61 protein-coding genes (1 of these 61 only partly in view) are annotated in these 57054 nt (G+C 52.8%); 30 read left to right on the top strand and 31 right to left on the bottom strand.

Going from position 1 to position 57054, the window contains the following annotated elements; translation table 11 throughout:
- The 10 genes from ACW17M_RS04640 to ACW17M_RS04595 form a co-directional block, all read right to left on the bottom strand.
- On the bottom strand, nt 1–61 hold the beginning of the coding sequence (locus tag ACW17M_RS04640) for a DUF2784 domain-containing protein (protein WP_035578726.1). 341 nt of this gene lie to the left of the window's left edge; only the first 61 of its 402 coding nucleotides appear in the window; its start codon is at nt 59–61; its stop codon lies off the left edge, out of view.
- A 9-nt stretch (nt 62–70) separates the two neighbouring features.
- Complete coding sequence (locus ACW17M_RS04635) at nt 71–1297, bottom strand: GGDEF domain-containing protein (protein WP_457546991.1); 1227 nt, start codon at nt 1295–1297, stop codon at nt 71–73.
- A 66-nt stretch (nt 1298–1363) separates the two neighbouring features.
- Nucleotides 1364–2161: a M48 family metallopeptidase gene (locus ACW17M_RS04630; protein ID WP_457546990.1), complete on the bottom strand. Its 798-nt coding sequence runs from the start codon at nt 2159–2161 to the stop codon at nt 1364–1366.
- A 275-nt stretch (nt 2162–2436) separates the two neighbouring features.
- A complete protein-coding gene (locus ACW17M_RS04625) occupies nt 2437–3240 on the bottom strand; it encodes a hypothetical protein (protein ID WP_457546989.1) in 804 nt (267 codons plus the stop codon).
- A gap of 217 nt (nt 3241–3457) precedes the next feature.
- Entirely contained in the window at nt 3458–4678 is a 1221-nt protein-coding gene (locus ACW17M_RS04620; protein WP_236557284.1) for a winged helix-turn-helix domain-containing protein, read from the bottom strand.
- Between the two features lie 52 nt (nt 4679–4730).
- Nucleotides 4731–5135 (bottom strand): DUF1801 domain-containing protein, encoded by a 405-nt coding sequence (locus ACW17M_RS04615; protein ID WP_457546988.1) that lies wholly within the window; start codon nt 5133–5135, stop codon nt 4731–4733.
- A 167-nt stretch (nt 5136–5302) separates the two neighbouring features.
- The gene (locus tag ACW17M_RS04610) at nt 5303–5794 is read right to left on the bottom strand and encodes an arsinothricin resistance N-acetyltransferase ArsN1 family B (protein WP_138800265.1); all 492 of its coding nucleotides are present in this window, start codon (nt 5792–5794) and stop codon (nt 5303–5305) included.
- 98 nt (nt 5795–5892) lie between these two features.
- On the bottom strand, nt 5893–6480 hold the full coding sequence (locus ACW17M_RS04605; protein ID WP_457546987.1) for an O-methyltransferase: 588 nt from the start codon (nt 6478–6480) through the stop codon (nt 5893–5895).
- Nucleotides 6481–6523: 43 nt separating this feature from the next.
- Nucleotides 6524–7150, bottom strand: a complete 627-nt coding sequence (locus ACW17M_RS04600; RefSeq protein ID WP_027959191.1) for a LysE family translocator — start codon at nt 7148–7150, stop codon at nt 6524–6526.
- Nucleotides 7151–7259: 109 nt separating this feature from the next.
- Entirely contained in the window at nt 7260–7439 is a 180-nt protein-coding gene (locus ACW17M_RS04595; protein WP_258955956.1) for a DUF2306 domain-containing protein, read from the bottom strand.
- Nucleotides 7440–7510: 71 nt separating this feature from the next.
- On the opposite strand from ACW17M_RS04595, the gene ACW17M_RS04590 reads away from it, so the two are divergent.
- From ACW17M_RS04590 to ACW17M_RS04570, 5 genes are all read left to right on the top strand, one after another.
- The gene (locus ACW17M_RS04590; protein WP_231500688.1) at nt 7511–7645 is read left to right on the top strand and encodes a hypothetical protein; all 135 of its coding nucleotides are present in this window, start codon (nt 7511–7513) and stop codon (nt 7643–7645) included.
- Between the two features lie 517 nt (nt 7646–8162).
- Nucleotides 8163–9437, top strand: a complete 1275-nt coding sequence (locus ACW17M_RS04585; RefSeq protein ID WP_342584718.1) for an FAD-binding oxidoreductase — start codon at nt 8163–8165, stop codon at nt 9435–9437.
- A gap of 749 nt (nt 9438–10186) precedes the next feature.
- Nucleotides 10187–10438, top strand: a complete 252-nt coding sequence (locus ACW17M_RS04580; RefSeq protein WP_196517946.1) for a type 1 glutamine amidotransferase family protein — start codon at nt 10187–10189, stop codon at nt 10436–10438.
- Nucleotides 10439–10592: 154 nt separating this feature from the next.
- Nucleotides 10593–11039: a helix-turn-helix domain-containing protein gene (locus ACW17M_RS04575; protein ID WP_197029705.1), complete on the top strand. Its 447-nt coding sequence runs from the start codon at nt 10593–10595 to the stop codon at nt 11037–11039.
- 138 nt (nt 11040–11177) lie between these two features.
- Entirely contained in the window at nt 11178–11933 is a 756-nt protein-coding gene (locus ACW17M_RS04570) for a phosphatase PAP2 family protein (RefSeq protein ID WP_027959189.1), read from the top strand.
- A gap of 281 nt (nt 11934–12214) precedes the next feature.
- Here ACW17M_RS04570 and ACW17M_RS04565 read toward each other — a convergent pair whose 3' ends face one another.
- Both ACW17M_RS04565 and ACW17M_RS04560 read right to left on the bottom strand, forming a co-directional pair.
- Complete coding sequence (locus ACW17M_RS04565) at nt 12215–12601, bottom strand: hypothetical protein (RefSeq protein WP_027959188.1); 387 nt, start codon at nt 12599–12601, stop codon at nt 12215–12217.
- A 2-nt stretch (nt 12602–12603) separates the two neighbouring features.
- Nucleotides 12604–13164, bottom strand: a complete 561-nt coding sequence (locus ACW17M_RS04560; RefSeq protein ID WP_027959187.1) for a hypothetical protein — start codon at nt 13162–13164, stop codon at nt 12604–12606.
- A gap of 848 nt (nt 13165–14012) precedes the next feature.
- Between ACW17M_RS04560 and ACW17M_RS04555 the strand changes: the two genes are divergently transcribed.
- On the top strand, nt 14013–14456 hold the full coding sequence (locus ACW17M_RS04555; RefSeq protein WP_442905631.1) for a tyrosine-type recombinase/integrase: 444 nt from the start codon (nt 14013–14015) through the stop codon (nt 14454–14456).
- Nucleotides 14457–14787: 331 nt separating this feature from the next.
- On the opposite strand, the gene ACW17M_RS04550 is transcribed toward ACW17M_RS04555, so the two are convergent.
- A complete protein-coding gene (locus tag ACW17M_RS04550) occupies nt 14788–15372 on the bottom strand; it encodes an NUDIX domain-containing protein (protein WP_027959186.1) in 585 nt (194 codons plus the stop codon).
- An 87-nt stretch (nt 15373–15459) separates the two neighbouring features.
- Here ACW17M_RS04550 and ACW17M_RS04545 point away from each other — a divergent pair, with 87 nt between their 5' ends.
- Complete coding sequence (locus ACW17M_RS04545) at nt 15460–16215, top strand: DeoR/GlpR family DNA-binding transcription regulator (protein ID WP_027959185.1); 756 nt, start codon at nt 15460–15462, stop codon at nt 16213–16215.
- Between the two features lie 228 nt (nt 16216–16443).
- Here ACW17M_RS04545 and ACW17M_RS04540 read toward each other — a convergent pair whose 3' ends face one another.
- A complete protein-coding gene (locus ACW17M_RS04540; RefSeq protein ID WP_051430445.1) occupies nt 16444–16905 on the bottom strand; it encodes a hypothetical protein in 462 nt (153 codons plus the stop codon).
- Nucleotides 16906–17000: 95 nt separating this feature from the next.
- On the opposite strand from ACW17M_RS04540, the gene ACW17M_RS04535 reads away from it, so the two are divergent.
- The 10 genes from ACW17M_RS04535 (at nt 17001) to ACW17M_RS04490 (ending at nt 26706) form a co-directional block, all read left to right on the top strand.
- The gene (locus ACW17M_RS04535; RefSeq protein WP_051430446.1) at nt 17001–17969 is read left to right on the top strand and encodes a LysR family transcriptional regulator; all 969 of its coding nucleotides are present in this window, start codon (nt 17001–17003) and stop codon (nt 17967–17969) included.
- Nucleotides 17970–19402: 1433 nt separating this feature from the next.
- Nucleotides 19403–20236 (top strand): transporter substrate-binding domain-containing protein, encoded by an 834-nt coding sequence (locus tag ACW17M_RS04530; protein WP_035537439.1) that lies wholly within the window; start codon nt 19403–19405, stop codon nt 20234–20236.
- Between the two features lie 23 nt (nt 20237–20259).
- Nucleotides 20260–20922 carry an amino acid ABC transporter permease gene (locus ACW17M_RS04525; protein WP_027959182.1) on the top strand — a complete coding sequence of 221 codons (663 nt, stop codon included), beginning with the start codon at nt 20260–20262 and terminating at the stop codon, nt 20920–20922.
- Nucleotides 20923–20930: 8 nt separating this feature from the next.
- Complete coding sequence (locus tag ACW17M_RS04520) at nt 20931–21593, top strand: amino acid ABC transporter permease (protein WP_027959181.1); 663 nt, start codon at nt 20931–20933, stop codon at nt 21591–21593.
- An 8-nt stretch (nt 21594–21601) separates the two neighbouring features.
- Nucleotides 21602–22369: an amino acid ABC transporter ATP-binding protein gene (locus ACW17M_RS04515; RefSeq protein WP_269318346.1), complete on the top strand. Its 768-nt coding sequence runs from the start codon at nt 21602–21604 to the stop codon at nt 22367–22369.
- Between the two features lie 13 nt (nt 22370–22382).
- Nucleotides 22383–22772, top strand: a complete 390-nt coding sequence (locus ACW17M_RS04510; RefSeq protein ID WP_101148361.1) for a RidA family protein — start codon at nt 22383–22385, stop codon at nt 22770–22772.
- A gap of 51 nt (nt 22773–22823) precedes the next feature.
- Nucleotides 22824–23651, top strand: coding sequence for an IclR family transcriptional regulator (locus ACW17M_RS04505; RefSeq protein WP_081742530.1), 828 nt, complete (start codon nt 22824–22826; stop codon nt 23649–23651).
- 83 nt (nt 23652–23734) lie between these two features.
- Nucleotides 23735–24796, top strand: coding sequence for a D-TA family PLP-dependent enzyme (locus ACW17M_RS04500; RefSeq protein ID WP_027959178.1), 1062 nt, complete (start codon nt 23735–23737; stop codon nt 24794–24796).
- Between the two features lie 70 nt (nt 24797–24866).
- Nucleotides 24867–25157: a phosphatase PAP2 family protein gene (locus tag ACW17M_RS04495; protein WP_027965450.1), complete on the top strand. Its 291-nt coding sequence runs from the start codon at nt 24867–24869 to the stop codon at nt 25155–25157.
- Between the two features lie 1003 nt (nt 25158–26160).
- Entirely contained in the window at nt 26161–26706 is a 546-nt protein-coding gene (locus ACW17M_RS04490; RefSeq protein WP_035537441.1) for an invasion associated locus B family protein, read from the top strand.
- A gap of 476 nt (nt 26707–27182) precedes the next feature.
- Here the strand turns inward: ACW17M_RS04490 and ACW17M_RS04485 are convergent, their stop codons facing one another.
- The 3 genes from ACW17M_RS04485 to ACW17M_RS04475 are packed head-to-tail and all read right to left on the bottom strand — an operon-like array spanning nt 27183 to nt 29164.
- Nucleotides 27183–27998: a RodZ family helix-turn-helix domain-containing protein gene (locus ACW17M_RS04485; protein WP_027959175.1), complete on the bottom strand. Its 816-nt coding sequence runs from the start codon at nt 27996–27998 to the stop codon at nt 27183–27185.
- A 16-nt stretch (nt 27999–28014) separates the two neighbouring features.
- Nucleotides 28015–28749 carry a HupE/UreJ family protein gene (locus tag ACW17M_RS04480; protein ID WP_196517942.1) on the bottom strand — a complete coding sequence of 245 codons (735 nt, stop codon included), beginning with the start codon at nt 28747–28749 and terminating at the stop codon, nt 28015–28017.
- 52 nt (nt 28750–28801) lie between these two features.
- On the bottom strand, nt 28802–29164 hold the full coding sequence (locus tag ACW17M_RS04475) for a hypothetical protein (protein WP_155705805.1): 363 nt from the start codon (nt 29162–29164) through the stop codon (nt 28802–28804).
- 133 nt (nt 29165–29297) lie between these two features.
- On the opposite strand from ACW17M_RS04475, the gene ACW17M_RS04470 reads away from it, so the two are divergent.
- The 3 genes from ACW17M_RS04470 to ACW17M_RS04460 are packed head-to-tail and all read left to right on the top strand — an operon-like array spanning nt 29298 to nt 31656.
- Nucleotides 29298–29573 carry a metal-sensing transcriptional repressor gene (locus tag ACW17M_RS04470; RefSeq protein ID WP_027959172.1) on the top strand — a complete coding sequence of 92 codons (276 nt, stop codon included), beginning with the start codon at nt 29298–29300 and terminating at the stop codon, nt 29571–29573.
- 34 nt (nt 29574–29607) lie between these two features.
- A complete protein-coding gene (locus tag ACW17M_RS04465) occupies nt 29608–30993 on the top strand; it encodes an MFS transporter (protein WP_027959171.1) in 1386 nt (461 codons plus the stop codon).
- Nucleotides 30994–31035: 42 nt separating this feature from the next.
- Nucleotides 31036–31656: a tyrosine-type recombinase/integrase gene (locus ACW17M_RS04460; RefSeq protein WP_027959170.1), complete on the top strand. Its 621-nt coding sequence runs from the start codon at nt 31036–31038 to the stop codon at nt 31654–31656.
- Nucleotides 31657–31834: 178 nt separating this feature from the next.
- Here the strand turns inward: ACW17M_RS04460 and ACW17M_RS04455 are convergent, their stop codons facing one another.
- The 5 genes from ACW17M_RS04455 to ACW17M_RS04435 all read right to left on the bottom strand — a co-directional run bounded on the left by ACW17M_RS04455 (nt 31835) and on the right by ACW17M_RS04435 (nt 35241).
- Nucleotides 31835–32158, bottom strand: a complete 324-nt coding sequence (locus ACW17M_RS04455; RefSeq protein ID WP_457546986.1) for a hypothetical protein — start codon at nt 32156–32158, stop codon at nt 31835–31837.
- Between the two features lie 90 nt (nt 32159–32248).
- Nucleotides 32249–32968 (bottom strand): hypothetical protein, encoded by a 720-nt coding sequence (locus ACW17M_RS04450; RefSeq protein ID WP_342584715.1) that lies wholly within the window; start codon nt 32966–32968, stop codon nt 32249–32251.
- 98 nt (nt 32969–33066) lie between these two features.
- On the bottom strand, nt 33067–33648 hold the full coding sequence (locus tag ACW17M_RS04445) for a hypothetical protein (RefSeq protein WP_342584714.1): 582 nt from the start codon (nt 33646–33648) through the stop codon (nt 33067–33069).
- 41 nt (nt 33649–33689) lie between these two features.
- Entirely contained in the window at nt 33690–34502 is an 813-nt protein-coding gene (locus ACW17M_RS04440; protein WP_342584713.1) for a hypothetical protein, read from the bottom strand.
- Between the two features lie 58 nt (nt 34503–34560).
- Nucleotides 34561–35241, bottom strand: a complete 681-nt coding sequence (locus ACW17M_RS04435; RefSeq protein WP_342584712.1) for a DUF4145 domain-containing protein — start codon at nt 35239–35241, stop codon at nt 34561–34563.
- Nucleotides 35242–35702: 461 nt separating this feature from the next.
- On the opposite strand from ACW17M_RS04435, the gene ACW17M_RS04430 reads away from it, so the two are divergent.
- The gene (locus tag ACW17M_RS04430; protein WP_342584752.1) at nt 35703–36623 is read left to right on the top strand and encodes a ketopantoate reductase family protein; all 921 of its coding nucleotides are present in this window, start codon (nt 35703–35705) and stop codon (nt 36621–36623) included.
- Between the two features lie 110 nt (nt 36624–36733).
- Here the strand turns inward: ACW17M_RS04430 and ACW17M_RS04425 are convergent, their stop codons facing one another.
- The 9 genes from ACW17M_RS04425 to ACW17M_RS04385 all read right to left on the bottom strand — a co-directional run bounded on the left by ACW17M_RS04425 (nt 36734) and on the right by ACW17M_RS04385 (nt 45913).
- Nucleotides 36734–37360: a glutathione S-transferase family protein gene (locus tag ACW17M_RS04425; RefSeq protein WP_342584711.1), complete on the bottom strand. Its 627-nt coding sequence runs from the start codon at nt 37358–37360 to the stop codon at nt 36734–36736.
- 190 nt (nt 37361–37550) lie between these two features.
- On the bottom strand, nt 37551–38453 hold the full coding sequence (gene mmsB / locus ACW17M_RS04420; protein WP_342584710.1) for a 3-hydroxyisobutyrate dehydrogenase: 903 nt from the start codon (nt 38451–38453) through the stop codon (nt 37551–37553).
- A 37-nt stretch (nt 38454–38490) separates the two neighbouring features.
- Nucleotides 38491–39606 (bottom strand): enoyl-CoA hydratase/isomerase family protein, encoded by a 1116-nt coding sequence (locus ACW17M_RS04415; RefSeq protein WP_457546985.1) that lies wholly within the window; start codon nt 39604–39606, stop codon nt 38491–38493.
- 53 nt (nt 39607–39659) lie between these two features.
- Nucleotides 39660–40814, bottom strand: a complete 1155-nt coding sequence (locus tag ACW17M_RS04410; RefSeq protein ID WP_138801653.1) for an acyl-CoA dehydrogenase family protein — start codon at nt 40812–40814, stop codon at nt 39660–39662.
- Between the two features lie 196 nt (nt 40815–41010).
- Nucleotides 41011–42003: a branched-chain amino acid ABC transporter permease gene (locus ACW17M_RS04405; RefSeq protein ID WP_141441220.1), complete on the bottom strand. Its 993-nt coding sequence runs from the start codon at nt 42001–42003 to the stop codon at nt 41011–41013.
- Nucleotides 42004–42005: 2 nt separating this feature from the next.
- Complete coding sequence (locus tag ACW17M_RS04400) at nt 42006–42893, bottom strand: branched-chain amino acid ABC transporter permease (protein WP_022523807.1); 888 nt, start codon at nt 42891–42893, stop codon at nt 42006–42008.
- A 101-nt stretch (nt 42894–42994) separates the two neighbouring features.
- The gene (locus ACW17M_RS04395; protein WP_022523808.1) at nt 42995–44218 is read right to left on the bottom strand and encodes an ABC transporter substrate-binding protein; all 1224 of its coding nucleotides are present in this window, start codon (nt 44216–44218) and stop codon (nt 42995–42997) included.
- A 148-nt stretch (nt 44219–44366) separates the two neighbouring features.
- Nucleotides 44367–45110 carry an ABC transporter ATP-binding protein gene (locus ACW17M_RS04390; RefSeq protein ID WP_027959156.1) on the bottom strand — a complete coding sequence of 248 codons (744 nt, stop codon included), beginning with the start codon at nt 45108–45110 and terminating at the stop codon, nt 44367–44369.
- The gene (locus tag ACW17M_RS04385; RefSeq protein ID WP_022523811.1) at nt 45107–45913 is read right to left on the bottom strand and encodes an ABC transporter ATP-binding protein; all 807 of its coding nucleotides are present in this window, start codon (nt 45911–45913) and stop codon (nt 45107–45109) included. The genes ACW17M_RS04390 and ACW17M_RS04385 overlap by 4 nt, the downstream gene beginning before the upstream one ends.
- Nucleotides 45914–46239: 326 nt before the next feature.
- Between ACW17M_RS04385 and ACW17M_RS04380 the strand changes: the two genes are divergently transcribed.
- The 9 genes from ACW17M_RS04380 to ACW17M_RS04340 all read left to right on the top strand — a co-directional run bounded on the left by ACW17M_RS04380 (nt 46240) and on the right by ACW17M_RS04340 (nt 56704).
- Nucleotides 46240–46707 carry a MerR family transcriptional regulator gene (locus ACW17M_RS04380; RefSeq protein ID WP_022523812.1) on the top strand — a complete coding sequence of 156 codons (468 nt, stop codon included), beginning with the start codon at nt 46240–46242 and terminating at the stop codon, nt 46705–46707.
- A gap of 94 nt (nt 46708–46801) precedes the next feature.
- Nucleotides 46802–47971, top strand: a complete 1170-nt coding sequence (locus ACW17M_RS04375; RefSeq protein WP_342584709.1) for an isovaleryl-CoA dehydrogenase — start codon at nt 46802–46804, stop codon at nt 47969–47971.
- Nucleotides 47972–47993: 22 nt separating this feature from the next.
- Nucleotides 47994–49601 (top strand): carboxyl transferase domain-containing protein, encoded by a 1608-nt coding sequence (locus tag ACW17M_RS04370; RefSeq protein ID WP_342584708.1) that lies wholly within the window; start codon nt 47994–47996, stop codon nt 49599–49601.
- Between the two features lie 12 nt (nt 49602–49613).
- Nucleotides 49614–50438, top strand: a complete 825-nt coding sequence (locus ACW17M_RS04365; RefSeq protein ID WP_342584707.1) for an enoyl-CoA hydratase/isomerase family protein — start codon at nt 49614–49616, stop codon at nt 50436–50438.
- Nucleotides 50435–52516: an acetyl/propionyl/methylcrotonyl-CoA carboxylase subunit alpha gene (locus tag ACW17M_RS04360; protein ID WP_342584706.1), complete on the top strand. Its 2082-nt coding sequence runs from the start codon at nt 50435–50437 to the stop codon at nt 52514–52516. The genes ACW17M_RS04365 and ACW17M_RS04360 overlap by 4 nt, the downstream gene beginning before the upstream one ends.
- Before the next feature lie 10 nt (nt 52517–52526).
- The gene (locus tag ACW17M_RS04355; RefSeq protein ID WP_161463427.1) at nt 52527–53447 is read left to right on the top strand and encodes a hydroxymethylglutaryl-CoA lyase; all 921 of its coding nucleotides are present in this window, start codon (nt 52527–52529) and stop codon (nt 53445–53447) included.
- Nucleotides 53448–53533: 86 nt separating this feature from the next.
- Nucleotides 53534–55237 carry a fatty acid CoA ligase family protein gene (locus ACW17M_RS04350; protein WP_161463428.1) on the top strand — a complete coding sequence of 568 codons (1704 nt, stop codon included), beginning with the start codon at nt 53534–53536 and terminating at the stop codon, nt 55235–55237.
- Nucleotides 55238–55240: 3 nt separating this feature from the next.
- Complete coding sequence (locus tag ACW17M_RS04345) at nt 55241–56062, top strand: class I SAM-dependent methyltransferase (RefSeq protein ID WP_027959149.1); 822 nt, start codon at nt 55241–55243, stop codon at nt 56060–56062.
- A 78-nt stretch (nt 56063–56140) separates the two neighbouring features.
- Nucleotides 56141–56704, top strand: coding sequence for a porin family protein (locus ACW17M_RS04340; protein ID WP_035537446.1), 564 nt, complete (start codon nt 56141–56143; stop codon nt 56702–56704).
- Nucleotides 56705–57054 lie beyond the last annotated feature (350 nt).

Genomic DNA, 57054 nt, shown 5'->3' with positions numbered 1-57054 from the left:
CAAACAGCACATGGAGAATTAGAAGGGTGTCGGCGAGCATTAGCAGCAGTGATGGGGGCATAGGAAAGCGCTACTTGTTGCCAACGGGTGAATCTGGTGCTTCGACAACATCGCTGCAGACGACGACTTGGTTCCTCCCAGCGCGTTTGCCAACATAAAGCATCTCATCCGCTCGTTTAATTAAAGACTCCAGATCGGCTTCCTCTGAATCGGTAGCCGCCACGCCAACGGTGACGCTTGGGCGCAGTTTGCCCATCTCTTCTGTTAACGAAAGTTCAGCCACCTTCTTTTTCAAACGCTCTGCTACCATTTGCGCATCGCTCGAGCTGGTGTCTGGGAGTGCGACAACAAACTCTTCACCACCAAAACGTCCTATCACATCCGTTGGGCGCAGCGATTCTGCACAGACTTCGGCAATCTTGGTTAGCACCCAATCCCCATGGCTATGCCCCCAGGTGTCGTTAATGTGTTTGAAGTGATCCACATCGATCATAAACAGGCTGAATGGCACCTTGCGGGTTTGCGAGTGCTGCAACAGATCTTTAGCCAGTTTTATAAAATGGCCGCGATTATTCAGGCTGGTCAGCGCGTCCTGCTCAGCGACTACCCTCAGCTGTTCTTCCAGTGATTTTCGGTGCGCGATCTCTTTGTGTAACTGGTGGTTATTCTCTCGCTCTTCTTGAAGCAGTGCATATTGCTTACGCTGCAGGCATTCCAAGCGCAGCAGGGCGAAAAACCCTACAACGCTGCCCATAATCAGCAACAGTGCGACCAGTAGCGTCGCTATCGGGGCAAGACTTGCGCACAGCACCGCAGCCACTAAAAAGCCAATATTTAAATAGAGGCTGGCCGCTGTCACGACTGTTAGCGGATTGGGAATCAGAAGATAAAACGCCATGGTAGCCACCACCACCGCGGTGATTTGAGTGGGGAGGCTTTCGGGTCGTAGGGGGACAATCAATATAATGCCCGTGGCAAATACCCACAGCGGTAAGGCGTGCAACCAAGCACGGTAATCATTGCCACCCCAGCGCCGCACAACGAGTGCCACCAACAGGCAAATGCTCACCACCACTATTCGCATGGTAAGCAGCAGATAGAACTCCCTGGTAAGACCCAGCAGGTAGTAATCCGCAATCGCGAACATGCCAAAGACACATGCCGCAACGCTCACAGCAAAGCTAAACTCAAGCCGCACGCTTTCCTGGATAGAGCGGCGATACATCAACTCACGGCTGGCATCGCAAAACTGCCCGGTTAACCCATGCACCTGATACTGTTGTTTCTGTAATGGCACAGCCCCACACTCCCGACGTCACGTGGCAATTTTTCTTATTTTATCAATAACGCGATGCCACTCACCTCAACATTCAGCAGGCGTAACCGTACGATAGCTGGCCGTGGCCTTTTCCAGCCCTTGCTGTAATGCCCGAATGCGCGATTCATGGGCAGGATGCGTAGAAAGAAATTCAGGGGGCTGACCACCACCGCTAGCAGCCATGTTGCGCCACAGGGTCACGCTCTGCTGCGGGTCAAACCCCGCACGGGCCATAATTTCCAAGCCCATCAAATCGGCCTCCTCCTCATGGGTGCGGCTGAAAGGCAGGCTAATGCCCAACTGGGCACCGATACCCAAGGCCTGCATCAATTGCTGGTTGCCAAATTCCTCTTCCCCTAATAACCCCACCACCAATAACACGGCTTTAATGCCAAGCTGCTGGGTAAGCCGCTCATTGCCATGATCCGCCAACACATGCCCCACCTCGTGCCCAATCACCGCCGCTAGCTGGGCTGGCGTCTCGGCCACTCGCAGTAGCCCGCTATGCACCCCGATGCGTCCACCCGGCAGAGCAAACGCATTGGGGGAAGCATCCTCAAATACCACCACTTCCCAGCGTTCAGGGAAAGCGAGCCCTGGGTAGCTCGCCTTAGCGCCAGCCACCACTTTTTCAGCCACGCACTGCACCAACTGATTAGCCTGCGTATCGCGATTGATCGGCTGGCTATTGCGCAGCTGATTAAAGGCATCTTCCCCTATGTCAGCCATTAACGCGTTCGGTACTAACGCCAATTGGGAGCGCCCGGTGGGCGTTTCCCCGCAACCAGCCAAAGAGGCCAGCAACATCAAAAGGAAAAGAGGTAACAGAAATCGCCGATGCATCGGATAGTATCGCCTGGATTAAGAAACGTGCAGTAGAGTGTAAGGCGCTTCGCAGGCGTGGCGCTCGTCGCGTTCATCAACGCTACCCAGCCCAAGGTGCCGGTCGTAATCGTAGGCCACAAATAGGCGGACATAATCCAACTCGCTATGAAGCTCTAGCGAACCTACCACTCCTTGGCGGAGCAGTAGATATCGTCTAGAACCTCCCCGTTAAAGTAACGGGGAGACACGTCTAGAGTTCTTCGCTGCGAGGTATTATTCGTTAAGGCTGTAAATCACTCAGGCGTTTGCGCTTCGTCGCGCATCACTTCGAGCGAAGTGATTTCAACGGTGAGCGCATCACGCGTTGTTTCTAACTCACTTACCCGATCACCGACCGCTGAAAGTTGGTTATTGGCCTCTTCTATCTGAGTATTTAGCTCTTCAGGGTCAGCTTCAACCTGACTGCGGGCATCTTCTGCCTCTTGACGAGCCTGTTGCGCGGTATCGCTGGCGGCTTCGGCTTCTTCAATCTCGGCGTTGAGCGCTTCAAGGTCTGCTTCAGCCTCGCTGCGAGCGTCTTCTGCGTCTTGACGAGACTGTTGAGCGGCATCGCGGGCGGCTTCGGCCTCTTCTTTCTCTTTTTCTACCTCGGCGTAGTTCTCATTCAGCTCTTCAAGGCTGCTCTGCCGTTCGTCGACCTGCTCATTGAGGGTCTCCACTTCTTCTTCGCGGGTTTCACGCTCGCCCCGTAAAGCCTTCAAATCTTCTTCAGCGTGGGAAATATCTGCTCGCGTCGAAGCTAGCTCGGCTTCAGCATCAGCTTGCTCAACCTCAAGGGCGCTCATTCTCTGCTGCAGTGTTGCTAAATCAAGCTCCGCGGCTTCAACCTCAGACATCTCCGCCTGAATCTGTTGATGCTCCCGCTCAGTTTCAGCCAGACGCGCTTCGAGCGCATCCATACTGTCTCCCCGCGACCCAGCAATGGTGTGCGCCACCACGGCCCAGACCACCGCAATAATCGCGATGACCAAGAGCACCTTTACCCGGTTATCACTCAACAATGCTATCGTTGATGGTTTATTATTTGTCCCTGTCATTGGTGCAATCCTCTCGCTTAAGCGTTATCGCTAATATAGCAGCTAACGTATCTACGTCAGCAGGCCGTCATCTGCCCCGTTGTTAATATGGAGGAAAGTTTTTGATTCGGCTAGAAACGGTCATTCAACACATTCATGTACCTGAAGCCATGGCTCCGAGGAAAATTTTTCCAATAGCAACGCCTAGCTTAGATACCCCACCCCTGCCTAGATCCTTTCACCCCAGGGGTTTTAACGCGCTGCGCAACCGCTGAGTCAGGTGTTCAGGTTGGACTGCATTCAAAGAGACGGAGTCAGATTTTTGAAAATGACAAAACTGAACGATGGCTTCCACAAAAGCAGTAACGACTCTATGTTCATCAAAAGGGTGTGGCTCGAAATATAAGTTCTTGATCTCTAAGTGACTGGTTTTGCGATGGACTTTACAATCCATCCGGCCAACAAATGCATCGCGATAAAGTAGCGGCAGGCAAAAGTAACCATACTGACGCTTGGCTTCGGGCACATAACATTCCAGCTGATAGTCGTATTGAAATAGCGCCCTGAGCCGCTCCCGCTGAATGACACTGTTATCGAAGGGGGAAAGAATCAACATTCGCTCTTTCAAACGAGGAAGAGGGCGTTCGAGCGCTCCCCTTTCCAATATAAATACATCGCCACTGCTCACTTTCACTCTCTCTAAATCACCCTGCGCTAACCTTTCATTTACCAGGGCATTCACAGCTTTGCGTAACTCTGTATTTCGGCGCAGATAAGTCAGCCCTTTGAGTGAAGCAAAGCCATGGCAGCGTAATTGTTGGTCTACAAGATGCGCTGCAAACTCCTCCATGGAGGGCATCTGTAAATTTACGTTGGATGGCAATACCCGCTCGGTTAGATCATATGTCTTTTGAAAGCCGTCGCGGTCGCTGACCATCAGATCGCCTTGCATATACAGCTGTTCAAGTGCCTTTTTGGCTGGCTTCCAGTCCCACCAGCCTGCGCGTTTTATAGTGCTAGCCCCTACATCTCGAGACCGCAGCGGGCCATCTGAACGTATGCGAGCCAACAACTCTCCCATGAGCTTTTTATCAGGTGATCTAAACCAATGCGTTTGCCCGCTTTTGATAGCGTTTTTGTAGGGCAAGGAAAAGCGAAAATCGGTAATGGGTAAAAATGCAGCCGCGTGCGACCAATACTCAAAAATGTCTTTATTGATCAACAGCTGGTTCAGCATGTGTGGCTCAAACCCTGGTACTCGGGAGTGAATAACATGATGATGGGCTCGTTCCACCACAGATATGGTGTCTATCTGAACATAACCCAGGTGGTTAATCGCTTTACGGGCACCGGCTAAGCCACGTCCATAAGGCTTATTCTGCAGCAAACCTTGCGCAGCCAGAGCAAGGCGACGTAAGCGCGACAGCTCTTGTGGGCGTTTAATTTCAGTGATTGTCATACTTGCCTCGAAGCTCGTCATTAACAGTACAAGTTTGCACTTTACCCAATGGCTACACGCCTAGAAGCGGCAAGCGCTTAAGCTTGTGGTACTTCAGAGCCAACTCGATGCAATGCCTTAACGGAACCTGTTCGATATTCACACTCAGAGGGAGCACAATAGCTCTCTTACCCTCATACTCAAATTCATCAGGATATATTTCTTTGAACGTTTCAATCAAACATGTTTGGCAGTGAAAAAATACCTTAATGACGTCTGGATCTTTAGGTTTCCAGTCGATTCGAATGGTAGTGCCCCCTTTGACAAGATAACTAGCTTCTCCCCATTTAAGCGCTTCTTCGACATCGCCAAGCTCATCTTCAGCAGCTACTGCCAGAATGAGTTGTCGCACGCTCTCAAGCTGCCACCGTGCGCCTTTCGGGTAGCTTTCAAACTTAGCCTGAACATCTGGATTCACGTTAAACTTACTCCAGGGTTAGCAGCGAGAGGCATAAAATTCATCTATCACACCAAACCGAAAGGCCATCGTTCCACGATAGTCTCAACATGCCGGCTCCCACCATTCTGAGTTACGTCCATAGTGTCTAATTACATCAACCTTGCTTTCAGCATGTTGAGTCACTATCAGTTAGTCAGATTTAGCTGCCAATAGCCAACGTCGTGCCATTGATCGAACTTAAACCCTACCTTTTCAAAATGGGCCACTTTTTTCATGCCCATTTTTTCGTGCAGTGCGACACTGGCTGGGTTGGGAAGCGTTATGCCGCCCATCACCGCATGTATCCCGCCCTCTTTGAGCGTGGAAAAGAGTGTTTCGTACAGTTTTACACCCAAGCCCCTACCGTGCGCCTGATTGGAAAGGTAGACGCTGACTTCAACTGAAAATCGATAGGCGCTTCTCTCTTTCCATTTGGTAGCGTAGGCATAGCCCACCACAGCATCATCTTCCACTGCCACCACCCAAGGCAAACCGGCCCCCTGAACGTTTTCAATCCGGCCTTGAATGTCTGAACCCAATACTGGCTTTTCTTCAAATGAAATAGCGGTATTTTCGATGTAGTGGTTATAAATGTGCGCTATGGCTTCCGAATCACCCTCTACGGCATCTCTGATCATGGTTTATTCCATTTATATTCTGACGGTTTAGGTTCACTGATGAAAAATCGACTTCCGCTTTCTGAATCAGCTAGGGCGCCTTTAACGCTAAGCAGGCGTTACCCGCACCGCGTTGCCAGAAACTCGCCATTGCCAACGGGTACAGTGCAAGTAGTGAACTTGGAGTCTGCCGATACCAGCGCCATAAAATCAGCCATTTCATCTGCATGGGAAGTGGCGTTATCCACCACAAGCAGTCCGCCCTTGCGTAAAACTCGCTGGATATTCGGCCACCAATGCACATAATCAGAGCGCTTTGAGTCTAAAAAGAGCAGATCGAAACAGGCATCGTCCAGGCTTTCAAGCATACTGCCCGCCTCCCCCCGATGCTGAGTGATGACCTTAGTGAGGCCTGAGCGGTCAAAATTTCTCGCGGCCATCTCCAGCTTGAATTCGGAGAGCTCAACGGTGGTAACGTGCCCACCAATCCTCTGCACTGCCTGAGCCAGCCATAAGGTGGAGTACCCATTCGAGGTGCCAATTTCCAGCACTCGTTGAGCATTGGTTGCTTGAACTAGTACCGATAGGAACTCCCCCGTATCACGGGTGATATTGAGCATTCGTCTTGGGCGCTCAGAAATAGCAGCATCGTTTTGTTGGCCAAATTGCTCAAGTTCCGCTAGCAGTTCTTGAAGGGTTTCACTCACAGTTGTCTCCCGATACGAACACATCCAATTTACCGTCTTTTGCTTATACAGGCCGCTTAGCAAGCAGCGCCCAGACACCCGCTGAAGAGAGTAACGTTCCGCCAACCAAGTTGAAGCGACGCTGGGCACGACGCGATGCCAGCATCTTGCGCACCGACGTTGCGAATACGGCGTAAAGAGTGGCATTCAGCGTTGCCAACGCCACAAACGTGATCGCAAGTATCCACAATTGTTGCCCAGCATCGGCGTTCGGGCTGACGAATTGCGGCAAAAAGGCGACGAAGAAGATAATGCCCTTCGGGTTGAGCGCAGTAACGAGATAGGTATTGGTGAAAAGCTTCCAGCGCGAACCTGATACCGCCGGTGTTACCGGCTGCACAGAGGATATACCGGCACGCAATAGTTTGATGCCCATATAGAGAAGGTATAAACCGCCGATCCACTTGATCACGGTGAACCAAAATGCCGAAGTGGCTAACACCGCCCCCAGGCCAAGCAGTGAAAAGAGCAGCGCCGTTGAATCACCCAATGCCACCGCAGCGACAAGCGGAATATTGGCGCGCCTGCCTTGGGCAATAGAGTAGCTGACCACGGTCAAAATCGTTGGCCCAGGGATGGCGAGCAACGCCACGGACGCAAGGGCAAAGGCGAACCAGATTTCAATAGACATGGAAAGCTACCTCACAGGTTGTTAATGCTAAGTTAGCATAAGCTCAACAATGATTGGAGTGCTCTGCTAGAAGCTAAGCGGCTCTAGCTATCATTCTTGCTTTTAACCATCAGCACATACCCAGCTGAGCGGCGATCCAGCGTCCCAGCGCCAGGGAACCAACAAAAGCACCGACTAGCCCCAGATAGGCGCCAACCATCCAACTGCGATGCTGCTCTATCCTGCCCTTGAGGATAGCCACCACTGCAACGGCAAGAGCTACTAACACCCACAACGAAAGCAGATGAATCGGTCTAAAGTGACCTATCAGCGGCAGAACGCCACCGCCAGCTCAAGGAACGCCTAACGACCTACGCTGCCATAGAACGAGAGTGGTTTAGCAACCCAGAGACGTTCACGCCCGTCCAGCGCGCTCCCTGGCACACGCTGAGGCTTGGCCAACGCCTTACCGAGACGTGGGTGGAATGGGTCGAGGAAGTGATGGAAGAGGATTAGCTATTGGTGAAACCAGCTTCTCGTGGAAGCTTGGGGCTTTGGAGGGAGGGATTGTTATCGGCCAGGAGCTAACTTCAAGAAAGCCTTGACGTTTCAATAACAAGAGCAAGTTGGTGGGTCGAAATTAACCAAAATCTTGCAGGCAAGGTCTGCATCTATCAAAAAACACCATAACCACTTATCAATAATCAACCGTGGTCAGACCATGATGATTAATGGATCGTTCGAAGAAAAAAGAGCAACTCTTGACAGACCTCCCTATACTGTGTTTATCCACTGACGAAATACCAATCAAAGGGTCGCTGTGAAGATTGGGGATAATCGCCAGCTTGGTAGTTTTCCTCACTTACCCGCCCGGCGGCCCCTCGTATGAATCTTGCCCTGGGCATACCTCAAGGTGTTCGTCATGAACCAACTTTCACAAACCGCAATAGAGGAGTTCAAAACCAATTTTTCAGGAAGCGTGATTCTTCCAGAAGATAAACAATACGAGGAAGCGCGTCAGATATGGAATGCCATGATTGATCGCAGACCCTCCATGATTGCCTGTTGCACTTCACCTGACGATGTTGTTCAGTCCTTAAACTTCGTACGCCGGCACGATCTCCCTTTCTCCGTGCGCGGCGGTGGTCACAACATTGCAGGCACCTCTGCCTGCGACGATGGCGTTATGATCGACCTCTCGCAAATGAAGAGAGTAGGCATTGATCCAGAACTTCACCTTGGATACGTCGAGCCAGGTTGCACCCTGGCGGACTTCGATGCCTCTGCCCAAGCGTATGGTCTTGCTACCCCACTGGGCATCAACTCCACCACGGGTGTGGCCGGTCTGACCTTGGGAGGAGGATTCGGTTGGCTAAGCCGAAAGTACGGCATGACCATCGACAACCTGCTTGGCATGGACGTCATTACCGCCGATGGCCAACAGTTGCATGCCAGTGAATCGGAAAACGACGACCTTTTCTGGGGGCTTCGCGGTGGAGGCGGTAACTTCGGTATCGTTACCCGTTTCGAGTACCAATTGCATCCGGTAGGCCCGAATGTTCTATGCGGTCTTATCGTCTTTCCCTTCGACGAAGCAAAATCGATCATCACACAGTTCGCCCGCTTCACGCAGACGATGCCAGACGAACTCAACGTGTGGATGGTGACGCGCAAGGCGCCCCCCTTGCCTTTCCTGGCCGAGGCAGTACACGGGAAAGAGATTGTCGCTCTTGCCATTTGCTACGCAGGCGACCCCTTAGAAGGCGAGAAACACATCGAACCGCTTAGAAGGTTTGGTAACGCATACGGCGAGCATATCGGTGTGCAGCCATATATCGACTGGCAAAAAGCGTTCGACCCACTGTTAACGCCAGGGGCACGCAACTACTGGAAGTCTCATAATTTCTCGACGCTGGAAGAAGAGCCGATCGATGCTATCATCGAATACGCTGGTGCCCTACCGTCTTCACAGTGCGAGATTTTTATTGCCACGATAGGCGGTCAAACAGGCCGAGTGCAACCCGAAGCGATGGCGTACTCGAACCGTGATGCTAATTATGTGATGAACGTGCATGCTCGTTGGGAGACGGCCGTAGAGGATGAACGCTGCATTGCCTGGGCGCGTGAATTCTTCAACCGGTCACAGCCTTATGCCAGTGGAGGTGCCTACGTCAACTTTCTGACCGGAGATGAAGCTGACCGCACTGCCTTCGCCTATGGAGCGAGCTATGAGCGGCTGGTGGCGCTCAAGAAGAAGTTCGATCCGACAAACCTCTTCCGTATCAACCAGAATATCCTCCCGACCTGAATGCATTTCGCGTCATAGCGCTATAAGCTTTAGAGTTCAAACTATGCAACCCCCTGAAAGCGTCGCGGTTGTTCACCTGCGCTGGCACTCTGCTCCTTCGAAGTCGTCCAGCGCTTGCCAATGATGAGAAAGCTTCTCTGAGACAAAAACATGGCCCTTGATTCTCCAGGCTTTCCACGTTTCACCGATCTTCTTCATGACGTTTTCATTAGGACGTCCTGAACCAAGGATCCCAGAAATGAAAAGGCGCTCCACGGTATGGCCCCAAGCGGATGGTGGTAAGGGGTGGGAAAGTTTAGTGACACAGATTAGTCAGGACAAGCCCAACACGAGACTCCTAAGATGATTAGTCCAGCCTGGCTGTCGATGATGAAGAGTCATGTCCCCACCATTCCAATGCATAGAAAAGTTTACGGAAATTCTTTACGCATAACCTTCTTCATAGAGCGTTAGGGAGGGCAAGGCGCCGCATATTAAGAAACGACCGAATTGTATTCCTTCAGATATCGTCCAGAAGCAGTCTTTGAGTTAACTCCGTTCACAAGTGAGTTTTTAGAATACCACCTTAGCGTCAGCTCTGGCGCTAAGATCAAAAACTGCGAGAGCACCCATTCTGCTCAGCTCCTGCACGTCGATTCGAGCGGGAATCCTACATGGATGACCCGGCTCCCAAATACCGCCCTCCATCCGTGGTGCATTGAAGGCGGCAATGAGGTGGCCACATCTCGCAGGGCTATTCCGAGCACCCTTTGTTCGATCTCTCCATCGTAGCAATGCCGGGAGAGCCGCCAGAAAGCGAGCAAGTAGTGACGGTAAGACCCGACGGCGGTCTGGAGCTGCTCGATAGTGTGGATATTGCGGTGGTGCCTGGCTGGCATGACCTGAACGAAGCCCCGCCACCCGAGTTGGTTGCGGCGTTCGTCCGCTGTCATGACCGGGGCGCCCATGTGGTGGGGCTCTGTTACGGCACCTATGCCCTAAGCCTATGCCGGGCGGCTTGATGGCAGGCGGGCATCAACGCACTGGATTGCTGAGCAGGACTTCAGAGCCCGATTCCCAAAGGTCAAGCTGGACACCAATGCGCTCTACGTTGAGGAGGATCGGCTGGTGACCTCGGCGGGCACGGCCGCTGGCCTGGATTGCTGCTTGTTCCTGGTGCGCCAGTATTACGGCGCGCAGATCGCCAACAAGATTGCCCGCGTAATGGTGGTTCCGCCGCATCGGGAAGGTGGGCAGGCACAGTTCATTGAACAACCGGTTGCCGTCTCCACCCAGGATGCCCATATCAATCGCCTGCTCGACTACCTGCGCGAACATCTGGCCTCCTCGCACACTATCGACGAACTCGCCGCCCGAACGGCCATGAGTCGGCAAACCTTTACGCGCCATTTTCATAAGGCCACCGGCATGACGGTCGTAGAGTGGCTGGTAAACGAGCGTTTACGGCGCGGGCGCGAGCTGTTGGAAACCACCTCCTTGTCGGTAGAAGCCATTGCGGAAAAAAGCGGCTTTCACACGGCAACTTCGTTTCGGCAACATTTCAGGCAGCGCCACCAAGTCAGCCCCCGCGACTGGGGCAAGACCTTCGGCGACAATGCCTGACTATCCTGCTAAATGTCCCCTGACAAAACGTCATCCTGCTATAGAAGTAAGCGGTTTTCCGCGCTATTGATAACACTGGCACAATAAAACCGTCAGAATCGACGTTGCGTATCACTTATCAAAGCAAGGGAGTTGCAAATGAAGCACCATGGAAAACTTGGACAATTTGGACGCCATAGCTTTTCCCTGCTGGCTCGGCTCGGCCGCTACGAACTGGCGATGCTGCTATGCGTCGCGGTACTTTCCGGTGGGATTTGGGGGTTCATCGCGCTGGCCGACGAAGTTATCGAGGGGGACACCCGTAGCATCGATGAGAGCCTACTGCTCGCCCTTCGCAACCCCGCAGATCTTAGCGACCCGATCGGGCCGGGCTGGGTTGAGGAAATGGGCCGGGACTTTACCGCACTGGGCGGTGTCGGCGTGCTGGTACTCATCACATTGGGCGCCCTGGGCTACCTGTTACTTGCCAGACACTACCGCGCGGCTCTCTTTGCCTCAATTGCGGTGCCCGGCGGCATACTACTCAGCACTGTGATGAAGATGGGCTTCGATCGCCCTCGCCCGGATCTCGTGCCTCATGAAGCCATGGTCTACACCGCGAGTTTTCCCAGCGGCCACTCAATGATGTCTGCCGTGACCTACCTCACCCTGGCAGCGCTACTCATTCGCGTGCAGCCCGCGCTGAGGCTAAAGGCTTACCTTTTGATACTGGCGATATTGTTGACCCTGCTGGTGGGCATAAGCCGCGTCTATCTCGGCGTCCATTGGCCGACCGATGTACTTGCCGGCTGGACGGCCGGGGCAAGCTGGGCAGCACTGTGCTGGATCGTGATGCACTGGCTTCAGCGGCGTGGGCAGGTAGAGCCGGAAGAGAGCAGTTCGGGCACAGAATAACTTGGCTCAAGCAGAGCTGAGCAACACAGTGTATGTTGCCCAGCCACCTGGACAATTAACAGGAGCTGATTACATTCACACCAGTCTGCCATTCCGGGTCACTACTCTCGGAATCTAAGTATATGGCTCAGCCTTTTGGAGCGCTCTGGAAGGCAAATAGTCGCTTAGCAAGCAGGCGTATCATATCCCACGATTCAGTTATCAACCAGGAGCGGACTTTTAGAAATTCCGGATGTAAAGTGTAAAGCGAGCGCGTTCAACCACTTTACTACTTTAAAAGATCAGTTTTGTTTTTCTGGATATATAGCTGGGTGAATGACATCCGCGTAGAGATAAAGTAGTGCAGCAAGAAACAGCTGTATCTGGTTTGAAGAGTCCACTCCTTTACAGTAGAGAGCTGTAGCGCGTTCGAAATTGATAGCAAGATTTTCTTTGAGATTAGGAGATTCTAACGCCTCCAGGCATTCCGAAATTCGTTCCTGAATTAGAGCTAGATCTCCGGCTGATCGCCCTTGATTGTCTTCGGGAAGATACATTGGCGAACGTGGTTCTCTATCGTATGTGCAAAGCAGGTCGTCCATCAGCGCCAATCCATCAACGTAGTTGTGAAAATCACTAGGGTTCTTCAGCTGTGAAAAATAGTGCAAGGGAAGAGAGATAAATTCCATCGTTAGGGACTCCACTTTAAAAGCTCAATTACGGCGTCGGCTTTGCTCCCAAAGTAGCCGCATGGCTCTCGGAGTTTATCGAAATGGTGGGTATAATTGTCGTTGAACAGCAGTTCGTACTCAGTCTCGTTCAGATCTGGGATCAAGAATTCGCTTGAACCCTTTAGTCCCGAACCAGCTACGGTTACTCCAGCTCTCCCAGCAGTACTCACATCGAAATTCACTCGATAGACTACTGGGTAGAAAAACTCAAGTATTACCCGATCAGCGACTCTTCTTAGATCGTTAGCGATCCGGGGTAAAACTGTTCCGTCTTTTTCCTTTGCCAAAACACCTTTCCTAACAGCTAGCCGGTGTTGGAGAAAAAACTTGTCATGTTCATCGCGATCCTGCCATGGTTGGTAGAGATCCATGTAGATCAGCAGCGGATTAGACGACTTGGGATTACTCTTTCCGTAAGGATAAAAACTCTCGGCGACATATACATAGTGCTTGCCTTCATATAAGTGCCGATTAATTGAAAGGGTTAGAAATGTAGTCGCCGAATAGTAAGTCTTTTGCATGGATCATCTCCTTTTGTGCTGTCTAATCCAGTACAACTTCAACTACTTATGATTATATTATCAATCAGAAATTGTTGTCACATATCGCCTTAAATGTGTAAGCGCCTTCAATAAGGTTATAATCAGCCACATTAGCCTCTAATATACTTAAATCATATATAGCCAAACCAAACAATATCGTTCATCGGGAAAGTTGCATTACATGCACAATACCTTTTCCAACCTAACAACTTTGAGTCACCAGCTACCCCACCCGCCCCACAAGCGTAGGTTAATTTTCTTCAATCTGCCATGAGCGAACAATGATTTAATGCTGATGTAACACCGCACTTTAGATGAAACAAACCTATCTCAGAATTATATTTTCTCACTCAGACAAACACTTACACCCAAAGCATAAGACTAGGCAGTGTCTACAAAACTTGGGGCGATCCATTAAGCACTACGAAAACAGGATGTTCAGTCAATTTTTATTATTATTTTTGACTATGCTGCTCATTATTTCATCTAATACCGTTCTGACATGGAGGGAGTCATTCCAGTGCACAAGATTAACCTTCCACATCATGTCGGCATTTTCATTTTGACTTTTAGAGATTGCACAGTGTTCGCTCGCCTCTTAGTTGTTTCTAAAGCTCTATATCGAACCGTTCCAATCGAAATTTTTCGAAACTTCCGCTCTGGGTCGAGCCCCGACTGTAAATTAACCTTAGCACATGACGAGCATGAATTGAGCCATTCTTTGACCTCCACCTGATGGAGGAACATGCCATGAACGTTTTGACTGGAGTGTCTCCTGTACACCTACACCTTGGAATAAAGGCAGGTTAGTTGGGCAGAAGGCGCCTCTGCGTCTTCAAGATATCTGGGCCATACGTGTTCGCCTACAGCTTGCCAAAAAGACGAGAGACCTCGCCCTCTTCAATTTAGCCATCGATAGCAAATTACTAGGCTGCGACCTCGTCAATTTACGAATACGGGATATAGCTCATGGTGAGTGCATATCCCCACGAGCCATTGTGATGCAGCAAAAGACACATAGGCCCGTCCAGTTCGAAATTACCGAGCAGACTCGTATCGCTATTATCGACTGGATACAGCTGGCTCAGCTCCGGAGTGAGGATTTCTTGTTTCCCAGCCGAATCAATCGCGCAAAGCATCTTTCAACGCGCCAATATGCCCGTATTGTGAAAGCCTGGATCACCGAAATACGTCTAGATGCGTCAATGTATGGCACGCACAGGATGCTCCGTACAAAAGCTTCGCTGATATACCGTCGCACGAAAACCTGAGGGCAGTGCAACTACTCCTGGGTCACACGAAGCTGGAAAGCACCGTCAGGTATCTAGGGATAGAGGTAGATGACGCGTTGGAAATGGCAGAACAGACAGAAGTTTGATGAGGATAAACGACGGCCTATTTCGGGCCGTCGTTGTCCGGCCAGGATCGGACGTTTAGGATGTGTTGGTATAACGCTGGAGATGATCCGCCCCACTGACAGGCAACGACCGCCGACAGGGGCCGTGCCGGTTGGTTTATTAGACGTAGCTCGACTTCTGCGATAGATAGTAGACGGATGCTTTTCTTGAAAACCAATCCGGGACGTCACCGTTAGCCAGGCCATTAGTTACCTAGTCGCAGGGCCACATGCTGTAGCAACATAATGGTTTTCCCATCGACAATTATCCCTTCCTGAATCAACTGCAAAGCCTTTGCTAAAGGCAACTCCAGTACTTCTATGTCCTCCCCCTCTTCTTTCAGACCACCTCCTTTGCCTATTCTTAATTCCGCATCGTAATTTGCAATGAAGAAGTAGAGCTTTTCAGTGACCGATCCAGGGCTCATAAAAGCTTCAAAAACCTTTTCAACATGCTGAATACGATAGCCAGTTTCCTCCTCCACCTCGGCACGTATACGTTCCTCGGGCGAAGCATCATCAAGCAAACCTGCAGCGGCCTCAATCAACATGCCATCATGGCCATTGACGAATGCGGGGAAACGGAACTGACGCGTCAGCACGACAGTGTGTCGTTCGCGGTTGAATAGCAAAATGGTAGCACCATTGCCGCGATCATAGGTTTCACGGCTCTGCCGCTGCCATACGTTGTCATGGCGAAGATAGTCGAAGGTCGTTTTCTTCAACACGTACCAATCATCGGACAACACTTTAGTTTCGATGATTCTGACCCGGTTCTCGGTCGCATTCATTTCCTTTCTCTTTGGCATTATGATGAAATTCAGCTTAGTATGCATTATCGTGCATTATCAAGCTATTTCGTGTATAACGAGGTACGTATGCTGACACGTCAGAGGAAAAGCGAAATCTTGGCCCAGCTCCAACGCGATGGCCAAGTCATTTCCAAGGCATTGAGCGAAACATTTGGCGTCTCGGAGGATACGATTAGACGTGATCTGCGGGAGCTCTCTAGCGAAGGGCTTTTACAGCGTGTCCATGGCGGCGCACTACCCGCCTCGCCTGCAGTAGCTGACTTCACTCACCGACAGTCGATCGAGTCGGTGACCAAACGCGCCGTCGCCGGAGTCGCAGCCAAGATGGTGACCCATGGTCAAGTAGTGATACTAGACGGCGGTACTACAGCAGTAGAAATGGCACGACAACTACCTAAAGAGCTAGTAGCTACAGTCGTTACCCATAGCCCCAGCATTGCTGTTGAGCTGGTTGGTCACCCTAAAATTGAGGTCATTCTTATTGGCGGGAAGCTTTTCAAGCACTCTATCGTTACCGTGGGCACGGCGGCGATAGAAGCGCTCTCCCACATTCGTGCTGATGTATACTTTATGGGCGTGACCGGCGTGCACGCTTCTGCCGGTTTGAGCACAGGAGATCTTGAAGAGGCTTATATGAAGCGCGCGCTCGCGGCTCATGCTGCCGAGACGGTGGTACTCGCATCATCGGATAAACTTAACGCCGCATCACAGTACATGATCGGTGACCTCTCCCTCGCTAGTACAATTATTGTTGAGAAAAGTACCGATGTTTCATTGACGAATCCACTTGCCGCAGCTGGTGTTACGATTATTAGCGCTTAATCAATGACAAGTGTAATGAAAAGTGAACCAGTAAGGCTGTATAGATGACTGCTTTGGGTCGACCTGTGCTATGTAGTGTGCTCAGCACCAGGCATGGTCTGAGCCATTCTTTCCTCTCCACCCCTGGAGAGCCACACCATGAACGCCTCACGGTTTTAGTCGTCTGGGTATAAGAGCCTGAAGCTATGGCAGGCCACAGCTTCAGGCCCCAGATAGAAGTTCTCCCGGTCACGGATACTGGCCGTCGGCGTCGTTGGTCGGATGCTTAGGTGTTCCAGAAGCTGTCAGCGGTTTGAAACGGTCAAACTGAACCCAAAGGGTCATTCCGCCGGTTGCCACCAAGATGGCAGCGAGCGGCAGTCCGGCGGGATTCAACATCATATGAAACGCCACAATCACCGCCATCACAGGCGCAAGCAATGCCAACCCTAGTGCAGGCGCTCGATTGCTCAGCAACAACGAAGCGCCGATCAGTTCGATAATTTTCATCAAAGGCCAGAAAAATCCAACCTCTTTGAGAGCGGCTTCAAAAGCCAGACCATCTACTGATGTTGGTGGGTGGATGAGATGCGATCCCGTAAATATGTACCAAAACCCATCAATTGCGCCGATCAGGAAGATGCCTCCAAGCATCAGTCTTGGGCCAGTATCAACAAATAGAGTCTTTGCGTTTGGTAGCGAGAGTGCCATCGTGAATTCCTTTCAGCTGCATATTGATCTTTGACCGATACGGGGCCATTATGCTGGGAATTCCGTGTCATAAAAGCAAATAGTATTCATTTAGCATGAATGAAATTCAGATTAGAAACCTGGACCTGAACCTGCTTTTGGTCTTCCGTGTGTTGATGGATGAGGGCAGTGTCAATCGGGCCGCAGAACAACTCGGCCGTACGCCTTCGGCAGTCAGCCATGCTTTAGGTCGGTTGCGCGACCAGCTTGGTGATCCGCTTTTGGTTCGTGTTGGTGGAATTATGCAGCCCAGTCCAAGGGCTCTCGCACTTTACCAAGAGATACAGCCGATCCTCGCCCGGATTGAACGCGCAGTGCAGCCGCCAGCGGAATTTGATCCCTCGAAAAGCACACGTATTTTCAAAATAGCCGGCCCCGGTTTGGACATTGTGGCCACAGAAGTTGTCCGAAGGATGCACAGAGAAGCACCAGACTCCGGCCTTGCATGGCAGCCCCTGTCAAAGGAGACCATGGGTCAGATCGTCAGTGGCGAAATAGACATTGCCTTTGGGAACGCAAACTTCCCTCTCCCGGCAGGATTGAAGGCTAAGGCTCTCCCCCCATTAAAACGCTATGTCTTCGCTCGTCATGGACACCCAGTTTCAAATGACTGGACAACGGAAAGTTGGATGAGCTGGCCTCATGTCGTTGTGCGCACTCCAGGTGCAACACATGGAACCGTAGAAGAGCGGCTCGACAGCTTAGGTCTGAAACGCCGGATTGGGTTACACGCTGCCAGTTGGTCAGGCATTGGTGCGGTCTTGAACAATACCGACATGCTGGGTAATTTTGTCGCGCTTTGTCTACTGGGAGGCGCGCAGGGTGAAGATATTCAGGTATTTGAGCCTCCCGAACCCTTGCCTGACGTGTCTTTTCGGGTGATGTGGAAATCAGAACTTGATGGTGACCCCGCCACCCGGTGGCTACGCAATATTGTTTTGGCGACGTTCGATGCGCTAATCGATGAGGCTGACCGACGCCTCGCAGCATCTGACATCATCAAGCCGCGCCAAAGCACCTGTTAGGGTTCTGTTGCAAAATTTACGGGCGACGAGTAGTGGGGTTGGTGACCTCGTCAATTTATGAGTTCGGGTTTATAGCCCATGGCGCGTGCATATTTCCACGAGCCATTGTGATGCAGCAAAAGACACATAGACCTGTCCAGTTCAAAATTACCGAGCAAATTCGCATCGCTATTATCGACTGGATACAGCTTACTCAGCTCCAGAGCGAAGATTTCTTGTTTCCCAGCCGGATCAATAGCACAAAGCATCTTTCAACGCGCCAATATGCCCGTATTGTGAACATAGGTCACTGAAAATAGGTCTAGATGCGTCAATGTATGGCACGCACACGGTGCGTCGTACAAAAGCTTCGCTGAGATACCGTCGCGCGGAAAAAATTGAGGGCAGTGCAACTGTTCCTGGATTCGCGCATTAGAGTTATAAACTGATAATCATCCATAATAATTTTCCTCATTCACTACAATAGTCTATGGAGGTCAGGCCACCATTGCCAAGCACTTTCCAAAACTTTGGCTCCGCCTGTTTTCTTTGATGCAACTCGATCATGAAAGTCTTCCATACTTTTTTCGAACCCCATATCTTTCAAAATCTTTCATTCAATCGAGTCATTTTTTCTAACATGGCAATAAAATCAAACCAATCGCCGTTCTTAAAAATATAATCCTCCTTCTCCCCAACTTCAGAAGCACCTAGGATAAGCATATAATTCACTTGACCCTAGCTGTAACAATTACCTATAAACTTCAAATAAATAAATCACTTATCGCTTATCGCTTATCGCTTATCTTTTAAAATAAATTGTTACCAATACAGCTACAACACTACTACCTGCAATGATGTAAAAACAATAATAAAAAAATTAAACCATTCCCCATCTCAACCTCGCAGAATGATATTAATCATTACTAGGATTGACGATCATTAATTGGACCACCACCCGCGCTAGCAACTCTACCAATATAAGTTAACACTCTTTAATCGGCCAAGAGCGGGCGTTTAGTGATCCAAAGTTTAAAAAAACCTTCGTATTCTCTACAGAATTCTGAAAACTGGCAGTCATACTAAGGTTAATTCTCTGCGACGCATATACGCTAAACATTGTCGAACAGACACTAGAAGTAGACTAGCTAACCCGGCGCAGCAGGAGCTCAATAGTCTTAGCCAAGTGCGCCCCGACGTCCATGCCGAACGCTGAGACAGCAATGTCAGGGCGGCGCTTTTCAGCTGCGAGAGAGGCTTAGATAGTTGCTTAAAACCATATGCTTTCGGACTTGACAGTCGGAGCAATTCAGTACGCGCACATCAAAAAAAACAGTTGACAAGCTCAGACAACCAATACTAACTTGAATCTGTAATTATAATCTGCCTTCCAATATACCGGAATATATCAAAATCTAATATAACGAAATATTCCAACAAGGAGACTCATAATCATGTTCAAACCCCTAACCCAACTCGGTACCGCTGCGTTCGCCTGTTGCGTATTTGCCAGCGCAGCTCAGGCCGATAAACTTCAGGATGTTCTCGACCGCGGATATCTAATTGCGGGAACCGGAAGCACCAATTCACCCTGGCACTTCATGGATGCCAATAATGATCTCGTGGGATTCGACGTCGACATGCTTCGGCTGATCGCCAAAGGCTTGTTCGATGATTCCGAGGCGATCGAATTCGTCAACCAATCTGGCGATGCGCGAATCCCAAACCTCGCGACCGACAAGGTTGATGTGGCCTGCCAATTCATGACAGTGACAGCCGGCCGCGCACAGCAAGTTGAGTTCACGATCCCCTATTATCGTGAAGGCGTGGGCCTGATGCTGATGGCAGACGGCGAATACGCCGATTACGACGCGCTTAAGGCGGGTGGTAGTGACATCACAGTATCGGTACTGCAGAACGTTTATGCTGAGGAAATGGTGCATGCCGCCCTGCCCGAGGCTACGGTCGACCAGTACGATAGCGTCGATCTGATGTACCAAGCGCTGAATTCGGGCCGCGCTGATGCAGCAGCAACTGACCAGTCGTCATTGAGATGGTACATGACACAGAATCCGGATCGCTTTTCCGACGCTGGATACGGCTGGAATCCCCAAAGCTATAGCTGCGCTGTCAAGCCCGGCGAGCAACGCTGGCTGAACTTCGTGAATTCGGTTCTGCACGAAGCTATGACAGGTGTTGAATTCAACACCTACGCGGCTTCCTTTGAAGAGTGGTTCGGCGTGCAGCTCGACCCGCCCCAGATCGGTTTTCCGATCGAGTATAAATAACACAAGACATCCTGGGGCGATTTATGGACTACGATTTCAATTTTGCAGCGGTGTGGCGAGACTTTGACATCTTGCTCTCCGGCTTGGGGCTGGGGTTGGTATTAGCCGTGATATCCATCGCGATCGGTTGTCTGATCGGGCTGTGTTTAGCCTTTGCGATGCTATCGAAAAAAAGGCTCATCCGGTGGGCTGCAACAGTCTATGTCTCGGTATTTCGAAACACGCCGATCCTAGTGTTAATCCTCTTTACCTTCTTCGCCCTGCCTGAGTTCGGTATTAACCTTGGCAAAATTGAAAGCTTCATCGTCACGCTTTCGGTCTACTCAGGTGCTTACTTAACCGAGGTCTTTCGTTCTGGCCTCGTCTCGTTGCCCCCAGGGCTTCGAGAGGCCGGGCTGACAGTCGGATTGACCGAGTTCCGAACCAAGATTTTAATCACAATTCCGGTCATGTTCCGTCGCGTTCTGCCTGCGCTCGGCAATAACTTCATTTCTCTGTTCAAGGATACCTCGCTCGCTGCGGTCATTGCCGTTCCTGAGCTTACTTTCTACGCCCGCAAGATCAACGTGGAGACTTTCCGTGTCATCGAGACTTGGCTGGTCGCAAGCCTTATGTATGTTATCGCCTGCTCAATCATTGCCGCAATTCTGCGGCGTACCGAAAACCGTCTGGCGATCCCGAAATAGGTGTCCGAATGGATATAATGCAAGCCCTTGATGCCATCTGGTCGGCGCGTTGGCCGCTTCTAGATGGCTTTGGCAATACAATCCTAATTTCAGCTGTGTCGATCCTGCTGGGCACGCCCCTCGGCGTCGGCGTCGGACTGATTCTCTCATATGGAAACAGAGTCTTACGGTTCGTCGTACGCCTATATTCCGATTTCCTGCGTGGCACGCCGGTCTTCGTACTGATTCTTGCCTGTTTCTATATTCTATCGATCGTAGGAATTCAGCTTTCAGCCTTTCAAGCAGGTGTCTTCGCGCTCACACTATTCTGCTCATCGCATGTCGGAGAAATCGTGCAAGGCGCCCTGAAGACCATCCCCAAGGGTCAGACTGAGGCAGCGAAATCTGTGGGACTGACATTTTTTGGAACGTTCTTCTCAGTGCTCCTTCCACAGGCACTTCGAATGATCCTGCCTACCTGGGTGACCACTGCCACTGAAATTGTGAAAGCTTCGACGCTGCTCTCGGTCATCGGCGTGGTCGAGTTATTGCTGGCGACGCAGCAGGTGATCTCCCGCACATATCTTAGTCTCGAACTCTATTTCTTTGCCGGACTTGTCTTCTTCCTTATCAACTTTGCGATTGAAAAAGCCGGACGCTTCGTCGAGCGCAAAGTCTCGCTGCCCAACTGAGGTTCACATTGACTATTCCCGTTCTAGAAATCACAAATCTGCATAAAAAGTTCGGCGAGGTCGAAGTGCTCAAGGGCATCGACCTAACCATGCAAAGTGGTAATGTCGTGAGTCTGATCGGCTCGAGCGGATCAGGAAAGACAACCCTGCTCCGCTGCGTTAACCTGCTGGAAGACTACGAGGATGGCGTCGTCGCTGTTGAGGGGGAACAGATCGGTTACAAGCAGCACAAAGGTAGGCGCATCCGGCTTAAAGAAAGGGAAATCGCCCGCCAGCGCGCCATGACCGGTATGGCTTTCCAGCATTTCAACCTTTTCCCGCACATGAGCGCGATACATAATGTCATGCTGGGTCTGATCAAAACTCGCAAGACCCCGAAGGACGAGGCCTACGCTGCCGCCGAGGGTTGGCTGGACCGTGTGGGCATGAAGAATTGGAAGGATCATTACCCGGGCCAACTTTCCGGTGGCCAACAGCAGCGCGTCGCCATCGCCCGCGCGATCGCCATGAACCCTGTGCTCATGCTCTTTGACGAGGTGACCTCCGCGCTTGACCCGGAATTAGTCAGCGAGGTACTGGCAGTCGTCAAGGATCTCGCCTCCGATGGCATGACGATGCTCTTGGTTACTCACGAGATGCAGTTCGCTCACGACGTGTCGGACACAGTCGTCTTCATGCAGGATGGACGCATTGGCGAGCAAGGTCCGCCCGAACAACTCTTCCACAATCCGAAGTCAGAGCGTCTAGCGGCATTCCTCAAAAGTTCAAAGTTTTGAATAAGGGTAAAACATGAGTATTAAAAGATACGGTGTAAACGAATCCAAGGGCTCCGGGCGTCAGGCGCTGCCGTTTGCTAAAGCGACAGAGGCCGACGGCTGGCTCTATGTTTCTGGCCAGACGCCGATGGTAGAGGGTGAGGTGATTGACGGTGGAATTGTTCCACAGGCCCATCAGGCGATCAGCAACATGATTTCGATAGTGGAAGCAGCTGGCTATAGCGTTGCTGACATCATGCGAGTAGGTGTCTGGCTCGACGACCCACGCGATTTCTGGAGCTTTAACAAGATCTTTGCCCAGTACTTCGGCGACCACCCCCCGGCCCGAGCCTGTGTTCAATCCGCAATGGTCGTCGACTGCAAGGTCGAAGTTGACTGCATTGCCTTTCGCAAGACGACCTGACCAAAATGCCCTGCAGAGGGCACACCCAACGAAGAAATGGCCGGTACCTGAATGAGCAATGTGAAATCTGCCTCTCCCACCAGAACGAAGGAACGCGGGCTGGAGCGCGCCTTCTTGATCCTCGACTACCTTTGCATAACCAGCGAGCCACAGCGACCCATCGATATTGCAACCGGCATGGGGGCACCAAAGTCCTCAATATACGAACTGGTCGGCCTGCTGACGGCAGCAGGTTTACTGGAACGAACTGACTCTGAAGGACGGGTTTTCCTCGGACGCAAGCTGCACTACTGGGGGCTAAACTATTTGAAGCACTTCGACATAATGGGTCTTGCCCGACCAGTACTGGAATGGATCACAGATCAGACGCGGGAGACATCACAGTTATGTATGCTCGAGCGAGATAAGTACTTCGTAGCGATGATGAACGAGGGTAACCGACCGTTCAGGATCAGTGCTGATGTCGGTGAACGGACGCCCATCCCCTGGACTGCGTCGGGCCGTTTGCTTCTCGGCAACCTTTCGGCGGAGGAGATCTTGGCGCTGATTCCACCTGAGGACTTTATAAGTCCCCACGGGGGCCATATTGATCCTCAAGAGTTTGTCGAAAGCGTGCAGACGGCCTGGAACGAGCAATTTTTCTCTTTTGACAGCATCGCTGACAATTTCACCCATTGTTTTGCGGCACCAGTGCTAGATGCCGAAGGAATTTGCCAGAGCACCGTCTGCATCATCGCCCCCAAGCAAGACGCGATGGAAAACTATGCTCTTTATCGCGCAACTCTCATTCAGGCTGGAAAGAGCTTGTCGCATCTGCCCAATTTTCAGACTCCTAAATTTAAGGCCCAGTTGCGAGATAACCTGACAGCCAAAACTTAAGGAAGTCTTTAGAGGATGAGTAGAATTGTGAATGATCACAAACTTGCTCTTCAGCAATGCCATTACTCTCATGAGATTAGCTGATGCATATCAACGATATCGACACTCCCTCTGTCCTAATCGATCTTGACCGGGTCGAAGCGAACTTGAAACGCGCACAGGATTATGCCGATACGCATGACCTACCTCTTCGGCCTCATGTGAAAACCCACAAGCTTCCGGAAATGGCTCAGAAACAGGTAGCTCTAGGAGCGATCGGCATTACTTGCCAAAAGATTGGAGAGGCCACAGCAATGGCCGATGGTGGGCTGACCGATATTTTCTTGCCCTACAACATCATCGGCACGTCCAAGCTCGACAGACTGGTCGACTTACATGCCCGCGTGACTTTATCAGTTACCGCCGATAGCACCGATACAGTCGCGGGTTACGCCGCCCGGTTCGACGCAGCCGAACCGCTGAATGTCCTAGTTGAATGCGATACCGGCGCGGGGCGCTGTGGAGTGCAGACTCCGGAAGAGGCGGTCGAGCTCGCCCGGCAAATTAACGATGCACCAGGACTGACCTTCGGCGGGCTGATGACGTATCCACCCAAGGGCAACATCGCCAAAGCAGATACGTGGCTGCATAAAGCCAAGGCCGCGCTGGAGTCGGCGGGCTTGCCGCCCAAGGTGATCTCTTCCGGAGGCACTCCCGATATGTATCGCGCCGCCGAAGGAACGGCCACGACCGAGTACCGACCCGGCACCTACATCTATTCCGACCGGATGCAAGTCGCTTTCGGCGTCGGGACACTAGACGATTGTGCGTTAACGGTGAAGGCCACGGTGGTCAGCCGCCCCAACGTAAATCGCGCAGTAATCGATTCCGGCTCAAAGGCACTGGCTGCCGATGCGGTGCCAGCACCGTACAAAGGCTACGGACATCTGGTGGAGTATCCGCATGCTGTGATCATCGCTCTGTCCGAGGAACACGCGGTCGTTGACCTGTCCGCCTGCGAGGACAAACCATTAATTGGCGACACAGTACGTGTAATTCCGAACCATGCCTGCGTCGTCACCAACCTGTTCGACATGGTCTACCTGGTGCGTGGTGATACCGTCGAGCGGGAGGCCAAAATCACGTCACGCGGAAATCTGCGGTGACCTCATTCATTTAACGGTGGCATTTTCCCATTGGGGATGAGGATAATCTTACAATACTGCCCGGTATGAGTTGACATCGGGTAGGCGCCGGGGTCGCCCCCAGCGCCCTCCCACACCACTGGGCTACCTGTTGCTTGCCAGGCACTATCGCGCAGCCCTCTTCGCCTCAATCGCGGTGCCCGGTGGCATACTACTCAGCACCGTGATGAAGCTGGGCTTTGACAGCCCTCGCCCGGATCTCGTCCCTCATGAAGCCATGCTCTACACCGCAAGCTTTCCCAGCAGCCACTCAATGATGTCTGCCGTGACCTACCTCACCCTGGCAGCGCTGCAAAATCAGCGCTTTTCGGGCGTTCTGTAAGGCAAATAGCCGTTTAAAAGCCAGCGTAGAATATTACGCGGTTCAATTACCGGACAAAAAATAACTTTAGTCAAAGCTAACGAATAAGCTTAACCCTATAGAAACAAAGAATTAGCTTGAAGCGGAACAAGGTGCGGTCTGTCAGTCACCTTGCGACTGCATGAAGATTTCATAAGGCCAGGGTGAGGCCAGCTTTTACGTTTTAGCAGGGTATTAACTATATACAATGCGCGTCGACACTTTATGCGCTAACATCAGCTCACGGAAGCTGGTTTCATACAGCTTAACGGGTCAACTAATGGATTAATAGAGGCAAATAGCATGAGCAAAGGAAAAGACAGTAAAAAAGACACTAAAAAGAAACCCCTTTTAACAGCCAAAGAAAAGAAAGCTGCTAAATCATCAAAGAAAAGCGAAACCAACGTACTAGGTAACTAAGCGAGCCTAACTCAGCACTACCGCTCACTGCTAAGACTAAATAGCAAAATGCAGTAGTGTTAGGCGTTGCTTTTGATAGAACGAAACTTTGTTACCTTACATAATTTCAAACAGCCCCTTCACACTCTTGCCTTTCACTTTTAATTGACCACTACACAAACCACGCCAATAAAAACTGCAAAGGTAAGCGGGCATATAAATACAGCCTGGGTATATCAAAATATTGCTCAGGGTATAATGCCAGATTTATATCGGCAGGATATCTGACGGTGTTTTTCAGCTTAGAGAGACTCAGCAGCAGTTGCACCGCTACACGCGGCAACACGCCTGCCTAGCGCCCTGTGTAAGCCTTAATCGCCACTCCGGAACTCGCCTATATAGCGAATGGTTTCACAAATAAAGTCTATATTTACCTTAAATAAAAAAACGCTCAGGAAAACGAGGTGGAGAGGAAGGTAAACCGCCCAGCCATGCTCTCGTAAATCAAGGGCTCGACCTCAAGCGAACAAGCAGGCATGGTAAGTAATATTATCCACCATCAACGAACCAACAGAAGGTTACGCCAATGCCGCACTCTCTTACTCAAAACCTGTCTCAAAACCTATGCAGGATGGGGCTATTATCGCTCTTGGCGTTGTCTCCCAATGCCTTCAGCCAACAACAACCGGGGGCAGCCTCCGGTAATGATGTCACTACCGAGTCGTTCCAGGACTGGGAAGTCCGTTGCCAGAGTAGTGCCGAGGGCCCGAGCCCTTGTGCGATGTCGCAATTGATCACTCAACCTGACAGCGACCAGCCCTTGATGCAGGTAATTCTCGACTACCCGCCTCAGATCGATGACCCGGTGATGAGCTTCTTCGTGCCGCTGGGGGTACGTCTGGCCCCGGGCTTGCAATTCAGTGTGGATAACGCTGAACCAGTCCAATTCCCCTATCAGGTATGCCAGGAGCAAGGGTGCCGTGCTGACGTGCCCATTGAGTCCTCGATGTTGCAGCAACTCCGCAGTGGCAATACAGCAACCCTCAGCATGATTAGTCCACGCGGTGAACGCATGGACATAGATATTTCGCTGATCGGCTTTACCGATGCCAGTACCCGCATTGCTCCCTGATCAGAAGCACCTTCCCCGACAAAACCGGCCCACAAGGGCCGGCAAGTCTGCTCAACCGTTGCCAGCAGGCGTATGTTTACGCCTGCTGGCGTGGTGGCCATGCAAAACTGCGCTCTAGCACTTAGCATTCCGGCGCGATGGTCTGAGCCACGAATGATACGTTAGCTGGAAAGCACTGTTTGATACTTTGGGATAGAAGTGGATGACGCTTTAAAATGGAAGAAAAGACAGAAGTTTGACAGGGACATACGCAGGCCCTGACTGGAGTGTCGCTATTGTCCAGAACCCGACTTTAAGATATTTCGCATATACGCCTAAATGGTTTTGCTAACTGAGCTATTGCATCATCTCATGCGCTTGAAGATAATTTTTTATATCAAGTGGTATATCAATAAACCAATACAGCTACGAATACTTTAATGACACTGGTTCGAAGAAAACCTCTAGCACTCAAGAGAGCGCTAGAGGCTAATCCGTTAAAGGGCCTTAACTAACTCTCCATAATCTCCACCCACACGCAAGACAATAGTCACATCGCTATCATTGCGGTTACGGAAAAACCAACCGTGATTGCCATTGAAAGCGGCTTCTAGCTCACCTTCATCCTCGGGCACGCCACGGCCTTTCTCGTAACTGATGGAGTTACCATTACCATCACCGTGCGTATCAAAGTTGACCGGGCCACCTTCTGATGCCCAGGCAAATGTAGCAACCGCCCCTTCTTGCATGGTGAGTTTGTACTCCGTGCCTTCCCCTGGCGTCAGGGTAAAGCTCACCTCATCGCTCCACGGGGACGCTTCTTCCGCTTGCGCCGTCTGGGAAACGGCTTTCTCAGTAGCCAATGCCTCTGCCAGAGCCACGCTGGCATCGGTCATCACCCATTCAGAATCAGTGGGCGAAGGTGCAACTGGATCACTCGCTGAAGCTGAATTGGCTGTTTGGGGAGCCATCTCTGCATCCGAAGTGGAAGTTTGAGCATCAGCATCGCTTGCCGTCTCAGGCTGGCGATCACTGGCGGTCTCTTGAGATGCAGCGGGTTGAGACGCCTGCTGAGCACTGGCTTGATCATTGGCCTGGTCAAGCTCGGCTTCCTCGGCCAGTTGGGTCTTGATTTCACCCATCTCGGTCAGCCCCAACAAACGGCCCGCGCCGGTGGGGTCGATGGCATACTCTGCGGGCAGCACCACAGTAACCAATAAAGCAATGGCTATTACCGCAGCCAGCAACGTAGATCGAAGTAATTTACCCGTCGAAGGTAGCTCGGCACGGGTGGGAAGGTCGGTATTGTACATTTGGATCTCTCCTGAATTAGGCGATGAAATAGCCGGTGATCTGATAACCAACCAGCATAAAGCCAGCGCACATCATGGCGACGTTAGCGGTGTAGGCGTGGCGTAAGAAGCCATTGGTGCGTCGCCAGAAACCCATCACGATAAGGATGGCGCTCAGGGCCAGTAGCTGGCCGATCTCTACCCCAACGTTGAACGCCAGGAGATTGGGGACTAATCCATCAGAAGCGATATCGTACTCAATGATCTTGCTCGACAGTCCAAAGCCATGGAACAGGCCGAAGACCAACGTCGCCACCTTGGTATTGGGCTGAAAACCGAACCAGCGCTGATAAGCACCGATGTTATCGAGTGCCTTGTAGACAACGGAGAGACCGATGATGGCATCGATGAGGTAGCTATTGATGCCGATATTAAAGTACACCCCTAGCAGCATGGTCGTAGAGTGACCGATGGCGAAGAGGCTGACGTAGATGGCGATATGCTGCATTCGGTAGAGGAAAAAGATCACCCCTAGCAAAAACAGGATGTGGTCATACCCCGTCACCATGTGCTTAGCACCGAGATAGACGAAAGAGATCAGGTGAACGCCATAGATCTCTTGGATGTACCCTTTGTCGCCTTCAGCAACGGCGTGGGCAAGGACTTCACCACTGGCTCCCAGGAGCATCACCAGCAGTGTGAAAAGGGTCAATGCGTGGCATCGGGTCATAGCAGATAAGCCGAACGCACCCCCTAGTTGGGATGGAAACATAAAACCTCCACGGGTCTGTCATTAAAATTGGCCGTCCGGGGGACGGCCCCAATCATCCAGCGATGACTGGCCGTGGAGGACGCTCCAAGCGGTAGACGCGACGCAGCGGTAGGCCGCTGTGTTCGCCTAGCCGCAGGGCGTCGCGGAAGTTCGGCTCGACGGTAATGCCTGTCCCAGGCCGATCCGCTTTTTCATGAAAGTGACTGCCACTCTCATTATGCAGGTGGCGACTGTCTTCGTGCTCGTGGCCATGGGTATGCCCATGGCCCTTCTGCACATTCTCGTGGGGAGACGACTCAACGCCAACCATAGCTCCATGCGCACGCGCCTCGCCCACGCTGGTGAGTACCAGACTAGGCAGGAAAAGCAGCAGCAGGATCAGATAGCCAAGGCGGTGGCGAAGCCGATGGAGCATGTAAAGCAACCAGGATAAAAGTGAAAATCAGAAAAGTAGATGACCGTCTGTCCTGAACCATAGCGTTGGCAGAACAACGGCGATAGATTACCATCCCCCCTGGGGGGATAGGAATATAATAAGGGAAAAGAAAATGACAATGCATACTCACCAGTCACATCCCGATATCATCAAGCGCCTGAACCGCGCTCGGGGGCACCTTTCGAGCGTGACCCAGATGGTAGAGGATGGACGCCACTGCCTGGACATCGCTCAACAACTCCATGCGGTAGAAAAAGCCATTCAGCAAGCTAAACGCACCTTAGTCCTGGATCACATCGACCACTGCCTAGACGAAGCACTAGGTACTCAGAATCAAACGCAACAGGCGCGGGCTGAAGAGTTCAAGACGATTGCACGCTACCTGTAGGCGCTTTTAGGCACCCCTCATTTGAGGAAGTTCTATGCTCGATGTACTCGCCCACCGCATCTACCGCCATCTCTTTCTGGCGCAGGTCATTGCACTGATCGGCACTGGCCTGACCACGGTTGCGCTGGCGTTACTGGCTCACGATCTTGCTGAAGGTCAGGCGGGTGTCGTGCTAGGCACGGCGCTGGCGATCAAGATGGTCGCTTACGTGGGCATTGCCCCTCTGGTCGGCGCTTATGCATCACGCCTGCCTCGGCGCACCTTGTTGGTTAGCCTGGACTTGCTGCGTGCAGCCGTGGTTTGTGCACTGCCTTTTGTTACCGAAGTGTGGCAGATCTATGTGCTGATCTTTCTACTCAATGCTTGTTCAGCTGGCTTTACGCCCGTTTTCCAGGCGACGATACCTGACATTCTCGAAGACGAAGAGCAGTACACACGAGCATTATCCCTGTCACGTCTCGCCTATGATTTAGAGAACCTTCTTAGCCCGATGGTGGCGGCGGCACTGCTAATAGTGATGGGTTTTGATGTCCTGTTTGTACTCAACGCTCTGGCATTCGTAATCTCTGCCGCCCTGGTTATATCGGTAACCCTGCCTGCGCCTCTTGCCCTAGAGGAAGCTCCTAGCGTCTGGCGTCGTGTTACCCGCGGCATGCGGATTTACCTTAAAACACCCCGGCTGCGCGGGCTACTGGCGTTGAACTTGGCGGTTTCAGCCGCCGGAGCCATGCAGATCGTCAACACGGTGGTGCTTGTGCGCTCGGTGTTGGGTTTGGGCGAGAAAGAGGTAGCCCTGGCCTTTGCCGCCGCAGGTGGAGGTTCCATGCTGGTGGCCTTATTGCTGCCCAAGGCGCTGGATCGGATACCCGAGCGCCCAGTTATGCTGTTGGGTGGCGTTATGATGGCACTCAGTCTCTACCTGGGCTGGCTAGGCCCATCGTTTGCGGGGCTTGCCGGGCTATGGTTGCTGTTGGGCGCGGGGGCCTCGTTGGTTATGACCCCCTCCGGACGCCTGCTCAAACGCTCGTGTCAGCCGGAGGATCGTCCAGCGCTGTTTGCTGCCCAATTTTCCTTGTCACACAGCTGTTGGCTGGTCACTTATCCGTTGGCAGGTTGGCTGGGGGTAAACCTGGGGCTGACGGGAACGTTCGCTTTGCTGGGAACGATTGCTCTGGCAGCAACGGCGCTCACAGCCCTTATCTGGCATAAATCTGACCTGAGAACTCTTGAGCACGAGCACGCAGCCATAACCCATACCCATCTGCACTACCACGATGAACACCATCAACACGAGCATGAGGGATGGGAGGGGCCGGAACCTCATCGCCATTCCCACCATCATTATCGAGGCTCACATCGGCACGTCTTTGTTATCGATGACCACCATTCTCAGTGGCCATCACAGCACAAGCTTAGGTAAAATGTTCCATTCTTTGATCTCCACCCGATGGAGGATCTTGCCATGAACGTTTCGACTCAAAACCCCTTTACTCCTTGGAATAAAGGCAAGTTGGTTGGGCAGAAGGCACCACTGCGTCTCAGAGATATCTGGGCCATCCGTGTCCGCCTACAGCTTGCCAAAAAGACGAGAGACCTCGCCCTCTTCAATTTAGCCATCGATAGCAAATTACGGGGCTGCGACCTCGTCAATTTACGAATACGGGATATAGCCCATGGTGCCTGCATATCCCCAAGAGCCATTGTGATGCAGCAAAAGACACATCGACCTGTCCAATTCGAAATTACCGAGCAAACTCGCATCGCTATTATCGACTGGATACAAATTTCTAAGCTCCGGAGCGAGGACTTTCTGTTTCCCAGCCGAATCAATAGCGCAAAGCATCTCTCAACGCGCCAATATGCCCGTATTGTGAAAGCCTGGGTTACCGAAATAGGACTAGATGCGTCAATTTATGGCACGCACACGATGCGACGTACAAAAGCTTCGCTGATATACCGTCGCACGAAAAATTTGAGGGCAGTGCAACTTCTCCTGGGTCACACGAAGCTGGAAAGCACCGTCAGGTATCTAGGGATTGAGGTAGATGACGCGTTGGAAATGGCAGAACAGACAGAAGTTTGACAATGATAAACGACGGCCCATTTCGGGCCGTCGTTATCCGGCCAGGAGCGGCCTATTAGGAGCCACTGTTATAGCGACTTAACGCCAATGTTAAGCGGCCGCCTTGGAGTGCAACGTAAATTCGAACCGGCGGAGGCCCTTCAGGGCTATAGCGAACTTGAATGTCTGATTATGAGTTTCAATGGTTAAGGTGATAGCCAAGTGAAAACTCAGCATCATATAACTTTGACTCGAACTCAGTCGTACCGGCGACTTCTAGCGCCTGACTTAGAAATTTCAACGTTTCGTCAAGAGCAGGAATATAGTTGGTTTCCTCGAGGATATGGTTTCTTTTCTGATCCACTCTATCCCGCTCCTGTTGGAGTTCTCTGACTATCCGCTCCACTTGGGCGCTCAGACCTGAATCAGACAGATCATTTTCGTTGTCGTATAACTCGACCAACTGCCGCTGATATTGAGTGAGAATCTTCTTTATTCTGGCTTCTGTGAACTCGTTTTCCATTTCACACCTCATAACGCAGAAATAAGCGGCGCCCCCGACAGGGGTGTCCGGTGGACAGCCGCTAGGCCGGGAAAGAACTTAATTGACTTGTTAACTTTTACCCAGAGCATCCAACTCGTCTTCCGGGATAATCCTGCTATTCGGAACTCTTTTCACCGTCCATACTCGTGCAAACGCCAAGTGCCCGGATGAAAACGACAACGAGTATTTACTTCTTAATTTGGAGTGGAAGGCATTAGGAATTTCCACCTTCCCCTTCAAGTAGCGCACTGAGCCTTGGATAGCCTTACATGAACTCATGTTCTTGATGTTCCAGCGCTGCGACCCACTACCGCTTAGTAACGACATAACTTGCGCATCCGACCCCTGCGTATTCGTGGTCTTCGACCAAGAAACGTCCGTCGATAATAATGCTACGATTGCAAAATCATTCACTTGCGTAAAGAGCGATGCCGCCCTAATAAAATCTTTAACGAGGTCTCGCCGACGATTAGAAGCATTACCGGCGTCGTCACGCCGCCACCATTTTAGCTCTACTCCCCCAACCTCCCGGATATTCCCATGGCTGGTTTTCGACTTGATATATATGTCTACCGCTGAGTCTAACCAACCTTGAGGCTGAATCTCCCGTGCAATGATCCAAGATTGGCTCTGATTCGCCCCTGCGGCTGCAGCAGCCGCTACCAACCCATCCCTCAGGGTAATTTCCCCCATTCCACTCATCGATGAGGTTGCTAATCCGTGGGCCGCATACGCAAGCAGCATACTAGCAATCCTGTCTGCCAGTTCTTGCACTTCCGAATCGAGCATCGATATACCTATAAAAGTTAACGTTAAAATCAGCCGCCGAAGAATGAGGTCGGCTACATTTTCTGGTTAGGCTTGCGTATACCTCAAAAGTGTTGTTGCTAATTGCTATTATTATCTGGCTTTATTAGCTGATACTTGAATGGACACAGGTCAACATTGCTTATTTCATCTTCTGTTGCCTCCTTTACTGGCACCCATAGGTACTTTGGAATAATCTCTTCGAGCTTCCGCGCTGAACCAGTATCAAAAACAACCTTATTATTCAAAATATCAATCAAACACAAATGGGTGGGCTTCATGAATCTGTAAAGGCATTTCCTCAAGTTCTCTGCGCCATGCTCTTCAATTGTTTCCAACAGGTCATTTCCAATAAAGAAGGAAGCATCAGTTCTAATCCAATAGTAGCGTACTGCTTCCACATCAACCGTATCGGGGATCAATCTGACATCGTTGATTTCGCTTAACAACATCCCAAAGGTAGTTGCGGTGCCATCTACATCTATCTTTCGAGACTGAGACTCGATATCCTCATCGTACGTATTTGGCCAAAAGCGATACCCGGCGAAACCGTCCACATAACGACCGGCAATTCTATTCACGACCTTAAATCCAGGACTGATATTCATTTTCTTACAGTATTCAGAATCAATGTCTTCAAAAATAGTGACCAGAAAGAACATTCTCGTTTCCGAATCTAAGACTTCTACTATTCTTGAAATCATCAGGAATCAATCCCAAAATAATGATTTTTTAGGATAGGGACTACATGGTCATCTATTTTCAACTCGGTTGACTCCATATCCCTGTGCTTTATAGATATAATATGGGGAACCAGATCAAGCAGAAGCTCTCTTAGCTTTAATACATCAAGATTAAACTGTGTGGCTAATTCCGTATCAGAAAGATGTCCTGACGAGATCAATTGCAATATGATAGGTTTTGATTTATTACCATCAAGAATATATTGGTACTTTTTCAACATACGCCGCGCGAGAACCTCTTGTAAATCAGTATCTATTTCATCCTGTTTCAATTTAATATCATTCCTTGCACGCTGAATTGCGTTATCAGCCAATTCAAGCAGCTGACAGAGGATGGCAATCACCTTATTCCAAATTCCTTGGAAATCAGAAAGCGGCAAGGACAATTGAAAATAGTCTAATCCCTTCTTGATGTTCGAGTTTCTCCGATGTACTAAGTAGCCCCGCAAAAGAAAAATCATACCCAAGGGCTTTTCTATTTCTTGCGAAATCAACACATGGTCGTTTTTACATATGTGTTTCATAAGATTAATAAACGTTGTTTTCGACCCCTTCGAGCTTACACTCAAATACTGGTCGATATTTTTTTTGTTTATTCGGTCGAATATATTGCATGCGTCAGTAATTCTGACTCTTAGCGAATCTTCGTTATCAACATCTGATGACATTGATCTAATTTCAGACAGGGGGATTTCTTTAAACAGATTGAGTCCGGTTTGCTCATGAACTTTAATTGATAGTGATTCAAAGAGCGCTTCTAGTTTTGATGTCATTACCTAGAATTCCTTTAGCTAAAGCCGAATTCAGCGGCTTGTCCGCTGCAATGCTTTGTTAAGCTTTGTCGGACTTAGATTTTTCATCGCGGGCCTCCGCACTTTTTCTAGGCCCCTCTGGAGTCATTGTGTAAAGAGCTTTTAGCTCTTTAGGCTCCGAAATGCCTTTTTTGACAATGAAATTCAAAAGATCAAACATCTTTGAAGCAATATGATCAAAATCTTCATCCGACATCTCGCCTGGATGAACTGCGTTATTACCAGTTATTCGCACAGTATCTGCGACCTTAACCACTAGCGGCGGGAGTGTATTCTTAGTCGCAAGATTCCTGATGTCCTCGTTAATATTCTTTCCGTCTTCTCCCAGATGCTTGCATAGTTTTTGCAGTCCCAGCCTTAATAATGCGGCAGCACCCCTGGGGGACTTTGAAAAGATACTGGCCGCTTCCTGATAGTCCTTCATCACATCTTCCGGCATATCACTTTCTGGAAGCGGCGCCGAACCGAAATCTGGAAAGATCATTTCGCCAGATGCTGGCTTAATGTAGCCATTAACAGTGCTTTTTTCTCTCGACAACCAAAGGCTAGAATCTCTACACCTTGAACATTCAGCTTCTAGGTAGTCAATGGTTTGGCCGCTTCGAGTATTCGCCAGCCACGCCCAATTCATATGCGCATATGTTCCACAAAATGGACAATGGAAAGAATCTAGTGTTATTTCAGGGGCCACATAGCTCATTAATTATCCCTTTTCCATGCCGGCTGAAGTGCTTAACAGTGATTATACACACACCTCTGAATAACCTGAATGAACCCTTCGGCGCGTTCATTGAGGTTATTCAGCCCATCATTCACGGCCTATCCTATTCAAACTAAAATAAATTAATATAAGTAGGCAGCATAATATAGATTATCGTGCCTGCTGCATAAGACAGCTGAATCAGCATGCCGCTTTCGCCGGAAGGGCCGCTTTGGGTCGAAATCAGCCATCAAATAATGTCTCATGACAACATCGGGCATCATACGCCGTCACACATTGACCACTTCATCCACCAAATTCACTTAGCATCAAACCTATCAGACATTGTTTACCACCGTCACTAGCCATTAGTCCCCTTTGCTCGGCTTTTTTCACCTTCGCGACCCTAAACCAAACGCGGTAAGCTTGGCGGCAACGCCACTGCTGAGTACATGCTTGATATGACTACCCACTGGATACTCGGCCCGGGCGCCATTGGCCGCCTGCTGGCCCATTCACTGTCTCCAATAGCGACTACCACGCTGCTTGGTCGCCGTTCGCTGCCTGTGAGTCAGATACTGGCCACACCGGAAGGCGAACAGCGCGTGCGGTCATTAAATTCGTTGACGATAGCTCAACTGGCATCAAACACGCCTGAACCGCCCACCTTTGTACATATCACTACTAAAGCGATGGTGGCTGAGTCGGCGCTGGCTGGCATTACTGACTGTATTCCCCCTTCTACTCCTCTGGTGCTGTGGCAAAACGGTTTTTTGGCGCAGCCACGTATTACCCAGGCGTGGCCAGGGCCGGTGTTGTGCGCCACAACAACTGAAGGCGCTTATCTAACCGGTGATGATGGCGTGGTGCATGCGGGGCGTGGGCATACCTTTGTGGGTGATTTGCATAACCACCACGGTGCGCTGGCGGAAGAACTGGCCCAAACATTAACCCAGGCACGGCTTGCCGCCACAAAGGTGTGTGATATTCGCCAGCGCTTATGGCAGAAGTTGGCGGTGAACGCGGCGATTAATCCGTTGGTGGCATTAAATGGTGTGCGTAATGGTGAATTGCGCGGTGAAGCTTATGCGGGCCGTGTGGCGGCGGTGGTAAAGGAAGTCGCGGCGATTATGCTGGCCGAGGGCATTGCGCCGCCCAATGATGACAACGGTGAAGGTGCGTGGTTGGCGTTGGTGTGGCAGGTGGTGGAGAACACGGCAAACAATAAGGCTTCGATGTTGCAGGATGTGGAGGCCAAACGCCCCACCGAGCGCGGGGCGATATTGGGGCCGTTAATTGAGAGTGCCCAGCGCCATGGGTTGGAGTGTGAGGTATTGCAGGCGCTGGATGATAAGTTGGCGGAGGTTGAGGCGAGCTTTTAGGCATTACCTGGGGCAGCTTCGCTGCCCTCCCGCGGGTGCCTCGTTTCTCGCTGCGCTCGCTACTCGTTACCACACGCTACAATTGCGCTTACCTCATTTAGATTCAAGCATCACGTTACAGGAATCACCACCACTTTTTGGTAGGCGGGGCGTTCAGCGATTTGTTGGTACCAGCGTTCTAGATTGGGGCGCGGCTGCCAGGTTAAGCCGATATGCCATAGGTTGTAGATAAAGGGTGCAACGGCAATATCGCCCAGGCCAAACTCATTACCCGAGAAAAACGCTTGCTTGGCCAGCACGTTATCCATCAACTCAAACAGCTCTTCACACGCCTGCATACCCGCTTCAATGGCAGCGTTATCGCGTTTTTCGGGTGGGGTTCTGACATAACCCATCAGGATTGTGCGGTGCCTGGGTGATAGGGTGCTGTTCGACCAATCCATCCACTTTTCTGCCTGCGCCCGTTCGGCGGGGGCTTCGATCCATAGCTTGCTTTGCCCGTACTGCGCGGCAAGGTAGCGAATAATCGTATTGGATTCCCACAGCACGCTGTTGGTAGCGTCATCTTTGAGTAGCGGCACTAGCCCGGTGGGGTTCATGGCCAGGTATTCCGGAGTGTTGTTTACCCCGTGCTCCAAGCCAGCCTGGATCTGTTCGAACGGTAGTTCCAGCTCTTCTAGCACCCAGCGCACTTTCTTGACGTTGGTGGAGTTGTTGCGGCCCCAAAGCGTGATCATGGTAGTCCTTGTATATGAGCAGTTTCTTTAAGTTTGCCCGCCCTTGAGGCCGGAGACAAGCTGTGGCTTCGGTGGGATAGCTGGGGCGGCTTCGCCGCCCTCTCGCGGGTGCCTCGTTTCTCGCTGCGCTCGCTACTCGTTACCACGCGCTACAAAACCTATTCACTCCTCTCCATTTACCATTTACTCCTCACGATTCACCTTCTTTATCCTGATAAAACTGCATCAAGCTTGAGAAGTCGAGTTTACCGTTGCCTTTGGCTTTATGCAGGGTGAACAGTGAGCGTGCGGCGGAGCCCATGGGGACTGCGGAGGCGCTTTGCTGACTGACATCCATGGCGAGGCCTAAGTCTTTGATCATTAGGTCGACTTGGAAGCCACCCTGGTAGTTATTGGAGGCCGGTGCGTTTTCCATGACGCCTGGGTAGGGATTGTAAACATTGAGCGCCCAGTTACCGCCGGAGCTCTGCTTCATGATCTCTGAAAGCACCGCGGGATCCAGGCCGTTTTTGACGCCCATATTGATCGCTTCGCAGGTGCCCGCCATCAGGATAGAGAGCAGCATATTGTTGCAGGCTTTGGCCACCTGCCCTGCGCCGTGATCTCCGGCGTGGAAGATGTTTTTGCCCATGGCTTCCAGCACCGGCTTGGCCAGCCTGAACTCGACCTCGCTGCCGCCCACAATAAAGGTCAAGGTGCCCGCTTGCGCGCCGCCCACGCCACCGGAAACCGGCGCATCGATAAAGCCGATACCCAGCTTCTCGCCCTCTTCAGCAACGCCTCGGGCAGTGGCACCGTCAATGGTAGAGCAGTCGATGACCAGCGCTCCACGTTTGATCACTTCAAACAGCGGCGCATCGTCTTCAATATATAGCCCGCGTACATGCTTTCCGGCGGGCAGCATTGAAATGATAAAGTCGGCGTCGGTGGCAGCTTCCTGAGCAGAGAAAGCCACTTCACAGCCATTCCCTTTGGCGGTCTCTTGCGCCTCTTGAGAAAGATCAAAGGCGCGCACGTCAAAGCCAGCTTTTACTAGGTTGGCAGCCATGGGGCCGCCCATATTGCCCAGGCCGATAAATGCGATGGTGTTCATTTTATTATCCTTATTAGCCGGTAATGGGAAGATTATATTAGCGTAGATCCGCCAGCGGATTTTGCGACCATGCGGAAGATAGTAGCTCGTTGATAAAGCTCTCCTCTACCGAGGCCACATCGGGATACGTCCAGTTCGGTTGCCCGTCTTTATCGACCAGCAGTGCGCGAACGCCCTCGGGGAACTCACGGTGGCGGCAGCACTGCACTGATAGCGACATTTCGGATTGGAACACCTCTGCCAGCGACATATGTTTAGCCCGCTTTAGCTGCTCATCAATCAATTTCACTGACACCGGGCTACCGTGGGCCAGCGTTTTCTGTGCCTTGCCAAACCACTGATTGTCGCTTTTTACCGCCGCAATAGCGGCGACAATTTGCTCCACGCTGTCGTGATCCATCAACTCGCGAATCAGCGGCGAGTGCTGGTATACGGGCGCTTCCATCTCAGCAAATACAGGCTGCGATGTTTGCTCAAGCTCACGCATGATGCGGTTAACCACCCCGTTGGCATCGGTATTCTCACCGGCTCCCCACTGTGCGTCGGTCAGTTGCTGCAGCATGGCATCACGGTGGTGGCTGGCGATACAGCGGTCAGCCAAACCTAGATGAACGGCATCTGGCGCATTGATCTGGCAGCCGGTCATGGCTAGAAAGTGCCCTGCGCCGTTGGGAAGCCGGTTTAAAAACCAGCTGGCGCCAACATCCGGGTAGAGGCCGATGGTGACTTCCGGCATAGCCAAACGCGAGGTCTCGGTCACGACACGGTGGCTACTGGCGCTTAACAGCCCCATGCCGCCGCCCATCACAATGCCATTGCCCCAGCAAATCACCGGTTTGGGGTAGGTATGGAGTAGAAAATCGAGTCGATACTCGGTCTCGAAAAAGCGCTCGGGGAAGCTGGGGTCGCCCTCGCCGGTAATCGTTTTATACAAATTCACAACGTCGCCACCGGCGCAAAAGGCTTTTTCGCCTGCGCTATCCAGCAGCACCGCTACCACCCGCTCGTCGGTGGCCCAGTCGCGAAGGCGCGGCAGCATCTCTTCACACATCTCAAGCGTTAAAGCGTTCAGCGAACGCTCGGCATTGAGCTTAACCTCAGCAATTACGTGGCCGTCTTGGGTGGCGTGTTCAGTAAACAGTACGCTGCTCATTGGCATTCCTTATCCGTCGCTATCGTATCCACCGTAATCTTATTCATCGTCATTTACAGCTCGGTGGCGCCGTCTGCCAGCACCCGACGGGAGATGATCAGCCGCATGATTTCGTTGGTACCTTCAAGAATCCGGTGTACCCGGGTATCACGCACGTAGCGCTCCATGGGGTACTCCTTGATATAGCCATTGCCGCCGTAAAGCTGAAGCGCTTCGTCGCACACTTTGAAGCCCACATCGGTAGCAAAGCGTTTAGCCATGGCACAGTAGGTCGGTGCGTCGGCGTGGCCAGCGTCCAGCTTGGTAGCGGCCATGCGCACCAGCTGCCGTGCAGCGACCAGCTCAGTGACCATATCGGCTAAGCGGAACTGCAGCGCCTGGAACTCGGCTAAGCGCTTACCGAACTGTTTGCGCTCCAGCATATACTCCCGCGCTTTGTTGATCGCCTGCTGGGCGGTGCCGATAGAGCAGGTAGCAATATTGATACGCCCGCCGTCGAGGCCCTTCATGGCGATTTTAAAACCGTCGCCTTCATTGCCGAGCAGATGATTGGCGGGTACCCGCACCTCTTCAAAGGTAATCATGCGGGTGGGCTGGCTGTTCCAGCCCATTTTCTCTTCCTTGCGCCCATAGCTAATGCCGTCACTCTTGGCATCAACCGCAAACGCCGAAACGCCGCTGGCGCCCTCACCGCCGGTGCGCGCCATCACCACGAGAAAATCGGTGCTTCCGGCGCCGGAAATAAACATCTTGCTGCCGGTCAACACGTAATGGTCGCCGTCGCGCTTGGCAGTGGTTTTCAGCGAGGCGGCGTCGGAGCCTGAGTTAGGCTCGGTTAAACAGTAAGAACCCAACAGCTCGCCTGTGGCCAGCCTTGCGCCCCACTGCTCTACCGCTTCCGGCGTACCGAAATCTGCCAGCATCCAGGTGACCATATTGTGAATGGTTAGGTAGGCCGTGGTAGAGGTGCAGCCCATGGAGAGCTGTTCGAAAATGATGCTGGCATCCAAACGCGAGAGGCCTAGCCCACCCACGCTTTCCGGTGCATAAAGAGAGCAGAAGCCCAGCTCGCCGGCTTTACGAATCACATCGACGGGGAAGAAGGAGGTTTGATCCCACTCGGCGGCGTGGGGCTCTAGCTCGTTTTGGGCAAACGCCCGTGCCATATCGGCAAAGGCGACCTGGTCTTCGTTGAGTTCAAAATTCATGGCGTATCTCCGCAAATGCGCGTGCGCACTGCTGTTGTCGTTATAATTGACGTTAACGTTAACTTATCCATTTACTCGGCTACAAGCAACCTGCCAACGCTTGCTACCTTAGGCGTAGGCCTTATAAAAGAATCAAAAAAAGGGCGCCCAACGGCGCCCAAAATCGGACAGAGAGAGTGCTATTTAAAAAAAACGCTTACTTAAAGTTTTTGCGATACATCTTGTCCAGTTCACCGATTATTCCGCTACGGAAACTGAGCACACAGACCACAAAGATGATACCGAGAATAACGCTAACCCAATTCCCCAGCGGTGACTGCGCCAGGATATGCTGCAAGCTGACCACAATACCTGCGCCCATTAACGGCCCCAGCAAGGTGCCCACACCGCCCAGCAGGGTCATCAAAATCACCTCACCGGACATATGCCAGTGCGCATCGGTCAGCGAAGCCAGCTGGAAAACCACGGTTTTGGTCGAACCCGCCAAGCCCGCTAAACCTGCAGAGATCACGAACGCCACTAGCTTATAGGCATCGGCGTTGTAGCCCAGCGATACCGCGCGGGGCTCGTTTTCACGAATCGCTTTTAGCACCTGGCCAAACGGCGAGTGCACCGTGCGTTGAATCAGCGCGAAGCCGAAGATGAAAATCGCGAACACAAAGTAGTACATCGCCAGGTTGCTGCTCAGGCTGATAAACCCAAACAGTTCGCCACGGGGCACGCCGTGCAAGCCATCCTCACCGCCGGTAAACGGTGCCTGTACAAACATGAAGTAGACCAGCTGGGCGATCGCTAAAGTCACCATGGCAAAATAGATACCCTGACGCCTGATGGAGAGCACCCCAAACACCACCCCAAGCAGGGTGGACAGAACAGTCCCCGCGATAATACCCAGCTCCGGGGTTAATCCAGGGTAGCTCGCCAACAGGTAGCCGGTTACGTAACCACCAGTGGCCAAGAATGCCGCATGGCCGAAAGACAACAGCCCCGCATAGCCAAGCAACAGGTTGAACGCACAGGCAAACAGCGCAAAACAGAGCACTTTCATCAAGAACACGGGATAGGCCAAGAATGGCGCTACCAGCCCCACCACGATTAGCGCCAGATAGAACATATTGCGGCGAAACTTGGCCCGCTTCTGACGTTCCAGCACCGCGGATGGCGCCGCCATTGATTGAGATTCTGCCATGTTCATGCCTCCTTACCGAACAGCCCAACGGGGCGCAACATGAGCACTAGGATCATGACAAGAAAGATCACCGTATTAGAGGCTTCGGGGTAGTACACCTTGGTCAGCCCTTCGATGATGCCCATGGAGAGACCGGTAATAATGGCACCTAGAATCGAACCCATCCCGCCGATGACCACCACCGCAAACACCACGATTAACAAACTCGACCCCATGGTCGGCGATACCGGATAGAGCGGCGCTGCCAACACGCCGGCAAACGCAGCAAGACCAACCCCAAATCCATAGGTGAGCGTGATCAGCAGCGGCACATTAACGCCAAATGCCTGCATCAGCTGCGAGTTCTCAGTACCTGCGCGAAGGTAAGCACCCAACCGCGTACGCTCGATCATAAACCAGGTAAACAGGCACATCGCCAGCGCTGCCACCAGTACCCAGGCGCGATATGTCGGTAGGAACATAAAGCCCAGGTTCAAGCCGCCCTGGAGGATCTCCGGTGTAGCGTAACGCGCCCCGGAAACACCGAAGAAGTTGACCAGCGTGCCCTCAAAAATCAACGCCAAACCAAAGGTCAGCAGCAGCCCATAGAGGTGATCCAGATGGGCGATCCTGCGCAGCAAAAAGCGCTCTAGCAGCACACCGAAAGCGCCGACCACTAACGGCACCAATATGAGCGCCAGCCAGTAATTAATGCCCAAATAGCGAAAGCCCAACAGTGCGGCGAAGGCCCCCAGCATGTATTGCGCCCCATGGGCAAAGTTGACGATCTTCAACAGGCCGAAGATGACCGCCAGGCCCAGGCTAAGCAGTGCGTAAAAGGCGCCATTCACAAGACCCAGCGTTAGCTGGCCCATGAAGACGGCCATTGGCACGCCGAATATCATCGTCATAACGCGACTCTCCTCGCCCTCAAACAGTTGGCGGCAACTTGCCGCCAACCGGTTCTACACATCACTTGCGATGGCTATCTGGCTCAAGCTCAGCCGGGAAATTAGTTTTGCACCAATTTGCACTGGCTTTCAGATAGCGGGCGGTAGGCTTCTTCGGCGGGAATGGTGCTGAGGATTTCGTAAAGATCCCACTCACCGGTGGACTCATCCGGCGTTTTAACCTGGGCCAGGTACATGTCGTGGATCATGCGGCCATCTTCACGAATGCTGCCGTTGCGGGCAAAGAAGTCCTCAATAGGCATCTCGGCCATTTGTGCACGTACGGTTTCAGGGTCGTCGGTACCCGCGGCTTCAACGGCTTTCAGGTAGTGCATGGTGCTGGAGTAGATACCCGCTTGAACCATGGTCGGCATGCGGCCTACTTCATCGAAATAGCGCTGTGCCCATTCGCGGGACTGCTCATCCATATCCCAGTACCAGCCTGTAGTTAGCAGCAGGTTCTGAGTGGCTTCCAGGCCAAGGGCGTGAACGTCATTCAAGAAAATCAACAGGCCTGCTAGCTGCTGCCCAGATTGAGTCAAGCCAAACTGGCTGGCCGTAGTGATCGCGTTAACGGTATCGGCACCGGCGTTGGCCAAGCCAATAATTTTCGCGCCAGAGCCCTGAGCCTGAAGAATGTACGAAGAGAAGTCGTTAGTCGGGAAGGGATGACGAACGCCGCCCACAATTTCACCGCCGCTCTCTTCCACTACTTTGGTTACGTCGGACTCAAGTGCATGACCGAAGGCGTAGTCTGCGGTCAGCATAAACCAGCTGTCGCCGCCCTGCTCTACGACGGCTTTGGCGGTACCGTTAGCGAGCGGATAGGTGTCGTACACCCAGTGGATGTGGTTAGGAGTACAGTGTTCGTTGGTAATGCTAGAAGCCGCCGAGCCGGACACGATACCCAGGCCATTGTTCTCTTCCAGCACTTTGGTCACCGCAATGGACACAGAAGACGCTACCAAACCGCCCACCATATCGACGTTATCCTGATCGATCCAACCACGCACGGTATTAGCACCGACGTCAGCGCTATTGCGATCATCTGCACTGGAAATAACGATGGACGCGCCATTTACACTGCCGCCAAAATCGGCCACTGCCATCTCCATGGCGGTTAAGCCGCCGGGGCCTGCGAGGTCTCGATAAGTGCCTGACATATCGGCAAGGTAACCAATACGGACTTCACCATCGCTCATATCAGCCTGGGCGGTAGACATAGCGAGGCTTGAAGCGGCCGCGACGGCGATGCTGGCGGCCAGCGTTTTTTTCATAAAGGTCATATTCGTCTCCTGGCCCGGAGGCCTTTGTTGTTGTGTTGTTTTTGAGCTGTCGTGGAAGTGCGTACTGCAAATTACTGATTAATATTGTTGTTTTGTGATCAGCGAAACTGTTGGCGTAATGAACTTTTAAGTGTCTATAAACTGTGCGTTATACCCCCAGCATTGAGTTGAGGTGTTCCCGACGCGATGGCAGCTGCGCGGCGCTGATTTCTTCAACAATCTGACCGTGATCCATCACGAAGTGGCGATCCGCAAGCGGCGCCGCAAAGCGAAAGTTCTGCTCCACAAGCACAATGGTCATACCGCGCTCTTTCAACTGAACCAGCACTTCGGCAAGTTTCTGCACTATCACCGGGGCCAACCCCTCGGTAATTTCATCGAGCAGCAGCATGCGCGCGCCGGTGCGCAAGATGCGCGCCATGGCTAACATCTGCTGTTCCCCCCCGGAAAGCCGCGTCCCCTGGCTTCTACGCCGTTCATAAAGGTTCGGAAACATGGCGTAGATTTCGTCCAGGCTCATACCGCCGGAACGCACAGTGGGTGGAAGCAATAGGTTCTCGTGCACATCCAAGCTTGCAAAAATACCGCGCTCTTCCGGGCAGTAACCCACCCCGAGACGCGGGATATGGTGCGGCTTCATATGCAGCGTTTCATTACCGTTAATCACAATAGAGCCCGTTCTGCGCCCCACCATGTTCATGATCGATTTCAACGTGGTACTTCGCCCGGCGCCGTTGCGGCCCAGCAGCGTTACCAGCTCGCCACGCTTCACATCAAAATTGACGCCGTGCAGGATGTGCGACTCGCCATAAAAGGCGTGTAGATCCTGCACCCGCAGCATTTCCAGGCTTTGCGTGTTTTCAACCGGCGCTTCGGCCTCAGCGATATTCATACGGCAGCTCCCTCTTTTTCAGAACCATCCTCTTCCGCGGCATCGCTGCCCATATAGGCTTCGCGTACCAATGGATTCCGAGAGACAGCGTCGTAATCGCCCTCAGCCAAAACAGCGCCTCGCGCCAACACGGTGATGCGGTCACATAGGCGGCTAACCACGCTCAGGTTGTGCTCCACCATTAATACGGTGCGCCCCTGGGAGACACGCTTAATCAGCGCCACGATGCGGTCGACGTCTTCTGCGCCCATGCCTTGGGTAGGTTCATCAAGCAGCATCATGGTGGGGTCAAGCGCAAGGGTAGTGGCCAGTTCAAGTGCTCGTTTACGACCGTAGGGCATTTCTACCGTTAGCGTATCGGCATACTCCCGCAGACCCACTTCTTCCAGTAGTTCAAGCGCGCGCTCATTAAGGTGATCCAGGGATTTCTCAGATTTCCAGAAATGAAACGAGGTACCCAGCTTGCGCTGTAGGGCCACTCGCACATTCTCCAACGCGGTCATATGGGCGAATACCGCGGAGATCTGAAATGAGCGCACCAACCCTAACTGAGCTATTTCGTTGGATTTTTTACTGGTGATTGAGTTGCCGCGATACAAAATATCGCCGCGGGTAGGCGGCAGAAATTTGGTCAATAAGTTAAATACGGTGGTTTTACCAGCCCCATTGGGGCCAATCAGTGCGTGAATATGCCCTTCCTGTACCTGGAGATTGACATCGTCCACGGCGGTGAAGCCGCGAAACTCTTTGGTCAGCCCTCGGGTTTCGAGGACAGGTCCCTGAAGGACATCGTTTGCACTCATAGAGTGGCAAGCCTCTTATTGTTGTTGTGCTAATTCTTTACAGGCATGGCAAAAGCGGCTGCTACTGCCTTACCTGAACGTAAGGTGTATGTGCAAACTAGCAACTGTCGCTATAGCAATACAATTACAACTTTGGTCTATCGACGACATTATCCTAAATTAATAGCTGCCTTCAAAACATAAATATCAACAACTTACCTAATTTCAACGCTTTTCAACTGCTAGCAACAATTGCTTTACGTTAACGTAAACTTGTTTTAGCCTCGGTGGCAGTGTTCCATAGGCGTCATATATTGGGAACAACGACTTTGTGAGAGAACGTCACCATGAGCAAAACTTACTCGATCAGTGAACTAGCCAACGAGTTTGATTTAACCACCCGTAGCATTCGCTTCTATGAAGATCAGGAACTGCTCCACCCTACGCGCCGCGGGCAAACCAGGGTTTACAGCAGCAAAGACCGTGTACGGCTGAAGCTCACCATTCGCGGTAAGCGGCTAGGGTTTTCATTGGCAGAGATACGCGAACTGTTCGAGCTTTGGGACGAAACCCGCAGCGGCAGTAAAAAGCAGCTGCATCTAATGCTAAGCAAAATAGGCGAGCGCCGTGCGGCGCTGGATCAACAAATGAAAGACATCACCATGGTTCAGCTAGAGCTTGAAAGCGCTGAGATCCGCTGCCGCCAAGCGCTCGAAGAACTACTCGAAAAAGAGCCTCAAGAAACACAAAACGAAGAAGAGCACGCGAGTTCGGCCGATAAAGCCTCAGCCCCCTCTTCCGCCACTATGCACTGACGCGTCCGCCAGCTCGATTAGCCGACACAGCTACGCCAGCCCAGATGGCTAATTACAGATAGCAAACACAAATAATCAGCACAGGTGATTGACCATGTTTTCACACTACTCAGAACTCAATTTTGGCCTCGAAGACGAACTGAACATGTTACGCGAGCAGGTCAACGCCTTTGCTGCCAGCGAGATAGCCCCCCGTGCGGCCGAAATCGACCGCAACAACGAGTTCCCTAACGACCTGTGGAAGAAGTTTGGCGATATGGGGCTATTGGGGATTACCGTCTCGGAAGAGGATGGCGGCAGCGGCATGGGCTATCTGGCCCACTGCATTGCCATGGAAGAGATTTCCCGGGCCAGCGCATCGGTAGCCCTCTCTTACGGCGCCCACTCCAACTTGTGCGTTAACCAGATCAAGATCAACGCCTCCCCCGAACAGAAAGCCAAGTACCTCCCCAAACTGATCAGCGGCGACCACGTGGGCGCTTTGGCCATGTCGGAACCCGGCGCAGGCTCGGATGTGGTGTCGATGCAGCTACGTGCCAAGCAGAATGGCGATCACTACATCCTTAACGGCAATAAAATGTGGATCACCAACGGCCCCGATGCCGATGTGCTAGTGGTGTACGCCAAAACCGACCCAGACGCCGGTTCCAAAGGCATCACCGCGTTTATTATCGAAAAGGGCATACCCGGTTTCTCCACCGCCCAGAAGCTCGACAAGCTGGGTATGCGCGGTTCCAACACCTGTGAACTGGTATTCCAGGACTGCGCCGTTCCCGCTGAGAACATTCTCGGTGAAGAAGGCAAAGGCGTACGCGTACTGATGAGCGGGCTGGACTATGAGCGTACCGTACTGGCCGCTGGCCCGATTGGCATTATGCAGGCCGCCATGGATGTGGTGATGCCCTATATCCACGAGCGCAAGCAGTTCAACCAGTCAATCGGTGAGTTCCAGCTGGTGCAGGGCAAAGTGGCGGATATGTACACCACCCTGAACGCCTGCCGCGCCTATTTATACGCCGTAGCCGGTGCCTGTGACCGTGGCCAAACGTCCCGCAAAGACGCTGCCGGGGTGATTCTCTACTGCGCCGAAAAAGCCACTCAGGTCGCACTGGACTCCATTCAGCTACTCGGCGGCAACGGCTATATCAACGAATACCCCACCGGGCGCCTGCTGCGCGACGCCAAGCTGTATGAGATCGGCGCAGGCACCAGCGAGATTCGGCGGATGCTAATTGGTCGCGAACTCTTCACCGAAAGTCTTTAATTAAATTCAGCAGGGTCCTGTCATGAGCTCCATTTCCACTCAGATCAACCCGCGCAGCGATGTGTTTCAAACCAACGCAGCCTCAATGCTCGGTGAAGTGAACAAACTGCGTGAACTGACCGCCGCCGTCGCTCAAGGCGGCGGCAGCAAAGCCCGCGAGCGTCACGAAAGCCGGGGCAAACTGTTTGTCCGCGACCGCATTGATCACTTGATTGATGAAGGTTCGCCATTTCTAGAGTTTTCCGCCCTTGCGGCGCACAACATATACGATAGCGAGATCCCTGCCGCTGGTGTGGTCACTGGTATTGGCCGTGTTTCCGGCGTGGAGTGCGTGATCGTCGCTAACGATGCCACGGTGAAAGGCGGCACCTACTTTCCGCTCACGGTGAAAAAGCATATTCGCGCCCAGGAGATTGCCCGCAAGCATCGCCTGCCGTGTATCTATTTAGTCGATTCCGGCGGCGCCTTTCTGCCCCGCCAGGATGAAGTCTTCCCCGACCGCGATCACTTCGGGCGCATCTTCTATAACCAGGCGACCATGTCGGCTGAAGGCATCCCGCAAATCGCCGTGGTGATGGGGTCCTGCACCGCGGGCGGCGCTTACGTACCCGCCATGGCGGATGAGTCGATTATCGTTAAAGAGCAGGGCACGATTTTCCTGGGTGGCCCGCCCTTGGTGAAAGCCGCCACCGGTGAAAGCATTAGCGCCGAAGACCTGGGCGGGGCAGATGTTCACGCCAAGATCAGCGGCGTCGCCGACCACTACGCGGAAAACGATGCCCATGCGCTGCAGCTTGCCCGCGCCTGTGTGTCGCGGTTGAACTGGCAAAAGCGCGGCAAGCTGGCCATGCAGGCACCCAAGCCACCCAAACTTGATCCTTCCGAGCTGTATGGGATTGTCGGCACCGACCTGAAAAAGCCCTACGACGTACGCGAAGTCATTGGCCGCATCGTCGATGACTCCGACTTTGACGAGTTCAAGCGCTACTACGGTGAAACCCTGGTCACCGGCTTTGCGCATATTCACGGCTACCCGGTGGGTATTGTGGCCAATAACGGCGTGCTGTTTTCCGAAAGCGCGGTGAAAGGCGCGCACTTTATCGAGCTCTGCGCTCAGCGCAAGATTCCGCTGATCTTCCTGCAGAACATCACCGGCTTTATGGTCGGCTCCAAGTACGAGCACGAGGGCATCGCCAAGCACGGCGCCAAGCTGGTCACTGCCGTGGCCTGCGCCAAGGTGCCCAAATACACCGTTCTGATTGGCGGCAGCTTCGGCGCCGGTAACTATGGTATGTGTGGCCGCGCTTACGACCCCAACCTGCTGTTTATGTGGCCCAACGCGCGCATTTCAGTGATGGGCGGCGAGCAGGCGGCGGGCGTATTGGCCCAGGTTAAGCGCGAGCAGCATGAGCGCGAAGGCCGCGAGTGGAGCAAAGAGGAGGAAGAAGCCTTTAAGCAGCCCACCCGCGACCAGTACGAGCATCAGGGCCACCCCTACTACGCCAGCGCCCGCTTATGGGACGACGGCGTGATTGATCCGCTGCAAACCCGCGATGTGTTAGGGCTTTCTTTAGCTGCCGCGATGAACGCAGAAATCGAAGAGACACGCTTCGGCGTGTTCCGGATGTAAGGGGGTCTTACCATGGCTTACTCAACGCTGACTATAGAAGAGGGTGTGGCGCGCCTGACCTTAAACCGCCCCGAAGTGCATAACGCTTTTGATGACAGCCTGATCGCTGAGCTAAACGCGCACCTTGACCAATTGCATACGTTGGCCGATTCAGGCGATGTGCGCGCGGTAGTGCTGGGTTCAGAAGGCAAAAGCTTCTCCGCGGGTGCCGATCTGAACTGGATGAAGCGCATGGTCGATTACGACCTGGAAGATAACGTCGCCGATTCCCGCAAGCTCGCCGCGCTCATGCACGGCCTGGATACGCTGCCCTGCCCTACCGTCTGCCGTGTGCAAGGCGCCGCCTTTGGCGGCGCGGTGGGTTTGGCCGCTTGCTGCGATGTGGTAATCGCCTCGGGTAAAGCCAAATTCTGCCTTTCGGAAGTCAAAATAGGCCTATCGCCCGCAGTCATCAGCCCTTACGTGCAGCGGGCTCTAGGCGAGCGACAGATGCGCCGCTATGCGTTAACCGCAGAAGTCATGGACGCCGAAATAGCGCTCGCGCTGGGTTTAGTCCATCTGGTGGTGGAGCACGATAAGCTAGACGACGAAGTGGATGCCATGCTGGCCACCCTATTAGCCGGCTCGCCCCAAGCCCAGCGCGCCACCAAAGCGCTGATGGCCTCGGTCGCTCAAGCACCTGACAGTGACGCCACCCGCGAACATACCTGTCAGGTGATCGCCAAACTGCGGGTAAGCCACGAGGGCCAAGAGGGCTTATCCAGTTTCTTTGAAAAGCGCCGCCCCGCCTGGGCCGATTCTAATAACACACCCCACGCTTCGGAGCGTCGCTCATGAGTCATTCACCCCCTATTGAAAAAAACGAAAGAGCCGAAAAAGCCGCTCGCACGACGCCTTTTGACACCCTGCTGGTCGCCAACCGCGGTGAAATCGCCTGCCGCGTGATGCGCACTGCGCGCCGTATGGGCCTGAAAACCGTCGCGGTTTACTCTGACGCCGATGCCAGCGCACGCCACGTGCGTGAAGCCGACGAGGCCGTTCGTCTGGGGCCTGCCGCCGCCCGGGAAAGCTATCTCAATATTGATGCGGTGATCGAAGCTGCCAAGCGCACCGGCACCGGCGCGATTCACCCCGGTTACGGCTTTCTTTCCGAAAACGGTACCTTCGTCAAAGCCCTTGAAGAAGCGGGCATTACCTTCGTCGGCCCGCCCGCCTCAGCAATTGCCGCCATGGGCGATAAATCTGCTGCTAAAGCGCGTATGGCCAATGCGGGCGTGCCGCTGGTGCCGGGCTACCATGGTGACGATCAGGACGACGCCTTGCTGCGCAGTGAAGCCGACAAAATTGGCTACCCAGTAATGCTCAAAGCCAGCGCGGGCGGCGGTGGTAAAGGCATGCGTGTTGTCGAATCGGGTGATGGTTTCCAGGCAGCGTTAGATGGCTGCCGTCGTGAGTCAAAAGCCGCCTTCGGCGATGACCGCATGCTAATCGAGAAGTACCTGGTGCAGCCCCGCCATGTGGAAGTGCAGGTATTTTGCGACCGCCACGGCAACGGCGTTTACCTATTCGAGCGGGACTGTAGCGTTCAGCGGCGCCACCAAAAAGTCATTGAAGAAGCCCCGGCCCCCGGCATGACGGCAGAGCTGCGCAGCGCTATGGGCGATGCCGCGGTGCGCGCCGCCCAGGAGATCGGCTATGTGGGCGCAGGTACCGTCGAATTTTTACTAGACATTGATGGTTCGTTCTACTTTATGGAGATGAACACTCGCCTCCAGGTCGAACACCCCGTCACTGAGATGATCACCGGCCAGGATTTGGTCGAGTGGCAGCTGCGCGTCGCCATGGGCGAACCGCTGCCCTGCTCTCAAGATGAGCTGACGATCACCGGCCATAGCTTTGAAGCGCGTATCTACGCCGAAGACCCGGATCAGGATTTCCTGCCCGCTACCGGCCTGCTCACTCGCTTTGCACTGGATTTAGAAGGCGCTGGTCTAAGCGGCGACCAGGTACGTTTAGATAGCGGTGTAGAGAGCGGCGATGCGGTGTCGATGCACTACGACCCCATGCTCGCCAAGCTGATCGTTCACGGTGCCGACCGAGATGCGGCGTTGGCCACGCTTAACCGCGCACTAGCAGCGCTGGACGTTCAAGGGGTTGTCACTAATCGCGCCTTCTTAATGCGCCTGGCAACGCATCCGGGCTTTAAGAACGTGGAGCTGGATACCCGCTTTATCGAGCGCAACGAAGCGACGCTGTTTGCTCCCCGCACTTACAGTATGGAGGCCTACGCCAGCGCGGCGCTGATTGGCCTGAATCAACTGGCTCAGGAGTGCGAAAGCGACTCGCCCTGGGATCGCCACGACGGCTTCCGCCTCAACGCACCGCACACCATTCGCATTGCCCTGTGTGACCCGGCAAGTGCACAAGCGCCGGATAGCGATGAAGCGGTAGTGATCGTCGAAGGTAAACGCAGCCCTGGCGAGTCGCTGTGGAATCTCACTATTGGTGATGAAACCCTTACCGCGAGTTTGCAGCCGCTCACCGGCGATGCGGTAGCGGTTACCTTGAATGGCCACCGCCGCCGCCTGCAGGCCCGCCGCGACGGTCATGTGGTGGTCATGGCCGACCCCAGCGGTGAAACCCGCCTGTTCTGGCGGCGCATCGATGCCATTGATCACGGTCACCACGAGGCAGAATCCACGCTAACCGCACCCATGAACGGCACGGTCGTTGCATTGCTGGTGGAGCCCGGTGTTAATGTTGAGAAAGGCATGCCACTGATGGTGATGGAAGCGATGAAAATGGAGCACACCATGACCGCTCCGGCGGACGGCAGCGTGGAAACCTTCCACTTCCAAGCCGGTGACACCGTGAGCCAAGGCGCCGTGCTGCTCGACTTTGCGGCCAACGAATAAGGAGCTCTCCATGACACTGCGCCAATCTACCTTACCTCAGCACGTTCGCCTGTTTGAAATGGCCCCCCGGGACGGCCTACAAAACGAGCCAGGGGGGATTGTACCCACGGCGACCAAAATTGCCCTGATCGAGCGGCTTGCCAAGGCGGGTATGACGCATATTGAAGCCGCCAGTTTTGTGTCACCCAAATGGGTGCCGCAAATGGGTGACGCCATCGAAGTGATGGCTGGTATTAAGCGCCAACCCGGCGTGGTTTACTCAGCGCTCACGCCTAACCTGAAAGGGCTTGAAAACGCCTTATCCGTTGGCGTTGAAGAGGTGGCAGTATTTGGTGCTGCATCTGAAGCTTTCTCGCAAAAGAACATCAACTGCTCAATTGCCGAATCGCTGGCACGCTTTGAACCGGTGCTCAAGCGCGCAGGCGATGCGGGCGTACGTGTACGCGGCTACGTCTCCTGCGTATTGGGCTGCCCTTATGAGGGCGAAATCGCGCCTGGCAAAGTAGCCGAAGTCACCAAGGCACTTTATGAGATGGGCTGCTACGAAGTGTCGCTAGGGGACACCATTGGCGTCGGTACACCGCTGGCTGCCAAGCGCATGATTGAAGCCGTTCAGCAGCAGGTGCCCATTGAGTTCCTGGCGGCCCACTTTCACGATACCTACGGCATGGCGCTGGCCAATCTGTACGCGGTAATGGAAGAAGGCGTCAGCGTTATTGACGCTGCCACGGCAGGCCTCGGCGGCTGCCCCTACGCCAAGGGCGCCTCCGGCAATGTGGCCACCGAAGACGTGCTCTACATGCTTGAAGGGCTGGGGATTGAAACGGGTATCGACCTGCAGGCAGTGATCGATACCGGCTTTTGGATCACCGGCGAGCTAGGCCGCAAGCCCAGTTCCAAAGTCGCCCTGGCAAAAGGCCCTAGCCGTTGAGATGAGAAGTGAATAATAAAAATTAAAAGCAGCTAACTATCCTCTGCCTTCCCGTTCGGACAAAAAAAATATCGGAGAGATACACCATGGCATCATCTACCCTTACCCAACCCAGCTACTCCAGCAGCATGGCAGACAAGCCGCTTCTAGGTATGACGATTGGCGATAAATTTGATCAAATCGCGACACAGCATGCTGATAACGACGCCCTGATTGTGCTGCACCAGAATATTCACTGGAGCTATCGCCAGCTTCACGAAGAGGTTAACCGCTGTGCCCGCGCGCTGCTCTCCATTGGCGTTAATAAGGGTGACCGCGTTGCCATGTGGGCGCCTAACTGCAGCGAGTGGACGTTAACCCAGTTTGCCACCGCCAAAATTGGCGCCATCCTGGTCAACATTAATCCCTCTTACCGTACCCATGAGCTGGAATACGCACTGAACCAGTCTGGCGCGCGCTTTCTGGTCACTGCCAACAGCTTTAAAAGCTCTGACTACAGCGCCATGCTGTATGAGCTGGCACCCGAATTAAAAGCCAGTAACGATGGCGAGCTGAAGTCACAAAAGCTGCCCGACCTTGAGTGCATTATTAATTTAAGCAGCGAAAAGCTCAGCGGCATGTGGCGCTGGTCTGACCTGATGAAAGAAGCCAACAAAGTTAGCCAAACTGACGTTGACGACCTGCAGGCGACGCTGCAGTTTGATGATGCGATCAATATCCAGTACACCTCGGGCACCACGGGCTTTCCTAAAGGCGCAACGCTTTCCCACCACAACATTCTCAATAACGGCTTCTTCGTGGCAGAGAGCATGGGCTTTACCAGCGAAGATCGCCTGGTGATTCCGGTGCCGCTTTACCACTGCTTTGGCATGGTGATGGGCAACCTGGGGTGTATGACCCACGGCGCCACCATGATCTACCCGGATGAGGGCTTCGATCCCGGCAAGGTGCTCAAGGCAGTGCACGATCAAAAAGCCACCGCGCTCTACGGCGTGCCCACCATGTTTATCGCCGAGCTTGAACACGAGGGTTTTGCTAGCACTGACTTCTCCACACTGCGCACCGGGATTATGGCGGGCTCGATCTGCCCTGCGGAAATCATGAAGCAGGTAATCAGCAAGATGAATATGAAGGGCGTGCAGATCGCCTACGGTATGACCGAAACCAGCCCGGTCTCCACTCAAACGGGTGCCAACGACAGCATTGAGAAACGCGTTTCCACCGTGGGCCGTACCCAGCCTCACTTAGAGAACAAAATTGTCGACCCTGGCAACGACGGCATTCTGCCTCGGGGCGAAATCGGCGAGCTGTGTACCCGCGGCTATAGCGTAATGCTGAAGTACTGGAACAACGATAAAGCCACCGCCGAGGCCATCGACGAAGCAGGCTGGATGCACACAGGTGATCTGGCCACCATGGATGAAGAGGGTTACATCCAGATCGTCGGCCGCATCAAAGATATGGTCATTCGCGGCGGCGAGAACGTCTATCCCAAAGAGATCGAAGAGTTTCTCTACGCCCACCCGGCGATCTCAGAAGTACAGGTCACCGGCGTGCCCGACAAGAAGTATGGTGAAGAGCTGATTGCCTGGGTGAAACTCAACAGCACCGCGGGTGACGTCACCGGTGAAGAGCTACGCGAGTACTGCAAAGGCAAGATCACCCACTTCAAAATTCCGCGCTACTTTAAGTTCGTTGACGAGTTCCCGATGACCGTCACCGGCAAGATTCAGAAATTTAAAATGCGTGAAATTTCCATTCAAGAGTTGGGCTTGGATCAAGAATCGTAAGCGATGACCCCTTCCAACCCTTTAGCCAACCACTATCAGCGCGCCCTGCGCGCTGATGAGATATTGGCGCAGATCAATGCTCACTACCCTGCTGGCCCTACGCTGCACCAATTGGCGCCTTTGGATCAGCTGCATATTGGCGGTGTGGCAGCCTCTACACGGCTGCTGGAACGGCTCAACCCTGACACCCACGGTAAGGTGCTGGATATTGGCGCTGGGCTGGGCGGGCTAATGCGCCAGGGTGCTTCACTCGGTTTTCAAATGATGGGGCTGGATATCACCCACGGTTTTAGTGCGCTCAATAAATCGCTGAGCTTACGGGTACAGCCAGACGCCCCACCGCTTGCCTGGGTAACGGGCGATGCTAGCGCTCTGCCCTTTGCGGATAACAGCTTTGATGCCGTGCTGTTTCAGCACAGCCTACTCAATATGCCCGATGCCACCAAGGTAATCGCAGAAAGCCGTCGTGTTCTGCGCCCTGGCGGGCAGATAGTGATGCACGAAGTGGTCAGCGGCCCCAACGTGGCGCAACTTCGCTACCCAGTGCCTTGGGCAGCCTCCTCCAAGCACTCCCATCTACTTACCTTGGTTGAACTAACTCGACTGCTTGAAGTGGGCGGCTTTCAACTTGAACACGTGGACGACTGGAGCGAAATGGCTTTGGCGTGGCGCCAGCGGCAACGTCAAAAAGAGCAGACACCCCGGCAAGCGGTGCTGTCCCCCCAGTGGGTATTTGGTGAGCGCTTTATCACTATGGGTAAAAATTTAGTCGATAACCTAGCCCAGGGCGCAATTAAAGTGGTGGAAATCCAAGCCAGTTGCTAATCTGAATAGAATTGCTTTTTCCTCTCTACCCATGGCTATACGACAACACTTGGGTATGTACCGATAGGTGTAAGAGAAATGCCAATCAAACGCTTGGCAAGCACCCTGCTCTGCTGCTCCGTTCCCTGGTTTAGCAGCTACGCCGACGACACTCCGCCGGTGATGGCCTATACCGCCCCTAATAGCGAACTCATGCAGCTGGATAACGGCGTTATCTTAGAAGGCAGTGACCTTCAAAGCCTTGATAACTATACCAGCGGTTTTCGGGTCACCGCAGGCTACAGCCCCTGGCGCCTCCCCCAAATCGATATTGGCGCTGAAATTGCCTACCGGGAAAGCGAAGAGATCTCCACCTCCTCCGGTGTTAACCCGCTCATCATGGATACACTCAGTTTAGGTGGCGCCATTGTTGCCGGAGTTCGCATGGGTGCTTTCAGCATCTATGCGAAGTCCGGCATCACAGAATGGCGTGGGGAAAGCGACCTGGAAGGCGCCGATGAAAGCGGTACTGCATTGCTGCAAGGTTTCGGCGCCACGGTGACGATCAATCGACTCGTCAGCCGCCTAGAGTACGAACGCATCGACGCCCCAACCCTCAGCCACCTCAATATGCTAAGCGCCTCGTTGCATCTTCCCTTCTAACGCTCAACCTCAATTAATTTAAATTCGCTTTTATCTGATTACCCATCGATTTGTAAGATATGGCTTAAAATTTTGTAAGCCATTTCTTACAAGCGTGTAAGCCATTAACGCTTCGTGCCCTCAAGGGGTTGCCCTCTGCCACTGGCTCGCTATCCTAACTCGTTCTCATTTAACAGATAACGATCCAAGGAGCGGCGCGATGGCAGACGGCACAGGCCTACAGTTTACCCTGACCCTACCCGGGGCCGATGACACCGCCGTGGTGCGCTTTACCCATCGTGAGGCGCTGTCTGAGCCGTTTTCGCTCTCGGTTGAGTTTGCCAGCCGCACCCACGACCTGTCGCCCAGCG

It is taken from the genome of Vreelandella sp. 2A-K22, assembly GCF_054065485.1.
This window is presented reverse-complemented; position numbering and strand designations above follow the sequence as displayed.

Bases quoted from the DNA above. Each gene is read 5' to 3' on its own strand.
- ACW17M_RS04540 (WP_051430445.1), bottom strand. From the start codon at position 16,905: ATGGCACTCTCGCTACCAAACGCAAAGACTCTATTTGTTGATACTGGC.
- ACW17M_RS04630 (WP_457546990.1), bottom strand. From the start codon at position 2,161: ATGCATCGGCGATTTCTGTTACCTCTTTTCCTTTTGATGTTGCTGGCC.
- ACW17M_RS04610 (WP_138800265.1), bottom strand. From the start codon at position 5,794: ATGATCAGAGATGCCGTAGAGGGTGATTCGGAAGCCATAGCGCACATT.
- ACW17M_RS04340 (WP_035537446.1), top strand. From the start codon at position 56,141: ATGCCAATCAAACGCTTGGCAAGCACCCTGCTCTGCTGCTCCGTTCCC.
- ACW17M_RS04460 (WP_027959170.1), top strand. From the start codon at position 31,036: ATGAACGTTTCGACTCAAAACCCCTTTACTCCTTGGAATAAAGGCAAG.
- ACW17M_RS04585 (WP_342584718.1), top strand. From the start codon at position 8,163: ATGATTGATCGCAGACCCTCCATGATTGCCTGTTGCACTTCACCTGAC.
- ACW17M_RS04445 (WP_342584714.1), bottom strand. From the start codon at position 33,648: ATGTTCTTTCTGGTCACTATTTTTGAAGACATTGATTCTGAATACTGT.
- ACW17M_RS04530 (WP_035537439.1), top strand. From the start codon at position 19,403: ATGTTCAAACCCCTAACCCAACTCGGTACCGCTGCGTTCGCCTGTTGC.
- ACW17M_RS04470 (WP_027959172.1), top strand. From the start codon at position 29,298: ATGACAATGCATACTCACCAGTCACATCCCGATATCATCAAGCGCCTG.
- ACW17M_RS04625 (WP_457546989.1), bottom strand. From the start codon at position 3,240: ATGACAGGGACAAATAATAAACCATCAACGATAGCATTGTTGAGTGAT.
- ACW17M_RS04525 (WP_027959182.1), top strand. From the start codon at position 20,260: ATGGACTACGATTTCAATTTTGCAGCGGTGTGGCGAGACTTTGACATC.
- ACW17M_RS04410 (WP_138801653.1), bottom strand. From the start codon at position 40,814: ATGAATTTTGAACTCAACGAAGACCAGGTCGCCTTTGCCGATATGGCA.
- ACW17M_RS04475 (WP_155705805.1), bottom strand. From the start codon at position 29,164: ATGCTCCATCGGCTTCGCCACCGCCTTGGCTATCTGATCCTGCTGCTG.
- ACW17M_RS04380 (WP_022523812.1), top strand. From the start codon at position 46,240: ATGAGCAAAACTTACTCGATCAGTGAACTAGCCAACGAGTTTGATTTA.
- ACW17M_RS04435 (WP_342584712.1), bottom strand. From the start codon at position 35,241: ATGAGCTATGTGGCCCCTGAAATAACACTAGATTCTTTCCATTGTCCA.
- ACW17M_RS04500 (WP_027959178.1), top strand. From the start codon at position 23,735: ATGCATATCAACGATATCGACACTCCCTCTGTCCTAATCGATCTTGAC.
- ACW17M_RS04370 (WP_342584708.1), top strand. From the start codon at position 47,994: ATGAGCTCCATTTCCACTCAGATCAACCCGCGCAGCGATGTGTTTCAA.
- ACW17M_RS04560 (WP_027959187.1), bottom strand. From the start codon at position 13,164: ATGCAAAAGACTTACTATTCGGCGACTACATTTCTAACCCTTTCAATT.
- ACW17M_RS04550 (WP_027959186.1), bottom strand. From the start codon at position 15,372: ATGAATGCGACCGAGAACCGGGTCAGAATCATCGAAACTAAAGTGTTG.
- ACW17M_RS04600 (WP_027959191.1), bottom strand. From the start codon at position 7,150: ATGTCTATTGAAATCTGGTTCGCCTTTGCCCTTGCGTCCGTGGCGTTG.
- ACW17M_RS04425 (WP_342584711.1), bottom strand. From the start codon at position 37,360: ATGATCACGCTTTGGGGCCGCAACAACTCCACCAACGTCAAGAAAGTG.
- ACW17M_RS04520 (WP_027959181.1), top strand. From the start codon at position 20,931: ATGGATATAATGCAAGCCCTTGATGCCATCTGGTCGGCGCGTTGGCCG.
- ACW17M_RS04485 (WP_027959175.1), bottom strand. From the start codon at position 27,998: ATGTACAATACCGACCTTCCCACCCGTGCCGAGCTACCTTCGACGGGT.
- ACW17M_RS04490 (WP_035537441.1), top strand. From the start codon at position 26,161: ATGCCGCACTCTCTTACTCAAAACCTGTCTCAAAACCTATGCAGGATG.
- ACW17M_RS04385 (WP_022523811.1), bottom strand. From the start codon at position 45,913: ATGAGTGCAAACGATGTCCTTCAGGGACCTGTCCTCGAAACCCGAGGG.
- ACW17M_RS04620 (WP_236557284.1), bottom strand. From the start codon at position 4,678: ATGACAATCACTGAAATTAAACGCCCACAAGAGCTGTCGCGCTTACGT.
- ACW17M_RS04360 (WP_342584706.1), top strand. From the start codon at position 50,435: ATGAGTCATTCACCCCCTATTGAAAAAAACGAAAGAGCCGAAAAAGCC.
- ACW17M_RS04505 (WP_081742530.1), top strand. From the start codon at position 22,824: ATGAGCAATGTGAAATCTGCCTCTCCCACCAGAACGAAGGAACGCGGG.
- ACW17M_RS04365 (WP_342584707.1), top strand. From the start codon at position 49,614: ATGGCTTACTCAACGCTGACTATAGAAGAGGGTGTGGCGCGCCTGACC.
- ACW17M_RS04455 (WP_457546986.1), bottom strand. From the start codon at position 32,158: ATGGAAAACGAGTTCACAGAAGCCAGAATAAAGAAGATTCTCACTCAA.
- ACW17M_RS04465 (WP_027959171.1), top strand. From the start codon at position 29,608: ATGCTCGATGTACTCGCCCACCGCATCTACCGCCATCTCTTTCTGGCG.
- ACW17M_RS04345 (WP_027959149.1), top strand. From the start codon at position 55,241: ATGACCCCTTCCAACCCTTTAGCCAACCACTATCAGCGCGCCCTGCGC.
- ACW17M_RS04390 (WP_027959156.1), bottom strand. From the start codon at position 45,110: ATGAATATCGCTGAGGCCGAAGCGCCGGTTGAAAACACGCAAAGCCTG.
- mmsB (WP_342584710.1), bottom strand. From the start codon at position 38,453: ATGAACACCATCGCATTTATCGGCCTGGGCAATATGGGCGGCCCCATG.
- ACW17M_RS04450 (WP_342584715.1), bottom strand. From the start codon at position 32,968: ATGCTCGATTCGGAAGTGCAAGAACTGGCAGACAGGATTGCTAGTATG.
- ACW17M_RS04430 (WP_342584752.1), top strand. From the start codon at position 35,703: ATGACTACCCACTGGATACTCGGCCCGGGCGCCATTGGCCGCCTGCTG.
- ACW17M_RS04375 (WP_342584709.1), top strand. From the start codon at position 46,802: ATGTTTTCACACTACTCAGAACTCAATTTTGGCCTCGAAGACGAACTG.
- ACW17M_RS04440 (WP_342584713.1), bottom strand. From the start codon at position 34,502: ATGACATCAAAACTAGAAGCGCTCTTTGAATCACTATCAATTAAAGTT.
- ACW17M_RS04350 (WP_161463428.1), top strand. From the start codon at position 53,534: ATGGCATCATCTACCCTTACCCAACCCAGCTACTCCAGCAGCATGGCA.
- ACW17M_RS04480 (WP_196517942.1), bottom strand. From the start codon at position 28,749: ATGTTTCCATCCCAACTAGGGGGTGCGTTCGGCTTATCTGCTATGACC.
- ACW17M_RS04355 (WP_161463427.1), top strand. From the start codon at position 52,527: ATGACACTGCGCCAATCTACCTTACCTCAGCACGTTCGCCTGTTTGAA.
- ACW17M_RS04565 (WP_027959188.1), bottom strand. From the start codon at position 12,601: ATGGAATTTATCTCTCTTCCCTTGCACTATTTTTCACAGCTGAAGAAC.
- ACW17M_RS04400 (WP_022523807.1), bottom strand. From the start codon at position 42,893: ATGACGATGATATTCGGCGTGCCAATGGCCGTCTTCATGGGCCAGCTA.
- ACW17M_RS04405 (WP_141441220.1), bottom strand. From the start codon at position 42,003: ATGGCAGAATCTCAATCAATGGCGGCGCCATCCGCGGTGCTGGAACGT.
- ACW17M_RS04415 (WP_457546985.1), bottom strand. From the start codon at position 39,606: ATGAGCAGCGTACTGTTTACTGAACACGCCACCCAAGACGGCCACGTA.
- ACW17M_RS04570 (WP_027959189.1), top strand. From the start codon at position 11,178: ATGAAGCACCATGGAAAACTTGGACAATTTGGACGCCATAGCTTTTCC.
- ACW17M_RS04395 (WP_022523808.1), bottom strand. From the start codon at position 44,218: ATGACCTTTATGAAAAAAACGCTGGCCGCCAGCATCGCCGTCGCGGCC.
- ACW17M_RS04510 (WP_101148361.1), top strand. From the start codon at position 22,383: ATGAGTATTAAAAGATACGGTGTAAACGAATCCAAGGGCTCCGGGCGT.
- ACW17M_RS04535 (WP_051430446.1), top strand. From the start codon at position 17,001: ATGAATGAAATTCAGATTAGAAACCTGGACCTGAACCTGCTTTTGGTC.
- ACW17M_RS04545 (WP_027959185.1), top strand. From the start codon at position 15,460: ATGCTGACACGTCAGAGGAAAAGCGAAATCTTGGCCCAGCTCCAACGC.